The organism is Parapedobacter sp. SGR-10, from assembly GCF_011030405.1.
Classification (GTDB): domain Bacteria; phylum Bacteroidota; class Bacteroidia; order Sphingobacteriales; family Sphingobacteriaceae; genus Sphingobacterium.
The window spans coordinates 1-57,671 of the sequence record NZ_JAAJTJ010000013.1 but is presented as its reverse complement, the minus strand read 5'-3'; the positions used below and the strand labels follow the sequence as shown (position 1 = coordinate 57,671).

Annotated in this window: 58 protein-coding genes (1 of these 58 running past the window's edge); 39 read left to right on the top strand and 19 right to left on the bottom strand. The window is 40.9% G+C overall.

Features of this window, described 5'->3' with window-relative positions:
• The 9 genes from G5B00_RS10810 to atpG all read left to right on the top strand — a co-directional run.
• Positions 1-839: the end of a helix-turn-helix domain-containing protein gene (locus G5B00_RS10810; protein ID WP_163874851.1), read on the top strand. Its footprint begins 1,381 nt before the window's first position; only the last 839 of its 2,220 coding nucleotides appear in the window; the start codon falls outside the window, past its left edge; its stop codon occupies positions 837-839.
• Between the two features lie 379 nt (positions 840-1,218).
• Positions 1,219-1,458 (top strand): AtpZ/AtpI family protein, encoded by a 240-nt coding sequence (locus G5B00_RS10805; RefSeq protein WP_163874848.1) that lies wholly within the window; start codon positions 1,219-1,221, stop codon positions 1,456-1,458.
• 12 nt (positions 1,459-1,470) lie between these two features.
• The gene (locus G5B00_RS10800; protein WP_163874844.1) at positions 1,471-1,869 is read left to right on the top strand and encodes a hypothetical protein; all 399 of its coding nucleotides are present in this window, start codon (positions 1,471-1,473) and stop codon (positions 1,867-1,869) included.
• A 17-nt stretch (positions 1,870-1,886) separates the two neighbouring features.
• A complete protein-coding gene (atpB, locus tag G5B00_RS10795; RefSeq protein WP_163874841.1) occupies positions 1,887-3,050 on the top strand; it encodes a F0F1 ATP synthase subunit A in 1,164 nt (387 codons plus the stop codon).
• A 47-nt stretch (positions 3,051-3,097) separates the two neighbouring features.
• Positions 3,098-3,307, top strand: a complete 210-nt coding sequence (gene atpE, locus G5B00_RS10790; protein ID WP_163874838.1) for an ATP synthase F0 subunit C — start codon at positions 3,098-3,100, stop codon at positions 3,305-3,307.
• A 116-nt stretch (positions 3,308-3,423) separates the two neighbouring features.
• Positions 3,424-3,918 carry a F0F1 ATP synthase subunit B gene (locus tag G5B00_RS10785; protein WP_163874835.1) on the top strand — a complete coding sequence of 165 codons (495 nt, stop codon included), beginning with the start codon at positions 3,424-3,426 and terminating at the stop codon, positions 3,916-3,918.
• Positions 3,919-4,007: 89 nt separating this feature from the next.
• On the top strand, positions 4,008-4,553 hold the full coding sequence (gene atpH / locus G5B00_RS10780) for an ATP synthase F1 subunit delta (protein WP_163874832.1): 546 nt from the start codon (positions 4,008-4,010) through the stop codon (positions 4,551-4,553).
• A 114-nt stretch (positions 4,554-4,667) separates the two neighbouring features.
• Entirely contained in the window at positions 4,668-6,242 is a 1,575-nt protein-coding gene (gene atpA, locus G5B00_RS10775) for a F0F1 ATP synthase subunit alpha (RefSeq protein ID WP_163874829.1), read from the top strand.
• Between the two features lie 90 nt (positions 6,243-6,332).
• On the top strand, positions 6,333-7,211 hold the full coding sequence (gene atpG / locus G5B00_RS10770; RefSeq protein WP_163874827.1) for an ATP synthase F1 subunit gamma: 879 nt from the start codon (positions 6,333-6,335) through the stop codon (positions 7,209-7,211).
• 256 nt (positions 7,212-7,467) lie between these two features.
• Here the strand turns inward: atpG and G5B00_RS10765 are convergent, their stop codons facing one another.
• The 4 genes from G5B00_RS10765 to G5B00_RS10750 form a co-directional block, all read right to left on the bottom strand.
• On the bottom strand, positions 7,468-8,166 hold the full coding sequence (locus G5B00_RS10765; protein WP_163874823.1) for a hypothetical protein: 699 nt from the start codon (positions 8,164-8,166) through the stop codon (positions 7,468-7,470).
• A gap of 255 nt (positions 8,167-8,421) precedes the next feature.
• Positions 8,422-9,039 carry a hypothetical protein gene (locus G5B00_RS10760; RefSeq protein WP_163874821.1) on the bottom strand — a complete coding sequence of 206 codons (618 nt, stop codon included), beginning with the start codon at positions 9,037-9,039 and terminating at the stop codon, positions 8,422-8,424.
• An 824-nt stretch (positions 9,040-9,863) separates the two neighbouring features.
• Positions 9,864-10,958 carry a hypothetical protein gene (locus tag G5B00_RS10755; protein ID WP_163874818.1) on the bottom strand — a complete coding sequence of 365 codons (1,095 nt, stop codon included), beginning with the start codon at positions 10,956-10,958 and terminating at the stop codon, positions 9,864-9,866.
• Between the two features lie 18 nt (positions 10,959-10,976).
• A complete protein-coding gene (locus G5B00_RS10750; RefSeq protein WP_163874816.1) occupies positions 10,977-11,780 on the bottom strand; it encodes a hypothetical protein in 804 nt (267 codons plus the stop codon).
• A 667-nt stretch (positions 11,781-12,447) separates the two neighbouring features.
• On the opposite strand from G5B00_RS10750, the gene G5B00_RS10745 reads away from it, so the two are divergent.
• A complete protein-coding gene (locus tag G5B00_RS10745; protein WP_163874813.1) occupies positions 12,448-12,909 on the top strand; it encodes a helix-turn-helix domain-containing protein in 462 nt (153 codons plus the stop codon).
• Between the two features lie 110 nt (positions 12,910-13,019).
• On the opposite strand, the gene G5B00_RS10740 is transcribed toward G5B00_RS10745, so the two are convergent.
• On the bottom strand, positions 13,020-13,517 hold the full coding sequence (locus tag G5B00_RS10740; RefSeq protein ID WP_163874810.1) for a hypothetical protein: 498 nt from the start codon (positions 13,515-13,517) through the stop codon (positions 13,020-13,022).
• A gap of 15 nt (positions 13,518-13,532) precedes the next feature.
• Positions 13,533-13,910: a hypothetical protein gene (locus tag G5B00_RS10735; RefSeq protein WP_163874807.1), complete on the bottom strand. Its 378-nt coding sequence runs from the start codon at positions 13,908-13,910 to the stop codon at positions 13,533-13,535.
• 453 nt (positions 13,911-14,363) lie between these two features.
• Here G5B00_RS10735 and G5B00_RS10730 point away from each other — a divergent pair, with 453 nt between their 5' ends.
• Both G5B00_RS10730 and G5B00_RS10725 read left to right on the top strand, forming a co-directional pair.
• Complete coding sequence (locus G5B00_RS10730) at positions 14,364-15,881, top strand: P-loop NTPase fold protein (RefSeq protein ID WP_163874804.1); 1,518 nt, start codon at positions 14,364-14,366, stop codon at positions 15,879-15,881.
• A 25-nt stretch (positions 15,882-15,906) separates the two neighbouring features.
• Positions 15,907-16,224, top strand: coding sequence for a hypothetical protein (locus tag G5B00_RS10725; RefSeq protein ID WP_163874802.1), 318 nt, complete (start codon positions 15,907-15,909; stop codon positions 16,222-16,224).
• Between the two features lie 4 nt (positions 16,225-16,228).
• Here G5B00_RS10725 and G5B00_RS10720 read toward each other — a convergent pair whose 3' ends face one another.
• Positions 16,229-16,372, bottom strand: a complete 144-nt coding sequence (locus G5B00_RS10720; protein ID WP_163874799.1) for a hypothetical protein — start codon at positions 16,370-16,372, stop codon at positions 16,229-16,231.
• Between the two features lie 444 nt (positions 16,373-16,816).
• On the opposite strand from G5B00_RS10720, the gene G5B00_RS10715 reads away from it, so the two are divergent.
• The 13 genes from G5B00_RS10715 (at position 16,817) to G5B00_RS10655 (ending at position 33,732) form a co-directional block, all read left to right on the top strand.
• Entirely contained in the window at positions 16,817-17,827 is a 1,011-nt protein-coding gene (locus G5B00_RS10715; protein WP_163874796.1) for a helix-turn-helix transcriptional regulator, read from the top strand.
• Positions 17,828-17,891: 64 nt separating this feature from the next.
• A complete protein-coding gene (locus G5B00_RS10710) occupies positions 17,892-18,485 on the top strand; it encodes a hypothetical protein (protein WP_163874792.1) in 594 nt (197 codons plus the stop codon).
• A 148-nt stretch (positions 18,486-18,633) separates the two neighbouring features.
• Positions 18,634-19,461: a DUF2971 domain-containing protein gene (locus tag G5B00_RS18335; RefSeq protein ID WP_163874790.1), complete on the top strand. Its 828-nt coding sequence runs from the start codon at positions 18,634-18,636 to the stop codon at positions 19,459-19,461.
• A gap of 46 nt (positions 19,462-19,507) precedes the next feature.
• Positions 19,508-22,747: a type I restriction-modification system endonuclease gene (gene hsdR / locus G5B00_RS10700; RefSeq protein WP_163874787.1), complete on the top strand. Its 3,240-nt coding sequence runs from the start codon at positions 19,508-19,510 to the stop codon at positions 22,745-22,747.
• 47 nt (positions 22,748-22,794) lie between these two features.
• Positions 22,795-23,160 (top strand): four helix bundle protein, encoded by a 366-nt coding sequence (locus tag G5B00_RS10695; protein ID WP_163874784.1) that lies wholly within the window; start codon positions 22,795-22,797, stop codon positions 23,158-23,160.
• A 40-nt stretch (positions 23,161-23,200) separates the two neighbouring features.
• The gene (gene fic / locus G5B00_RS10690; RefSeq protein ID WP_163874782.1) at positions 23,201-24,073 is read left to right on the top strand and encodes a protein adenylyltransferase Fic; all 873 of its coding nucleotides are present in this window, start codon (positions 23,201-23,203) and stop codon (positions 24,071-24,073) included.
• A gap of 60 nt (positions 24,074-24,133) precedes the next feature.
• Positions 24,134-24,499 carry a four helix bundle protein gene (locus G5B00_RS10685; RefSeq protein WP_163874779.1) on the top strand — a complete coding sequence of 122 codons (366 nt, stop codon included), beginning with the start codon at positions 24,134-24,136 and terminating at the stop codon, positions 24,497-24,499.
• A gap of 19 nt (positions 24,500-24,518) precedes the next feature.
• A complete protein-coding gene (locus G5B00_RS10680; protein WP_163874777.1) occupies positions 24,519-25,985 on the top strand; it encodes a type I restriction-modification system subunit M in 1,467 nt (488 codons plus the stop codon).
• A 129-nt stretch (positions 25,986-26,114) separates the two neighbouring features.
• Positions 26,115-27,395, top strand: coding sequence for a restriction endonuclease subunit S (locus G5B00_RS10675; RefSeq protein ID WP_163874774.1), 1,281 nt, complete (start codon positions 26,115-26,117; stop codon positions 27,393-27,395).
• Between the two features lie 12 nt (positions 27,396-27,407).
• Entirely contained in the window at positions 27,408-28,388 is a 981-nt protein-coding gene (locus G5B00_RS10670) for a DUF3644 domain-containing protein (RefSeq protein ID WP_163874771.1), read from the top strand.
• A 95-nt stretch (positions 28,389-28,483) separates the two neighbouring features.
• A complete protein-coding gene (locus G5B00_RS10665) occupies positions 28,484-30,943 on the top strand; it encodes an N-6 DNA methylase (protein ID WP_163874768.1) in 2,460 nt (819 codons plus the stop codon).
• A gap of 2 nt (positions 30,944-30,945) precedes the next feature.
• Entirely contained in the window at positions 30,946-32,130 is a 1,185-nt protein-coding gene (locus G5B00_RS10660; protein WP_163874765.1) for a hypothetical protein, read from the top strand.
• 285 nt (positions 32,131-32,415) lie between these two features.
• Positions 32,416-33,732 (top strand): hypothetical protein, encoded by a 1,317-nt coding sequence (locus G5B00_RS10655; protein ID WP_163874763.1) that lies wholly within the window; start codon positions 32,416-32,418, stop codon positions 33,730-33,732.
• Positions 33,733-33,759: 27 nt separating this feature from the next.
• Here the strand turns inward: G5B00_RS10655 and G5B00_RS10650 are convergent, their stop codons facing one another.
• The 4 genes from G5B00_RS10650 to G5B00_RS10635 all read right to left on the bottom strand — a co-directional run bounded on the left by G5B00_RS10650 (position 33,760) and on the right by G5B00_RS10635 (position 36,206).
• Complete coding sequence (locus tag G5B00_RS10650) at positions 33,760-33,993, bottom strand: Fic family protein (protein WP_410510769.1); 234 nt, start codon at positions 33,991-33,993, stop codon at positions 33,760-33,762.
• A gap of 331 nt (positions 33,994-34,324) precedes the next feature.
• Positions 34,325-35,110, bottom strand: coding sequence for a nucleotidyl transferase AbiEii/AbiGii toxin family protein (locus G5B00_RS10645; protein ID WP_163874757.1), 786 nt, complete (start codon positions 35,108-35,110; stop codon positions 34,325-34,327).
• Positions 35,110-35,394 carry a DUF6922 domain-containing protein gene (locus G5B00_RS10640; protein WP_163874754.1) on the bottom strand — a complete coding sequence of 95 codons (285 nt, stop codon included), beginning with the start codon at positions 35,392-35,394 and terminating at the stop codon, positions 35,110-35,112. Before G5B00_RS10640 ends, G5B00_RS10645 begins: the two co-directional genes overlap by 1 nt.
• 83 nt (positions 35,395-35,477) lie before the next feature.
• The gene (locus G5B00_RS10635) at positions 35,478-36,206 is read right to left on the bottom strand and encodes a pirin family protein (RefSeq protein ID WP_163874751.1); all 729 of its coding nucleotides are present in this window, start codon (positions 36,204-36,206) and stop codon (positions 35,478-35,480) included.
• A 142-nt stretch (positions 36,207-36,348) separates the two neighbouring features.
• Here G5B00_RS10635 and G5B00_RS10630 point away from each other — a divergent pair, with 142 nt between their 5' ends.
• Positions 36,349-37,464 carry a transposase gene (locus G5B00_RS10630; protein WP_163874748.1) on the top strand — a complete coding sequence of 372 codons (1,116 nt, stop codon included), beginning with the start codon at positions 36,349-36,351 and terminating at the stop codon, positions 37,462-37,464.
• Between the two features lie 322 nt (positions 37,465-37,786).
• On the opposite strand, the gene G5B00_RS10625 is transcribed toward G5B00_RS10630, so the two are convergent.
• Positions 37,787-38,758: an alpha/beta fold hydrolase gene (locus G5B00_RS10625; RefSeq protein WP_240894460.1), complete on the bottom strand. Its 972-nt coding sequence runs from the start codon at positions 38,756-38,758 to the stop codon at positions 37,787-37,789.
• Between the two features lie 604 nt (positions 38,759-39,362).
• Between G5B00_RS10625 and G5B00_RS10620 the strand changes: the two genes are divergently transcribed.
• Complete coding sequence (locus tag G5B00_RS10620; protein WP_163874745.1) at positions 39,363-39,977, top strand: plasmid pRiA4b ORF-3 family protein; 615 nt, start codon at positions 39,363-39,365, stop codon at positions 39,975-39,977.
• 38 nt (positions 39,978-40,015) lie between these two features.
• Here G5B00_RS10620 and G5B00_RS10615 read toward each other — a convergent pair whose 3' ends face one another.
• Positions 40,016-40,993 carry a helix-turn-helix domain-containing protein gene (locus G5B00_RS10615; protein WP_163874743.1) on the bottom strand — a complete coding sequence of 326 codons (978 nt, stop codon included), beginning with the start codon at positions 40,991-40,993 and terminating at the stop codon, positions 40,016-40,018.
• Between the two features lie 346 nt (positions 40,994-41,339).
• Between G5B00_RS10615 and G5B00_RS10610 the strand changes: the two genes are divergently transcribed.
• The 6 genes from G5B00_RS10610 to dinB all read left to right on the top strand — a co-directional run bounded on the left by G5B00_RS10610 (position 41,340) and on the right by dinB (position 45,819).
• Entirely contained in the window at positions 41,340-41,735 is a 396-nt protein-coding gene (locus tag G5B00_RS10610; RefSeq protein ID WP_163874740.1) for an endonuclease domain-containing protein, read from the top strand.
• A gap of 321 nt (positions 41,736-42,056) precedes the next feature.
• Complete coding sequence (locus G5B00_RS10605; protein WP_163874737.1) at positions 42,057-42,530, top strand: GNAT family N-acetyltransferase; 474 nt, start codon at positions 42,057-42,059, stop codon at positions 42,528-42,530.
• 55 nt (positions 42,531-42,585) lie between these two features.
• Positions 42,586-43,002, top strand: coding sequence for a barstar family protein (locus tag G5B00_RS10600; protein WP_163874734.1), 417 nt, complete (start codon positions 42,586-42,588; stop codon positions 43,000-43,002).
• Between the two features lie 36 nt (positions 43,003-43,038).
• Positions 43,039-43,860 carry a helix-turn-helix domain-containing protein gene (locus tag G5B00_RS10595; RefSeq protein WP_240894459.1) on the top strand — a complete coding sequence of 274 codons (822 nt, stop codon included), beginning with the start codon at positions 43,039-43,041 and terminating at the stop codon, positions 43,858-43,860.
• Positions 43,861-43,895: 35 nt separating this feature from the next.
• A complete protein-coding gene (locus tag G5B00_RS10590) occupies positions 43,896-44,654 on the top strand; it encodes an FAD-binding oxidoreductase (protein ID WP_240894458.1) in 759 nt (252 codons plus the stop codon).
• Between the two features lie 85 nt (positions 44,655-44,739).
• Positions 44,740-45,819 (top strand): DNA polymerase IV, encoded by a 1,080-nt coding sequence (dinB, locus tag G5B00_RS10585; RefSeq protein ID WP_163874728.1) that lies wholly within the window; start codon positions 44,740-44,742, stop codon positions 45,817-45,819.
• Between the two features lie 19 nt (positions 45,820-45,838).
• On the opposite strand, the gene G5B00_RS10580 is transcribed toward dinB, so the two are convergent.
• Positions 45,839-46,552: a DsbA family oxidoreductase gene (locus G5B00_RS10580; protein ID WP_163874725.1), complete on the bottom strand. Its 714-nt coding sequence runs from the start codon at positions 46,550-46,552 to the stop codon at positions 45,839-45,841.
• Positions 46,553-46,680: 128 nt separating this feature from the next.
• Positions 46,681-47,244 (bottom strand): hypothetical protein, encoded by a 564-nt coding sequence (locus G5B00_RS10575; RefSeq protein WP_163874722.1) that lies wholly within the window; start codon positions 47,242-47,244, stop codon positions 46,681-46,683.
• Positions 47,245-47,629: 385 nt separating this feature from the next.
• On the opposite strand from G5B00_RS10575, the gene argH reads away from it, so the two are divergent.
• Positions 47,630-48,961: an argininosuccinate lyase gene (gene argH / locus G5B00_RS10570; protein WP_163874719.1), complete on the top strand. Its 1,332-nt coding sequence runs from the start codon at positions 47,630-47,632 to the stop codon at positions 48,959-48,961.
• Positions 48,962-48,997: 36 nt separating this feature from the next.
• On the opposite strand, the gene G5B00_RS10565 is transcribed toward argH, so the two are convergent.
• Positions 48,998-49,810, bottom strand: a complete 813-nt coding sequence (locus G5B00_RS10565; RefSeq protein WP_163874716.1) for a ZIP family metal transporter — start codon at positions 49,808-49,810, stop codon at positions 48,998-49,000.
• Positions 49,807-50,403 (bottom strand): phosphatase PAP2 family protein, encoded by a 597-nt coding sequence (locus G5B00_RS10560; RefSeq protein WP_163874713.1) that lies wholly within the window; start codon positions 50,401-50,403, stop codon positions 49,807-49,809. The genes G5B00_RS10565 and G5B00_RS10560 overlap by 4 nt, the downstream gene beginning before the upstream one ends.
• A gap of 355 nt (positions 50,404-50,758) precedes the next feature.
• Here G5B00_RS10560 and glmM point away from each other — a divergent pair, with 355 nt between their 5' ends.
• Complete coding sequence (glmM, locus tag G5B00_RS10555; protein WP_163874709.1) at positions 50,759-52,141, top strand: phosphoglucosamine mutase; 1,383 nt, start codon at positions 50,759-50,761, stop codon at positions 52,139-52,141.
• 57 nt (positions 52,142-52,198) lie between these two features.
• Here the strand turns inward: glmM and G5B00_RS10550 are convergent, their stop codons facing one another.
• Positions 52,199-52,972, bottom strand: coding sequence for a DUF3575 domain-containing protein (locus G5B00_RS10550; protein ID WP_163874706.1), 774 nt, complete (start codon positions 52,970-52,972; stop codon positions 52,199-52,201).
• Positions 52,973-53,046: 74 nt separating this feature from the next.
• Entirely contained in the window at positions 53,047-53,958 is a 912-nt protein-coding gene (gene rlmF, locus G5B00_RS10545; protein ID WP_163874703.1) for a 23S rRNA (adenine(1618)-N(6))-methyltransferase RlmF, read from the bottom strand.
• Positions 53,959-54,192: 234 nt separating this feature from the next.
• On the opposite strand from rlmF, the gene thrS reads away from it, so the two are divergent.
• From thrS to rplT, 4 genes are all read left to right on the top strand, one after another.
• On the top strand, positions 54,193-56,118 hold the full coding sequence (gene thrS / locus G5B00_RS10540; protein ID WP_163874700.1) for a threonine--tRNA ligase: 1,926 nt from the start codon (positions 54,193-54,195) through the stop codon (positions 56,116-56,118).
• A 12-nt stretch (positions 56,119-56,130) separates the two neighbouring features.
• Positions 56,131-56,691 carry a translation initiation factor IF-3 gene (gene infC / locus G5B00_RS10535; RefSeq protein WP_163874697.1) on the top strand — a complete coding sequence of 187 codons (561 nt, stop codon included), beginning with the start codon at positions 56,131-56,133 and terminating at the stop codon, positions 56,689-56,691.
• A gap of 116 nt (positions 56,692-56,807) precedes the next feature.
• Positions 56,808-57,008 (top strand): 50S ribosomal protein L35, encoded by a 201-nt coding sequence (gene rpmI, locus G5B00_RS10530; protein WP_163874694.1) that lies wholly within the window; start codon positions 56,808-56,810, stop codon positions 57,006-57,008.
• 103 nt (positions 57,009-57,111) lie between these two features.
• The gene (gene rplT / locus G5B00_RS10525) at positions 57,112-57,456 is read left to right on the top strand and encodes a 50S ribosomal protein L20 (RefSeq protein ID WP_163874692.1); all 345 of its coding nucleotides are present in this window, start codon (positions 57,112-57,114) and stop codon (positions 57,454-57,456) included.
• The last annotated feature ends 215 nt before the right edge of the window (positions 57,457-57,671 follow it).

The following is a 57,671-nucleotide window of genomic DNA, read 5'->3' as shown; positions in this document are numbered from 1 at the left end:
AACAATGCCAACGCGCTTATCTGGGGCAGATCTTGTTGCAGAGTTTCCGTTGGACGGAATTGAGTACAGGAGTGGAAGAATTGCATGTCAGCCTAGCCGAACGTAATATAGACAATAAGCCGGGGGCTGAACAATTCTTTGCACAGTTGTCTACCCGGATCAAACAGCAGGAGGCAGTCGCACACAAATTTATCAGTCAATTGTACCAGATGTTGGCAGACTCACAGTCTATTGACTACGATAAGATCTGCGAACGTACGCAATCCGCCGTGCAGTGGTTTTTGCCTAAGATGGAGAGCGAGTTGGTCAAGGCTACTGAGGTACATATTGAGGAATGGAAAATCCGCAAGCGTACGAAGAAGTATATACAGGAGATGAAATCCCTGTTGTTGGATTTTAAGCGCAAATACGAGGTGTTGAAGCATTGTCTGACCATTGCACAGGTGCTCACGCAGGAAGAAGGCTTGGAAGATGTGGTCTTACGGATGGAAAAGGTGAAAGATGAGGAGGAAAAGGCTACTTCCATCAAAGGAGGGGATAAGGAGGATACGAAACAAATTTCGTTTGAAATGTATCAGGATGGATTGGATATTGCGCAGATAGCGGCAAAGAGGGGGCTGGTAGAGGGAACGATTTATGGACACCTTATCCATTTTGTGGGGGATGGGATCGATGCGGAGGAGTTGATCTCTCCGGACAAATTGGCCTATATGCTGGATGTGTTGAAACAGCATAAGGGAAAATCTTCTTCGGAAATAAAGATAATACTTGGAGAGGCCTATTCGTATCCGGAGATCAAGATAGGGCAGAAAGTGCTGGAGTTGGAGAAACAGAAATAAGGGCTATCTGTTGGCGCACGAATCCTTTCAGTAGAGGGTGTCTCAAAAGTAAAGCAGAACCCGTACAATTTGTCATTCTGAGGCTTGCCGAAGAATCTAAATACTTGATTAATAGCATATTTTTAGATTCCTCCTATTCCCGAATGCTTTCGGGACAAGCTGTCGGAATGACAAAAAAGGGTAATACCAGGCCTTTTGAGACAGCCTACGTAAGTATAGGACACAAATCTGGCGCACACGTGCTGCGTGTGCCCTACTTAGGAAAGCCGATGAAGAACAACCAAATAGAGAAAAAGCCATTTGTTGGCGCACGAATCCTTTCGTGTGCCTATAAAACGAGCACACGAAAGGATTCGTGCGCTAGCGAAGTGAAAAATAGATGAATACAGAAAATAACCATAAAACGAACGATACCCGTCGAAATTGGGCAAGATGGATAGGTGTGCCGTTCCAGATGGTGGCGACGATATTCGGGGGATATTGGCTAGGCTCATGGCTTGATGGGAAGTATGATCTTGAAAAGCCATGGTGGACAATAGGCCTGACCCTGTTGGCTGTATTGGTGTCGTTGTATCAATTGATCCGGCAGGTGCAGGGTATGGATAAGAAAGGGAAGTAAAACGATAAAACATTGGAAAGAATTAAACATATCATCTCGTTCGCTACAGTCCTGTTTTTAGGAGCGGTATTGCTGTTCGGAGGTGCCTATGGATTGCAGCAACAGGTAGATGCTGTTTTTTTGAGCGGTCAATACATTGTCCTCTGTATTTTTTTGTATGGAGTGACCGTTTTTGCCTATACGATTTCGTATCTGGGTATGGTGCAGAATCCGGAATTTGGGGTATACGGTATCTTGGGTGGAATCACACTGAAAATGCTGATTTCGCTTAGCTTTTTTATCTTCTTAATGTATCGTTTTCCGGGCGAAAATCGCATGCTTTTAGGGCTGAATTTTTTTTGTATATATTTCTTAATGTCGTTCTTTGAAGTTATGATTTTGTTACGTAACTTGCGGCGCAAAATAAAATAGGTAAAAATATTGTATTGATGGAAATTAGCCACTTTTTAACTTCAGCAAGAATCAAGACATTGACGATTTTGTGCGTTTTTTTTGCTTCATTCTCCTTTCTTGCTCCTAAATCCTATGCCGAAAATACAAACCATGACCATGCCGAGGCCGATCATGGACACGAGCAAGAGAAAAAAGGTTTTGATATCACGGGCTTTATTTTCCACCATATCGGCGATGGACATGAATTTACGATCTGGGGCGGTGACAAAGAAGGTAAGACCAATTGGGTAGGTATCTATCTTCCCGTTATTCTTTATACGGACAATGGTTTGGTGACTTTCTGTTCGAGTGAGTTTGCGCGAAATGATGACGGTACGAAGATCGTCGAGAAGAAAGGCCAAAAATTGGTGAAATACCACGGTAAGATTTATTATGCCGCTGACCAGGTGAATGACCACGGTGCATACATTGTTTATGACGACGAGCACCATGCCACCAACAAACGACCTTTGGATTTTTCGATCACGAAGAATGTGTTGAGTATTTTTATCGGTTTTATTGTACTACTATTGATCTTTACTGCTGTGGCCAGAGGCTACAGGAAAAATGCGGGCAAAGCACCCAAAGGCATACAGTCTTTCCTGGAGCCTATCATCCTTTTTGTACGTGATGAGATCGCTATCCCTAACCTGGGACACAAGTATGAGCGTTTTATGCCGTATCTATTGACCGTATTCTTCTTTATTTGGTTTATGAATATGTTGGGCTTGGTACCGTTTTTTCCGGGATCGGCCAACGTAACAGGTAATATTGCGATTACGATGGTATTGGCAATCTTTACCTTGGTTATCATTTTGGCAAACGGTAACAAAAATTACTGGGGACATATCTTGAATCCTCCGGTGCCTTGGTGGTTGAAACCTTTGATGATTCCTGTAGAAATCATCGGTATCTTCACAAAGCCATTTGCTTTGATGATCCGTTTGTTTGCAAATATTACAGCCGGTCACATTCTGGTGTTGTCCTTGCTGTGTCTACCATTTGTGTTCAATGCACATGCCGTAGCCGGTGGATCGGTAATATTCACGATATTTATTAGTTTGATCGAGTTGTTGGTTGCGTTTATCCAAGCGTTTATCTTTACCATTCTTTCTGCCTTGTTTATCGGTATGGCGATAGAGGAGCACCACGATCACTAATTGTTTTTGGAGAGAAAAATATTTTTTAACTATATATAATTAAAACTATGACTGGTACATTAGCCGCAATTGGAGCAGGTTTAGCTGCTATCGGAGCTGGATTGGGAATTGGTAAGATCGGTGGTTCTGCAATGGAATCTATCGCTCGTCAACCAGAAGCCGCTTCAAAAATCCAAACTGCTATGTTGATCGCTGCCGCCTTTATCGAGGCTGTTGCGTTATTCGCAGTGGTTGTGTCAATGATCTCTAACGGATAATTGACGACAAAGCTTTAAAAGGAACTGGATGGGGTTGCCATCCAGACTCCTTTTTGCAACAGTAGAAGTTAAAAAAGAAAAAGTATTTTTGTACACAATATCTTAAGATACATTATATGGATTTATTGATTCCTGAAATTGGTTTGATTTTTTGGCACACGGTCAGCTTTTTGATCCTTTTGTTCCTCTTGACAAAATTTGCATGGAAACCTGTACTGAAAGCCATCAAAGAAAGGGAAAACAACATTCAGAATGCCTTGGATTCTGCCGAAAAGGCAAAGTTGGAAATGGCACGCTTGACAAATGAGAACGAGCAGTTGCTTAAACAAGCACGTGAAGAGCGTGACAACATCTTGAAAGAAGCCAAGGTTTTGAAAGACAAGATTGTTGCTGAGGCAAAAGAACACGCGCAGGTAGAAGGCGCTAAATTGATCGACCAAGCTAGACGCGAAATCGAAGATCAAAAGACAAAGGCTTTGGCTGAGGTGAAGAACCAGGTTTCTTCGTTGTCTTTGGATATCGCACGTAAGGTATTGGCCAAAGAGTTTGAAGATCAAGGCAAGCAAGAGGCGTTGGTGTCCGACTTGTTGAAAGATGTCAAATTGAATTAGTAACCAGTGGTCAGTGGACAGTGGTCAGTGGACAGTATATATACTGATGACTGACAACTGATTACTGATGACTCAATTTTAAGATTAATATGTCAGTATTCAAGGTAGCTTCCAGATATGCAAAGTCTTTGATCGACTTAGCGAAGGAGCAAGATCATTTGGAAGAGGTCAAAGGCGAGATGGAGCAGATCGTGGCGATCATCAGATCCAGTACGGAGCTACAGGCTGTTCTGAATAATCCTATAGTCAAGACAGACAAAAAGCTTAAAATATTGGCTGCTTTGTTCGAAAACAAGGTTAGACCAGAGGTTTTAGCTTTCTTCAATATCATGGTTCGAAAAGGCCGTAGCGAATTGGTATATGCTACTGCGTTGGAGTTTATCCGTGAGTACAATGAAGTAAAAGGCATTGTCCATGCAGAGGTAACCTCGGCTGCCCCACTCTCTGCTACCAATTTGGAGGCTCTTCGTGCCAGTATTGCAGAACAGATACAGGCTGATGTCATCTTGGCCAATAAGGTTGATGAGTCGTTGATCGGTGGTTTCGTGGTGACCGTTGGGGACAGGCAGATCGACGCGAGTCTGGCCGGTAAGTTGAATAAATTGGAAAGACATTTTATCAGCCAAGGCGTGTAAATAATTATAAATTGATTAATTACGAATTACGAATTACGAATTACGAATTAACAATTTTAGACAAATTCACAGTAAAAAAGAAAATAGAATCTAAAACCCCTTATATAAAGTAAAATGATAGAGGTAAGACCAGATGAAGTTTCGGCAATTCTAAGAGAGCAATTGTCGGGCTTTAAGTCAGAGGCCGAATTGCAGGAAGTAGGTACCGTATTGCAGATAGGTGACGGTATCGCTCGTGTTTATGGCTTAACAAAAGTTCAATCAGGAGAATTGGTTGAGTTTGCAAATGGACTACAAGGTATCGTATTGAACTTGGAAGAAGACAATGTCGGTGTCGTTCTTTTGGGACCTTCGGACGAAATCAAAGAAGGTGATACCATTAAACGTACCAACCGTATTGCTTCCCTTAAGGTAGGTGAAGGTATGTTGGGCCGTGTCGTGAATACGTTGGGACAGCCTATCGACGGTAAAGGCCCAATCGTAGGGGAAACTTACGAAATGCCTATCGAACGCAAAGCTCCGGGGGTAATCTTTCGTCAACCCGTCACTGAGCCTCTGCAAACAGGTATCAAGGCTATCGATGCGATGATCCCGATCGGCCGTGGTCAGCGTGAGTTGGTCATCGGCGACCGTCAGACGGGTAAGACTGCGGTTTGTATCGATACGATCATCAACCAAAAGGAATTTTATGATGCAGGTCAACCGGTATTCTGTATATATGTCGCGGTAGGTCAAAAAAATTCTACCGTAGCAAATATCGTGCGTACATTGGAAGAGAGTGGAGCCATGGCTTACACAGTTGTCGTAGCGGCTTCTGCAGCAGACCCTGCTCCGCTTCAGTTCTATGCGCCTATGGCCGGTGCGGCTATTGGTGAGTTTTTCCGTGATACAGGCCGTCCGGCCTTGATCGTGTACGATGACTTGTCCAAGCAAGCGGTAGCATACCGTGAGGTTTCCCTGTTGTTGAAACGTCCTCCGGGCCGTGAGGCTTATCCGGGTGACGTATTCTATCTGCACTCCCGTCTGTTGGAGCGTGCGGCAAAAATCAATGCTTCGGACGAAATCGCACGCAGCATGAACGATCTGCCTGAGTCCATCAAACATTTGGTCAAAGGTGGTGGTTCATTGACCGCTCTTCCGATCATCGAAACCCAAGCGGGTGACGTATCAGCGTATATCCCAACCAACGTTATCTCTATCACGGATGGTCAGATCTTCTTGGAGTCCAACCTGTTCAACGCGGGTATCCGTCCAGCGATCAACGTGGGTATCTCGGTATCCCGTGTGGGTGGTAACGCGCAGATCAAATCCATGAAGAAAGTATCCGGTACCTTGAAGCTGGATCAGGCTCAATTCCGTGAGTTGGAAGCTTTTGCAAAATTCGGTTCGGATTTGGATGCGGCTACCAAAGCGGTCTTGGACAAAGGTGTACGTAACGTAGAGATCTTGAAGCAAGGTCAGTTTGCTCCGGTTTCTGTAGAAAAGCAAGTAGCTATCATCTATGCAGGTACCAAAGGATTGTTGCGTAATGTACCTGTCAATAAAGTCAAACAATTTGAAGAAGAATATCTGACACAATTGGAGCAACGTCATCCCGAAGTATTGTCGGCTTTGAAAGCAGGTAAATTCTCGGACGAATTGACAGATGTGTTGGAGACTGTAGCTAAAGAATTAGCGGATAAATATTGATTGACGAATTACGATTGTTGATTGACGATTGTTGATTGGACAGATAAATCCAAAATCGTAAATCCAAAATCGTAAATCCAAAATACAAAGATGGCGAATTTAAAAGAAGTAAGAAATCGTATTACGTCGGTCACATCGACACAACAGATTACCAAAGCGATGAAGATGGTGTCTGCGGCGAAATTGAAACGTGCCACGAATGCTATCGTTCAGTTGCGTCCTTATGCCAACAAGTTGCGGGATATCCTTGCACAAGTGTCTGCTTCGGTAGAAGGTAATGATTCTCCTTTTACACAAGATCGCTCACCCAATAAAGTGCTTGTTGTGGTCGTTACTTCGAATAGGGGGTTAGCGGGTGCATTCAATGCCAATGCGATCAAAACAGCAAGTAACCTGATTGCGACAAAATATGCAGATCAGTTTTCTAGAGGCGATGTCAGTATTGTTGCTATCGGTAAGCGTGGTCAGGATTTCTTCTCCAGGCGCAGTTTTAACGTCATCGGTGACAATAACGAACTGTTCAATAACCTGAGCTTTGAAAACGTTTCTAAAGTGACGGAGTACATCATGACTGAATTTAAGGAAGGTCGTGTGGATCGTGTGGAGGTCGTGTACAATCAATTCCGCAATGCGGCCGTACAGATCTTGACATCTGAGCAGTTGCTTCCTTTGTTGCCCGAAGAGAAAAACGAAGATGTGGCTGAATCGGATTATATCATCGAACCTTCGAAAGAGAAAATCATCGAAGAACTTATTCCTAAGGCCATAAAAATACAGTTGTATAAGGCTGTATTGGATTCGAATGCTTCGGAGCATGGGGCCCGTATGACAGCGATGGACAAGGCTACGGAGAATGCCGGAGACTTGTTGCGTCAATTGAAATTGTCGTACAACCAAGCTCGCCAAGCGGCGATCACTACGGAGCTGACGGAGATCGTATCGGGGGCAGCGGCACTTTCGAATGGGTAATCGTTAGGTTAGCAAAATACATACAAAGCGGTAATGGAAACATTGCCGCTTTTTGTTTTTGGTAATTATATACTTTAGCAACCACCCCGTCATTTCGACGAAGAATGAGGAGAACCGAGTGAAACGAGCTTTACGAAGTAAAATCTAGGGATTAATAGGGTTAATTTCCTACCTAGCCATAGATTTCTCTTCGTCGTACCTCCTCATCGAAATGACGACAAAGTTTGGTTAAAGAAATATATAATTACCTTGTTTTTTATTGATCTTGCATGTCATTCAACGCCTTGTTGACAGTCTCGGCACGGCGGTAGCTCTCATCGGATCTTTTTTGCAGTTCGTTGTACGCTTCGAAAATAGTTTCGCCGTATTCCATGTACGTATTCTGAAAATCGAACACCTCGGACAATGCTCCCCGGAATTCTTCCTGATCCCGGTCTAAGGTGACAATATCGACCTGTGCCTGTAGGTAATTACGGTAGATCTGATGGATGTCGTCCCACAGTCCCTCGTCTATCCAGCTTTCCTTTTCGTAGATCATATCAAAATGCCCTTGAAACCAATCGTATTCCTTGCTGACATGCGTGTGGAGTGCCTGCATGCTTTGATTGTGGTCACGCACACTTTGGTAAAATCCGTTAAGATCGATACTGATTTCGACTTCACCATCGTTATGGTCGAAGGGCAGCACCGAAGGGTCTTTGATCTTGAGGAATACTTCCAGGATATCCAGATCCTGCTCTATGGGCAATAGAAGATACTCCAGTTCGCTGACATCGTAGTCGATCTCTTCCAAAGTCTTGTGATGCGTCTTGAGTTTTTGCAGCATGTCCCAGGTCAGGTCGTGCATAAGGTAATGGGCTTCCAGACCTTTTTTTTCAAATTCCAGTTGAGGCTTATTGAATTCAAATTGGAGTATGATGGACCTCAGAGGATGTTCTTTGACGATTTCTTTCATGATAGTCGGCTATTTGGTGTCAACGAAGAAGAAACAACCGTCATTTCTATCTTTGATCCGGTGTTATGCTTTTTGCTTCTTCTCGTGTCAAGATAGGAAATGACGGTGTTATTTTCAAATAGATTCATTTTTCGGCGATTAAGTACGCTCTGTTATTACTTCCGTTGCCGGAAGTTCGTTATTGTTCCGATAAATTTTACCCCTTAGGATGGGGATACCCGGATCCCACATTTGGGTGACGCCTGTTTCAGTTTCCTAGAGCACATAGCTGCTTGTAACGTCGCTGAAGTTTGGCGTAGGGTCGATGCCTATGTACGTCGCACGGAATTCATATTCCTTGAACGTTTCTAGCCCTTCGATGAGGCAAGTGCTTTTTGAGCTCAGCTGTGAGTTCCAGGCTTCTGTACTTCCTTTGATCCTGAACTGGAAATCGTACATGCGTGCGCCGGCCCAAGGTTCGGTCTTCAGCAGTATACGTCCACTGCCGATTTCGCTGGGTTCGGCGATGGGGCGTTGCGCCTTGGGGACCAGTCCACCGTACGAGTCGCTTTCCTTGCGTACGCTGAATCCTGCCGCCAGTATGATGCTGTCGTCGCCATTGGCGATGGTATCCACATACTTGGCCAGCTCCTTGAGCACATACACCAGTTCTTTCCTTTTCTGCTTGCGGATCAGGATCGCCCGGGTGTCGCGGTAGGCAGCTTCGGTTGCCGAGTTGCGGAAGGCGGTCAGTGCGGTTTCCAATGCCGTTAGTTCGGGAACCGGCGTAGGGAAGAGTGTAGCTTCCTGTGCCATCTTCGAAAGGATCTGTTCCGCAGTCTGCATCAACTGCACATCGCTTTGTCCTTTTTCGTTTAGTTTTAACTTGTTCATGTCTTTACATTTTTAAAGGGTTAAAAAATAATTATTTGTGCTAGCAACGATACAAACATACGACAGGCGGCACCACATGGATGGGGTAAAATCCTGCCAAAATTCACGGAGTACAAAAATCTTTTTGGCAGGATTTTACCCCTATTTTGGTTTTATGTGAAGAGGTTGTGCCGTAAAAAACGAGGTTTATATTGTTTGAAGGCGTTTTATCATGTATTTAGGTGTAGTTGCTTGTCCGAGGTAAACCCTAGGGAATTTTTGTTTTTCCCTTGGGGTTTTCAAGATTTCCCAAGGGATATGAGGCTTCGCCCGAAGGGAAATGTTTTATCCCCTATGGAAACGCTGTCAGGCCTTGAGGGTATTCAGCATATACCTCCGGGTATTTGGTTTTGCGCTAAGGCACGGATACAAGACCTTCGGGGAGTTTTGCAGATCCCAAGGGCAAAAGTCTATATCCGTCGGTATCGCTTGCATATACTTCGGGATATGGTAAAGAGTCTTAGGGAAATGCTGCATACCCTTTGGGGTATACAAAATATCCGCTGGCGTATTCCCCTTTTCCTCAGGGAGGATATGTATATACTCAGGTCGCAGATGATTCTCCTTTGGGATATGACCGGTCTCCCACGGAAAAATTGCACGCACCTTTGGGGTTTTGTTGAAGTCCTTCAGGATTCTCTTTATATCCTTCGAGGTTTTGGGCAGGTACATGTGCGTTTACAAGTATGATGTGATACCTGCTTACATTAGTAATATAAGTTTTTGCACATCATTTGTTTGCAAATGAGGATAATGGATTCAGCATTTTTGATGCTGAAAGAATCTCATTCTACGATGACATTTATACCAGCCATATTGGCCTTATATTTAATCTTTTCGATCAGTCCATAGTAACTCCAATTGCGTAATATTAAATCATCCTCTTTAGCTTTTTCTTCTTTAGCCTTTTGGTCCGTGAGGAGCAGATTGCCGGATCGTGTTTTTATGCAAAAGTCTATCAGCCTTCGGGAGTAAAGATGTAATTTGCTGTCTATGTACTGCAATTCTTTCTTTTCAAATTGCTCTAATGCCTTTAACTTTTTTGTTCTTCCTTTTCCACCTTTTGTGTACCTGCATGACCTTTGCAGCCGTTGTCGAGAAGCCTGTATTGCCAACCTTCTGTACATGAACTCTTCCTTTGTCCCAATTTGAAGGCTGTTTTTTCCGACATGAACTGTTATAGGGTGCTCGATCCCCAATGCAGCTTCCGCTATTTGATATACATCAAGCTCTTTCTTTTTAATCGGCAATTCAAGGGCGATCAACATGAAAATTTTCCCCTTAATAATTTGGATAGCACTTTCGCAAACTTTGATTTGGCCTGCTACGACTTTTTTAAGCAAGACACGTTTGTCCGATTTATCCTTGCCTAGATATGTTCTGAAAGGAATTTTGAACAATTTGAATTTAAAATCATAATTGGATTCATCGTTTTTAATCGTAAAGACATCTCCTGAAAATGGGATCGGCATGGTTCTCTTATAATTGCGGATAGACCTGTTGCCCAACCAATATTCCTGTCTGTCCGTGGCAAAGTCACGCAAGACCTTTTGACTTACACAAGCCATGATATTCATTGGTATCTGTTTAAGATAAAGCTTGGATAGCAATTTGTAACTGGCTCCTATCCTGGAGCAGTTTAGGATTCCGTTTTCTTCTTTTTGTCTATCTGCCAACTTGATCTTTGTGCCTTCTTCCAAGTACACCATATCCTGAAGCTTTTCCAGGATATAAAGATGTGATATGACGAGATTCGCTCCTTTATAAACGATATCTCTCCACGAAAAAAGCTTTTCATAGTACCGCTCTCTATCTGCTTTAATATCAGAATCAATAAAGATCTGTACTTTTCTTTTTAGTATGATTGTACTATCAGCCATAATACTTTTGTTAAGGTTTTAACCTGTTTTGTTACCGACGGTCAAATGGGCTTCTAAGAACAGTTTTTTCACCTCGGCAGGAGTGCGGGATAATCTTTCTGCGATCTCCTCAAAGGTAAGCCCTAGCTCATGCCTGATGCTGAGCACCTGTTGCTGTTCCTCCGATAGGCCTCCGCTCAAAACAATTTTGCCGGTTAGCTTTGGTGAATCAAGGTTTTCCACCTTTTTCAATAAGATCTGTAGTTTGTTTATAATCTGCTCTATCTGATGAGCTACTGTATATTCACTTATACCACCCAGATGCCACGCTATCCTTTCATAATTAAAGCTATATTTCAAACAGAGATTTATGAATAGTTGCTGCTTCTTGCACAATGATGGAAGAATATCGTAAACTTTCTTTAGGTTGGCTTTGTTTTGTTCGTCCACCATGTCCAGGTATTCCAAATCCTCCTCCTGATCATCATCCCAATATCCCAACATAAATCTTTGGTAATCTTCGATACCGTCTAGCTGTAAGAGACTTCTGTTAAAACGTGTTTTCGTTAAGTTGTAGTAGTGTGTTATTGCTTCCGTCGCTTGTCTTTCTATAAAGGTAAGCGCATGTTCAATGTTTTCGATATTCTCCCTGAATAGCCATAACTTAAATAGTACCTCTTGAACAATACTGTCGGCATCGCAATCATCTTTTACAGCATTGTAAACTCTGAAAAAGATTTTGCGTGAGTAATGTGTATAAAAATAGCTGAGACCTTTTTCTTCTCCTTTGTTGAGTAATTCCACATAATGCTGTGCATTTTTTTTGATAGAAATTTTTTCCATTGAAGAATCATTGGTTTAATAATCAATTGTAAAAGCTGGGGCCGTCCCTGAACATGTTGAAACCAATGGACGTCAAATCAGCTGTCATATTCATCTACTCGGGAGCTGAGAATTGTATGCTACCTTTTCTTTTATTTCTACTCGGGGTTTCGGAATTGTATGTTTTCTTCTATTCTATTAAAGTTGCTCGGGAGCAGTAAGTTGCATGTGATCTTTCGTATCTTTCTACTCGGGACTTTTGAATTGTATGTTTTCTGCTATTAAAGTTATTCTGACGAACAGAGTTGCATGTGATCTTTGGTCATCCCTATACTCGGGAGACTTGAATTGTAGGTAATCTTCCATTAAGGTTATTCGGGCTCACGAAGTCGTATGAACATTTCAAGAACAAATTATTCAGCAGATGCCTTATACTATGTACTGGCTCTTAGAAAAAGATACTTAGTGAGTGGGACAGCCCCTCACCCTACGGCTATACAAGTAGCCTCAAATTATATATCAATATTAATTTTTAAATTGGTTTCAACACATCAAAGAACATCCAGCTATTGCTGTTCGTTACAATAATCCGTAACTTTAGACCAAAGTTATTTCATTACATATTATTTTCGGGTATGGTATTCTACCGATTTACCGGTAAAAAACCAGTCCATAATTTTCATTAATTATGAATACTATTTTTAAAGAAAAAAACGAAACCATGCATATCGGTCATAATATAAAACGCATCCGTGAAATCCAGGGCATCAAACAGGAAGCTTTCGGTCAGCTTTGCCGCAACAAATACTCGCAGCAACGGATTTCGGACTTTGAAAATATGGTCGCTCTGGATGAGCCTCTTTTAGAAGAGTTGGCCGCCGCTTTGGGCGTTACACCCGAATTTGTTAAATCTTTTAAAGATGAGAATGTAATTTATAATATACAACATTCACACACATTCAACGATCACTCGACCAACTCTAGTCAACATATGCAACCCACTTTTAACAATGATGGTTCGGACAAATTGGTAGCATTGCTTGAAAAATTTATTGAAGAAGATCGTGTCAAGACACAATCCATTGCAGCCTTGAGCCAAGCTGTATTGGATCTCACCAATGAGGTTAAGAAATTGAAGGAAGGGAAATAGAGTTTCTCATTCCAGTGTTCACTAAAAAGGTGTGTTCAACAGGAATGAACACACCTTTTTAATGAACGGGAACTTTATTAAAGTTCAAAAGTGCTGTTTTATCAACAAAGTTATCTTCCCAATGCCTTACGACGTTCTATTTCGGCTTGTAAACTTTGAAACCAAGCTTGGTAGACCTGTGGCTCATAGATCATTTGTTCTTTTGTATCCTTATTGACTTGGCCCCAGTAACCGCTGCGACTTGACTCAGCACCCTCATACAAGGTAACCTTCACCTCCGTCACGGCATCGTTTACTCCTTCTACGTAAAACATAGCTTTGGATGTATTCGCGTCTTTGGAACTACCCCATAAGGCGCGCTGCATATTCGCGTTTTTATTTTCTATACGCTTGCTGGCGTTGATTAGACCTGTTTCCTTATCGGCGCGATCTACGATGTAGCTTTCCGACTGTAACAGACTGATAACCGATTTAAATACCAGATCTTGTTCTGAATCAAACTGTTTGGTAGTCATCATTTTCACCTCTGCAGGTGATTTGGTAACCATCTGTGTAGCACAGGAGCTGAATAGCGTTACGACGCACAATAGGATAATAATTTTCTTCATTTTTATATATTATAGTTAATAAGCTGTGGACACGACGGAGTAATCCGCAACGATATCGTTTTCATCAAATGTGATAATCAAGTCAAAAGATTTGCTACTGCTGCTTTGGCTAGCGCGTTGCCCGGCAAAGAAATCGGTTGATCCTGCCTTGTTCTCAACAGACATCTTATTGTAGCTCCAGACTTCACGGTTGGATTTGTTTTTGGATACAAGGTTAGGTGCCCCAAATAATTTTAGGATTTCATCCTGCGAGGTTTTCCCTTTGATTACCTGGCTCTTCACCACGCCTATGGTTAAGTTGCTTTTCTGGGAGCCAGACTCAGAACCATACTTATAGCTATTGCAAGCTGTCAGCGATAAAGCGAGAAAAATGGAAAGTACGATTTTATTCATATTTAAAAATTTTGACAAACGTATATATTGAATCTGATAAAAAATTACGGTTATCCGTAAGGATAGCTGATTGCCTATTGCTATCACAGTAACAAAGTAAGTAAGATGCTGTGCAGTGTATGTACACAGTTTAAAATTAACCTATGCACATACTCTGCACATAAAAATGATACCTTTGCTATACACCACAGTAATAAAATATGGCTACCGGTAACCAAGCGATAATCCGATAACTTAAACTTCAATATCTAGACGACATATTTAAGGATATAGATCTTAACCCGACAGATGCCAAATTTCGTGATTATAGTTTATGAAAAAAGTCTTTTTGTGACCGCAAATTTATTTTAATTTATTTTAAATCAGGTAGTTATGTTTATTTTTCTCTTGTTTTTTATTTCTTTTATATGTACCATTGCCTAAATAATTTTATTAGACAGATCTTAAAAAGTAATGGTAAAGAAAGAAAAACATCAAATTCAATTGGAAGAACTAGAAAGCGACTTTTCGCAACATCTGGATATCTCAGACAATCACAGAATACTTTTTACGGCTCCATTTGGGCAGGGAAAGTCAACTTTCCTTGATAATTTTTTTAAAAATAAGGAAAGTCAATATCTGGTAATCAAGCTGTATCCAGTTCATTATTCGATTTCTCCCAATGAGGATATCTTTGAGCTGATCAAATTTGATATCGCTACCCAGCTGATGGTCAAAGCAAAAGACAATCTGAAAAAGGAAGACTTTTCTATTTTGTTGACCAGTCAGGTCTTTATGAGAGACCATGTAAGGCCGAAGCCATTTATACAAGCCCTATTACCGGCATTTGGTTCTATCGGCAAGTCGGCTGCAGAACTTTGGAAAGTCGCAGACAGTACGATCAAGGAGTTTAAAAAATTTCATACAGAAGCACAAATAGATGAAGGCGAGCAGCTGCTTAGGTACATCAATCAATTTGAAACTGGCCCCGGCCACGTTTATGAAATGGATGCGATCTCGTTGCTGATAGCAGACTTAATAAGCCGGTCGGGTGATCAAGGTAAAAAATCGGTGTTATTAATAGACGATTTGGATCGACTGGATCCAGACCATATCTTCCGGTTGTTTAATGTCTTTTCGGGGCATTTTGATAAGGTAAGTGGAGATAATAAGTTCGGATTCAACAAAACAATCTTTGTATGTGACATTGGCAATATATATGAAATATACAAGCATAGGTATGGCAAGAATGTGGATTTTAAAGGATATGTAGACAAGTTTTATTCCCTTGTGCCTTATGATTTTGACAGCAAGACATACATTAAAAAAGAGATATTTTCTTTTTTGCAAAAACTTAGAATTGACGGAAATAAAAGTGATCCTATCATAAGGAAATTGCTATTGCGTGGGGAAAAAGGCGATATCATTTATGATTGCTTTGAGCACGTTTGTTTAATGTTTGTAGAAGCTTCATTTATCAATCTCAGGTCGTTGGTTCAGGCATCGGTACGCACGAATTCCACCCGGCTATTGGAAAGCAACAGTGAACCGAGCGATATTCGCGACTATCCTATCCTCTGGATTTTTCATGTGCTTGCAGACCTTGTGGGGTCTTGGGACCTATTAAATGATAAATTCGAGGCGTTGCCACGTCGATTTGATGCCACATATGTCCCACGGGCTACTGATTTACATACTCCCCCAATGGACGGTATCGAAAAAGCTCTTACAGAATTTTGTTTGCCATTTCTCGACGAGGAAACTGATATATTGCCGGTTGTAACGGACGGAGTTGATCATACGCTTAAGGTCGCCGAGCTAGGTTGCATTTTCCACTATGATTCTGTTGACGGGAAATTATTTGACGGAAAATACTCCTTCGAACTAAAGAAAACAGAAGATTTATCTGATAAAAAAAAGAAAATCAATATATACCAGTTATTATCAACGACCTACGAGAAGTGCAAAAACAAAGGATACTGCTCCAAATAATGTTGAAAGCTGCAAACTACCAACGATGATAAAAAGCTATAAGAAATCAGAAATTCCAGAGGGAGCAAAATTCGTTGAAATTGTAAAGATTACAAGCGACGAAGTCCTCGGATTAGTTTCAAATGAAGATTCGCCGAACACAATAATGACAACTGACTATGAAGTACCTGCCTTCATCTTGGAGGGAGATATTTTCTTGTATGCAGATTTTATTATCCAGCCATGTGCGGCAAAGATAGCTCCAGTAGATTCGCCAGTTTGGGATGATCCTTTATTTAAAAGAACCTATTGTCAAAACGATTTATTGCTTATACGGAAAATTTGTGGCGCGTTAGAATCTTGATAAGCTACTGTAGAAAGTCTTCTTTACGAACGGTGTACTGCAATTGGATATTTTTATTGTTAGCACCGCCACTGACTTCTTTGACTTGCTTTCCATTTATATTCAGCCGAATGCTAAAGTTTCCTACTGGATTGTTTGTCGTATTCATAAACAATTGTATGTTGGCACCGATTTTAACCTGATCAGTAATATTTAGTAATGTAGCGACATTTTGCCTCCCGTCATTCCGTCCGTCACGATGATTGTAAAAACCAATAGCTGATTGTGCACCTCCCGGACTAAATGTGTACGTTACGCTGCGAAGAGCTGTGTCGTCAAAAGTATCGACGTCGTTTTTTTTTGCATGAGAATAAAGATAGCATGCATAAAGTGATAATTGTTATTCGTTTCATATTTAAAAAATTTTGGCAAACATATCCATCTTATTTGAGTAAACTTTACGGGTTACCGTAAGGAATACAATAGCTGGATGATTAAACTTGTCACAAAGTAAATGATGTCCTGTGCATTGTACGTACACAGATTTCCAATTAACTGTGCACATACAATGCACATGAAAATTTTATCTTTGTATAGACCAATAAATTAGTCAATGGCCACCAACAAGCATGCAGTGATCCGATACGAAGCCTTAGACAGGTGCTTCTCCAATAAAGGGCGTAAGTTTTTTATCGACGACCTGATCCGATATGTATCTGAGGCGTTAACGGATTATACAGGCAAAGATTCTTCTATTTCCCGCAGGCAGATATTGAAAGACATGGACTTTATGCGCAGCGAAACAGGTTTCCGTGCACCGATAGAATCCTATAAGGAAGGAAAAAAGACATATTACCGTTACTCGGACAGGAACTATTCATTAGCCATGCAGCAGATCAATCCCATCGAAGCCGATCTGTTAAAAACGACACTGGATATGTTAGGTAGATTTAAAGGTTTGCCTCAGTTTGACTTTGTCCAAGAACTGGCGTTAAAACTCAAAAAGAGTTTTCAACTGGAAGATCTGGACGAATGTATTTTTTTCGACCAAAATGAATACCTCAAGAACCTTCACCTTTTAGGTGATTTGCTAAAATTCATACAGCAGAAACGTGTATTACACGTGGAGTACAAATCATTCAACCAAGATAAAGAAGAGTCTTTTTTGATTCATCCGTACTTTTTGAAACAATATAACAAACGATGGTTTCTCTTTGGGCAACGTGATGGCTTCGACTCCTGGACAAATCTGGCTCTTGATCGTATGGTCACTTTTGAAGCAGCAGAAGGCGTCGCATTTATTCCTCCGACAGAAACACACGATGCCTATTTCGAGGATATTATTGGCGTAAGCAAACCTATAGATGCACTATGCCAGTTCATCATAATAAAAATTGATAAGTCACTTTGGCCATATATTGACTCCAAGCCATTACATCCCTCTCAAACCGTAATGGAGCGAACAGACACGTACACAACGATTCAGTTGGAGGTAGTCCCCAATTATGAATTTTATGCCCAGATACTGGGGCTTGGGTCTGCAGTGGAGATCTTAGAGCCAATGGAGGCACGGGCTGTAATTCGTCAAAAACTTGAAGCGAATGTTAAAAGATATGTGGAATAATACCAGCTGTGCACATGGAGTGCACAGTGCATAAATACATTTGTATATCAAATAAATAAAAGGCATGAAAAAACTAACAGCAATTTTGCTTATGCTCATGGCTATCCGTGTGGCAGTAGCACAGGAGGATCCCATCAGCGAATTCTATGGTATGAAATTCGGATCAACGAAGGCACAGGTAATGGCCAAAATGACCAACAAAGGATATAAGCCAAAAAATAATAATCCTACGTCCCTCATGTATGAGGAGGTAAAATTCCTAAACAAAGAGGTCGATATGATTTTCAAATTTGTAGATGATGAGCTTTTTGAAGGCATTGTATTGTTTACGCCTGATCTGGAATCCCAGTTGATCCGTATGTACCGAAGCATTTCTGACGATGTGCGAATGAAGTACGGAAAAGGTCAGGATTTTGAAATTTATGACTATCCTTACGAAAAAGGCGATGGTCATGAGCTGACGGCTATTCGGATCGGCAAAGCTCAGTTTACGACCTATTGGATGGGGCAAAATACCGCAGGAACGGATGGCAAAGAACCTAATACCATCTCATTAGAGATTCGTCCGAAGGGATATATTGCCCTTACCTATCAGGACTCGGCACGTGTTGACAAAGTTATAGCACGACAGAACAGTGAAAAAATGGAAGAATTGTAACGGGTTTGTGCATGTGGGTTTCAAGAGTATCCGTGCAAAGGGACAGTGTTTCCATGAGCGTAGTCGAAGGGTCGACGGCTCAGCCGATATACTAATTTGTTTTACATTATAAACCTGCTTTACAAGAATCAATAAAAGAGTAAAAAAAGTGGAGAATAATAATATGTTATGTGAAAATTTGATTGAATTAAATAACCATTTGTGTGGGCAGCCAATAAACTACAAATATTATGGTGCTGACACAGCACTAACTGTTCTCACTAAGGACACACTACAATTTTCGCACCCGAGCGTTTTCAATGATCCGTTTGACTGCAATGTAAATTTATTTGAATTTAACGAAGAGGAGATAAAGCAATTTAATATCAACACTATTAAAAAGCACAAGGGCAATGATTTTTATGAAAGATTTCGGTTGCATCGGAATTTTAGTCGGAAACCTACCGAGGTTGCACGTGAAGAGATGAAAAAAATTTTTGAAGGTGAAAATTTAAACAGAGGAGTAACCTGCTTTTCCAAAAACAGCACAAATCTCTTGATGTGGGCACATTATGCGGATAATCATACTGGTGTATGTATAGGTTATGATCTTCTGGCCCTTAGAGAGCATGTTACTGCCAAAAATAAAGAGTCCTGTTTATTGCCGGTAGATTACCAGAAGAAAATTACACCTCTCAAGAATTTTTCAAGTATGGACGCCGTGATGGCATGGTTTCGCACTAAAAATGCAGTATGGAGATACGAAGAAGAAATACGATTAATTTCGCGTCCACTTACTTTTGACGAGAATAATAGATCTTGCTTTAAAATACCTACAGAAATTATCAAAGAAGTGCAATTTGGTTTCGCTATTTGTATTGAAAAAAAGAAAAATTTAATCACCATTCTTAAGAGTCGATACCCTCACGTTAAATTATATGATACAAAACCTGATTATAATACGTTTACACTAACTGTACAGGAATTTATCTACTAATATTACTATATTTGGTTTCAACTGAACTATCAATCCAGTATAGAACATGGCCAGATCCAATTTCCAATTTTTAGAAGAAGAATATGCCTTGCTTTATAACTTAGCACAGGCTGCCGAGTACAACCTATATCAAGATCCGGCTACATCCTTATTTAAATTGAGGCAGTATGGAGAATATATGGCCAAGCAGATATTCGAAACGTACGGAATGGAATTGCCGGAGGATACAAAATTTCAGAACCTTGTCTATGTGCTGAGAAATCAAGGTATTCTTCCAAGTAATGTGATCGACCATTTTACCATTCTTCGTAAACAAGGCAATGACGCTGTCCATGAATATACCGGCACCACAGAAGACGCTACATCATCACTTTTTTCGGCTTTTAAGCTAGGGAAATGGTTTTACGAATCCTATTCCGTAAAAAACAGAGATATTTCTGCATTCCGTTTCAGCAAACCGGAAAACCTAGATACCCGGCATGCCCTACACATCCTGGAGGAAGGAAATAAGGTCTTAAAGGAACAATATGAGCAGGCCATTGCAGCGCATAAACCAGTGAGCGCAGAAGAGCAGCAAGCTTTTACCGAAAGAGCCAAGCGATCTGCAAACAAGCTGGATATGGATGAGGCACAGACACGTGAGCTTATTGATGTTAATCTACGCAAGATGGGATGGGAAGCAGACACCAAATTGCTAAATGCTAAAATCCATAAAACCCAACCAGAAAGAGGCCGTAACATGGCCATTGCGGAATGGCCGGTCAAAGGTGGCTATGCGGACTATGCACTATTCATTGGGACGAGTCTGTATGCTGTTATCGAAGCTAAAAAGTACGGACAAGATATTTCTACCAATCTCGATCAAAGTAAACGGTATGCGTTAAATATTGTACCGCAGGATGGAGTCGATATTTTGGGTGACTGGGATGGCTACAAGGTACCCTTCCTTTATTCAACCAATGGAAGGGAATACCTGCAACAGATAGCAACCAAAAGTGGCGTATGGTATTTGGATGTTCGGCAGAAATATAACAACTCCAGATCGATCAAAGGATTTCATAGTCCGGAGGATTTACAGAAAAAGTTTGAGCAGGATATCGCCCTTGCTAACAAAAAACTGGAGGAGAATTCCTTGGATTTCCTACAGCTCAAAACAGGGCTTAGCCTACGTGATTATCAGATCCGGGCAATCCAAGCTGTTGAAAATGTGATTATCCATCATCCTGATATAAACCGAGCTTTACTGGCCATGGCTACCGGAACGGGTAAAACGCGTACCATCATTGGATTGGCTTATCGACTGATACAGACCAATCGTTTCAAACGAATTCTTTTTTTGGTCGATCGCACACTGTTGGCCAAACAGGCTTTAGATGGATTTAAGGATTATAAGGTGGATGATCTGAAAAGCTTCAGTGATATCTACCATATTGACGGACTGAAAACAATCTGGCCCGATATCGACAGCCGCATTCATTTTGCCACCGTGCAAAGTATGGTCAAAAGGCTGTATTACAATGATGTGGAAGATAAAGCCTTGAGCATAGATGCATATGACTGTATTATTGTCGACGAAGCGCACCGTGGATATTTATTGGATAAAGAAATGGATGATGAGGAGATGGAGTTCAAGAATCAGGATGATTATGTCAGCAAGTACCGTCAGGTACTGGATTACTTCGATGCTTTCGCAGTTGGGTTGACGGCCACGCCTGCATTGCATACCACGGAAATTTTCAATAAACCGGTATTCAATTATGGTTTACGGGAAGCGGTGTTGGACGGTTACCTAGTAGATCAGGATCCTCCGATTAAGATTACGACCAAACTTTCCGAGGAAGGTATTGTCTGGGAAAAGGGTGAAAAACCTACGGTATATGACAAAGAAGGTAATCAGATTGTAGAACTGGAAGAACTGGAGGATGAGCTGAAGTTCGATGTTTCGGGATTCAATAAGCGTGTCATTACCGAGAACTTTAACCGAACGGTATTACAGGAACTGGTGAACCATATAGACCCTGATGGTGACGCGAAGACGTTGATCTTTGCGGCCACCGATGAGCATGCGGATATGATCGTCAAAATTCTTAAGGAAGTGTTTAACGAAGCGGGTATACCCGTGCCGGATGATGCCGTAGCAAAGATTACGGGTAAAACGGATCAACCGGAAGATAAGGTCAAACGCTACAAGAATGAAAAGTATCCCAATATTGCGGTCACAGTAGATCTATTGACAACAGGTATTGATGTACCAAAGATCAGTAATCTCGTATTTATGCGTCGGGTACGCTCGCGCATCCTCTACGATCAGATGATCGGCCGTGCTACGCGTCTATGTCCTGAAATCAATAAGGAAAGCTTTCGGGTATTCGATGCGGTCAACCTCTACGAAAGCATCAAGGACTATACAGAGATGAAGCCTCTTGTCGTCAATCCTTCGACCGATTTCAGTAGATTATGTAGTGAATTTCAGTATATACAATCGGAAGAAAGAGCTGCGCAGCAAGTCGATCAGATCATTGCTAAATTACAGCGGAAGAAGCGCGCGGCAGGCTTAGATGGGGAGAAGATAAAGTATTTTACCGGATCCGATTCTTTAGATGGTTTTATAGCAAACATCCGGGAAAAGCCAATTAAGGAACAAATTGAATTGTTATCGGAAACGAACGAACTTTGGAAATACTTAGATGAATTTAAGCCGACTCCCGGGTATCAGTTTTACTCCAACCATATAGACGTCATACGGGATGTGACTGTCGGGTATGGAGAGGCTCAGGAACCCGAAGATTATATCGAAGGATTCAAGCAGTTTTTGGAAGAAAATCAAAATAAGATTGCTGCATTAAGACTCATTGCGACAGCACCCACGCAGCTAAAGCGAGCTGATTTAAAAGAATTGATCTTATTGCTGGACACCAAAGGATATACACTTCGAACGCTACGTGAAGCATGGAAAAATGCCAAAAGGCAGGATATAGCCGCGGATATTATAGCCTATATTCGTACATTGATGTTAGGGTCAGCTTTGGTAAGCAGAGAAGATCGGGTCAAACACGCGTTTGACAAATTGTACCAAGAGCAAAACTGGACAGTCCCTCAAAAGAATCTTCTTCAACGCATTGAGAAGCAAATGATCGCCGAGGCTATCGTCACTGTCGAAGATCTGGATAAAGAACCTTTTGACGAGATGGGTGGTTTTGAGCGGATCAATAAAAGGTTCGAGAATCAATTGCCGGATATCCTGCAAAGAATTTATACGTATCAGTGGTTAGATATTAGTGGTTAGGGGTTAGCTCGTAGTTATTTGGTATGAGGGGTTAGTTGTTAGATGATATGAAGGAGAATAATATAAAGAATAAAAGTTTTACTTTTGCGGTGCATATCGTAAAACTGTATCAATATTTGTCAGAAGAAAAAAGAGAATTTATACTTTCTAAACAACTGCTTAGAAGTGGGACTTCTGTGGGTGCTATGGTAAGAGAAGCGGAACACGGACAAAGTAAAGCGGACTTTATCCATAAATTTTCAATTGCACAGAAAGAAATAAATGAAACGATTTACTGGTTAGAGCTTTTGTATGAAACAGGTTATATAGATGAAAGTCAATTCGAAAGTTTAAATAACGACGCTGTCGAATTAATAAAAATTATCACCACCATCATCAAAAACACCAAAAAAAATCTAACCTCTAACAACTAACAACTAACAACTAACAACTAACAACTTATCACTAATAACTATGTCTAAAATATCCATACGCTTTTTCGACGATAGAGAGGTACGCGCTATTTGGGACGACGAGTACAGCAAATGGTGGTTTTCGGTGTTGGACATTGTGGCGGTACTGACTGATCAAGATGACTATGCCAAAACCCGTAACTACTGGAAATACCTCAAAGCAAAATTAAAGAAAGAAAACAATCAGTTGGTTAGTGCTACTACCCAACTGAAGCTCCTTGCTGCAGACGGTAAAAAATATAAGGCCGATGTGCTAGATTATGATGGTATTATCGCATTGGGTAAAACCTTTCCGGGTACTAAGGCAAACCGATTTATAGAATGGTTTACGTATAGTGAGGAGAGCATAGATGGTAAAAGCAAAAATAAAGCTTATGCCTTATTCGAAAGTTCGTTTATCGATAATATAGAAATTGGAACTGTTAAAGGTTTGCAGCAGATACATGCCTATTTGTTTGGTGGGCTGTATGATTTTGCAGGCCAAATCCGCAAAAAGAATATAGCTAAAGGTGGATTTCAATTTGCTATGGCACAATACCTTTCGGATACCTTGAAAGATATAGAAGCCATGCCAGCAGATACATTTGATCAAATTGTAGACAAGTATGTGGAAATGAATATTGCACACCCTTTTATGGAAGGAAATGGTAGAAGTACACGTATATGGCTTGATCTTATGCTGAAAAAGGAATTGAAAAAATGTGTGGATTGGAGTAAAATTTCAAAAAACGACTATCACCAGGCCATGATAAAAAGTGTAACAGATAGTCAACTATTGAAAGTAAGGTTAGAGAATGCGCTGACAGACGATATTCACAGTCGGGAAATGTTTATGAAGGGAGTTGACTATTCCTATTATTATGAAGAGAATTAGTGGTTAGTTGTAAGTGGTTAGTTGTAAGTGGTTAGTTGTAAGTAGTTAGTTGTAAGAAGTATGAAGGAGAATAACATAAAAGACAAGAGTTTTGCGTTTGCGGTTCGTGTGGTACGATTGTATCAACACGTAACGGAGCAAAAAAGAGAGTATATACTTTCTAAACAAATACTGAGAAGCGGAACTTCTGTAGGTGCTATGGTGAGAGAGGCAGAGCATGGACAGAGTAAAGCGGATTTCATCCATAAATTTGCGATTGCCCAAAAAGAGATAAATGAAACCATTTACTGGTTAGAGCTTTTAAGTGAGACAGATTATATTGACGAACATCAATTTGAAAGTTTAAATAACGACGCTGTCGAATTAATAAAAATTATCACCACCATCATCAAAAACACTAAAAAAAATCTAACCACTAACAACTGATAATTAACAACTAAAAAAGATGAGCGCAGAAGAAATTGCACAAAAACTCTGGAACCTCTGTAATGTCCTTCGTGACGATGGAGTGACCTATCACCAATATTTAAATGAACTAACTTACATTCTGTTCCTCAAACTTTCTGAGGTGCGGAAGTTCGATCAGGAAATACCCGCAGAATACCGTTGGGAAAAGTTCAAATCTATAAAAGACAATAAAGAGCTATACGATACATACCGCGAGTTATTGGCTACTATTTCTGCCAAAACCGACAATGCGACTATCAAGGAAATCTATACCAATGCATCAAGCATGCTACGTAAGCCTGTCAATCTACGCACATTGGTGACGGCCATTGACGGTATCGATTGGTTTGAGGATACTGAAAAAGACCAGATCGCTACCATCTACGAGGAACTGTTAGAGAAAAATGCCAACGAAAAGAAATCAGGAGCAGGACAATATTTTACGCCTCGTCCGTTGATCAACGTGATGGTCGATCTTCTGGTTCCCAAAATCGGCGAACGATGGAACGACCCCGCGGCAGGAACTTTTGGCTTTATGATCGCGGCGGATCATTATCTGAAAGAAAAAACGGATAGCTACTTTGCATTAACTGAAAAGGAACGTCGCTTTCAAAAGTACGAAGCCTTTACCGGTTGTGAACTCGTACAGGATGCGCATCGTTTAGCTTTGATGAACGCTAAACTGCATGGCATCGAATCGCCCATAGCCTTAGCCGACACTTTGAGCCAGGAGGGTGAAGCCTTTAAGAACTACGATGGTGTACTAGCCAATCCGCCTTTCGGCACCAAAAAGGGGGGCGAACGTCCGACACGTACGGATCTCACCTTCCTCAGCTCCAATAAGCAGCTCAATTTTCTACAACACATCTACCGCTCTCTCAAAAAAGACGGTAAAGCTCGGGCAGCTGTCGTATTGCCAGACAATGTACTGTTTGAAGATGGCGATGGTTTGCGGATACGCCGAGATCTGATGGACAAGTGCAACTTGCATACCATCCTGCGTTTGCCCACGGGTATATTTTATGCCGCAGGTGTCAAGACGAACGTTTTGTTCTTCACCCGTGGCAAGACCGAAACCGGAAACACTAAAAACGTATGGGTGTACGATATGCGTACCAATGCACCTAGCTTTGGTAAACGCACGCCATTCACCCGTGCCGCCTTTGCGGATTTTGTGAAAGCGTATACCGGTGGTATCAGCATCGACGATGTCAAAGACAACTGGCAAGGAGCTATCGATGAGGCCAAGCGTGCTGAGATTGCAAAGCAAGATAATCGCTGGCAGGCATTCAACCGTGAGGCTATTGCAGCCAAAGGCGATTCGTTGGATATTGGCTTGATCGCCGACAGTTCACTGAGTAATGCCGAAGATCTGGGTGACCCGATTGACATCGCCAAAGAAGCGATGTCCGAACTGCAGGCAATTAATAAGGAATTGGAAGATTTAATCAAGGAGTTGAGTTAACAGCAACGTCATGCTGAACTTGATTCAGCATCTCTTTTATAGTAAGCACACGCCGAAAATGATGTAGGCAGGTGCCAGAACGCAGAGACACCGAAATAAATTCGGAGTGATGTTGATAAAAAGAATAATATGGAAAAATCATTGCCGAAGGGTTGGGTAGAGACTAAGTTGGGAGATGTAACTACCAAGCCCCAATATGGTTGGACAACAAAGTCAAACAATGTCGGAAAATACAGGTATTTAAGAACCACGGATATTGGCAAAGGAAGTATTGACTGGCACAAGGTTCCTTTTTGCCAAGAATTGCCCGATGATATAGAAAAGTATTTATTAAAAGAGAACGACATATTGATATCACGAGCAGGATCAATAGGCTTGAGTTATCTCGTAGATGGTAAGATTGAAAACAGTCTTTTTGCATCTTACTTGATAAGGTTTAAACCTTTCATTGTTCCAAAATTCATGTCCTACTACCTCAACTCGAAGGACTATTGGAGAACGATTTCCGATAACGCTGTTGGGATTGCTGTGCAGAACATTAATGCTCCTAAACTACAAGCAATTCCATTCCCCCTCCCTCCACTCGCCGAACAAGAACGTATTGTCGCAAAGCTCGACAGACTCTTTGCCCAGCATGAAAAGATAAAAAAAGCACTAGATCGCATACCCGAATTGCTGAAAGCTTTTCGGCAGCAGGTGTTGACGCAAGCCGTTGAAAGCAAAAAAGGAACAAGAAAATTGAAGGATTTTCTAACGGATATAAAGTATGGTACATCCAAAAAATCGGAGTATGGAATTAACGGAACTCCAATACTAAGAATACCTAATATAGAGAATGGACGTATAAATGACAAAGATTTAAAGTATTCTTTACTGGATGAAAAGGAATATGACACTCTTAAGTTAAGGAAAAACGACATCTTGATAATCAGATCAAATGGAAGTGTGTCGCTTGTCGGTCAGAGTGCTATCATAACTAGTGAGCATGAAAATTACTCGTATGCAGGTTATTTAATTCGTATTAGACTTAATGCGAATTATGAGGCAGAATATTTAAACTATATTTTCAAATCAAATTTCATTAGAAGTCAAATGATCAACACATCTCGTTCTACCAGTGGTGTGAACAACATTAATAGTAAGGAGATTCAAGAGTTGAACATTCCTGACATAGAACTTGATGAACAACAAAACATTGTTAAACGAGTAGAAAGCCTATTTGCTAAAGCTGATGCTATCGAAGCTCGTTATCAAGCCTTAAAAGCAAAAATAGACAACTTACCGCAAGCCATCCTACACAAAGCCTTCAAAGGCGAACTGGTACCTCAACTCCCTACCGATGGCGATGCCAAGGATTTGTTGGCGGAGATTATGGCGTTGAAGGAGGAAACGAGGGGGAGGAAGAAGTAAACCTTTATTTGTATGAAAACTAACCCAACCTATAAAAGCTTATTAAATAAGTCTGTCAGCTCCATGCTATCGGCCATTGAGATTTATAACAAACCTAATTTTTCTTATAGAGAAGAGTCGTTCGCTATCTTAGCTGTAAATTCCTTAGAACTATTATTTAAAGCCCAACTCTTAAAGGTGAGCAGATATAATCTTCAAAGTCTTTATGTCATGGAGCCTATTCTCACTAAGGACAAAACACCTCATAAACGTAAAAAGAAACCAAAATTAAGCCGTAGCGGAAACCCACAAACAATAAACATAATGGAGTGTGTAAAAAGGCTCGAAAAATTGGGGTTTAATATATCGCGTAATAATTTGGGGAATATTGAGTCCTTGATTGAGTTACGCGATAATGCTATACATTTTCATAACAGCGATTCTATCTCGAAAGAGATTCAAGAAATCGGCTTTGCGACTGTCAAGAATTATCTTCATATTATCAAAAGCTGGAAAACAGAAATAGATATGTCTTCATACAATTTGTATTTAATGCCCTTAGCTTACGTTGATTCTAAAGTTATCAGTACGGGCGTAATGACTCAGGAAGTTCAAAACTATTTGAATTTCGTTAAATCAAAAATTGAGAGGGAAGATAAGGACGATCAAGATTTTGATATTGCTATATCTATTGATGTGAGTTTTAAGAAGGAAAATAGCTTCGGAGAGATTGGTTTTAGATACGATGAAAATGGTGTCCCGATAAAATTGACCGAAGAAAATATAAAAGATAAGTTCCCTCTCACGTACAAGGAGGTTTGTAACATCGCTACAAAACGTTATACTGACTTTAAACAGAATGCCGATTTCCATACCTCTATGAAAAAAATAAAGGAAGATGATAAACTTTGTCATCAACGTAAACTAGATCCAGATAACAAAAGGTCTATGACCAAGCCATTTTACAATGCTAATATTTGGAAAGAGTTGGATAAACTGTACACAAAAAAATAGACGTTCATCTCGATCTCACATCTTACTACAACTATGCACTTGTGCTGCACAGATAAGTCTGATTTTTGCACTTTAATCATTAAATAATCGGAACTATGCGGAATATAGAATATACAAACCCACCAGACGCTATGTCGTCCAAGATTTTCAGCATTTTTGACGCTTTTAGAAATAGTGAGAAATTACACTATTTAGAGAGTTCATTACAGGTAGTACTCCTTTTTGTATCCTTATACAAGGATAGTGTAATCAATGAGAAATCATTATCTACTGGGGTTGGTATACTGGACCTTAAGGCACTTATTCTAAATTCAGAGCTAAATGAAGAGACGAAGCAATATTATGTGTTGATTATCGACGCACTAAGTGATTCTTTGTCAAAAGTGTTGAGCGAGCCAATGGGGTATTTTTCTTTCCTTCTTTTTGAAATTGAGGAAGAAATTCTTAGGAACAATTTTGCTGATATAATTGACAATGTTATCTATAGGGTTTTGCAATCCCAAGGAAGATATGCAGGTGAGTTTATTCAGCCACTTGAACTAACTCGTTTTATGTGTGGTTTGGCTAATATAAAAAAAGATGCCAAAGTGTTCAATCCTTTTGCAGGCATAGCTTCGTTTGCTGTTCATAATAACCAAGAACATAGTTATTTTGGACAGGAGATTAGTCATAAGGCATGGACATTAGGTGCTTTGAGAATGATGTCTTATGGAAAGCTAAATAGTTCAAAGTACTTCTGCGAAGATTCGATTTTACATTGGCCAGCTCAATCTGAAAAATTTGACTTGATTATTTCCAATCCTCCTTTCGGGATACGACTCCGCGATCAGTATACAGATATTGATCCCGAAGTTAGAACTATCGAGCAGTTTTTGATCGAAAAAGGTGTTCAATCCTTGAAACAAAATGGAAAGTTAATTGCCCTTTTACCACAAGGATTTTTATTCAGAGGGCTGCAGGAAAAGCGGTTAAGGGAATATCTGATTGAAGAAGATTTAATTGATACGATTATTTCATTACCAGGTGGATTACTTTTAAATACAGGAATTCCGTTGATCATTATGGTCGTAGCAAGAACGAAAGATTTACCTGGTAAAGTAAAATTTGTTGAAGCTAAAAAGTTTGTAACTGATAATAGCCGGAGAGAAAAAGTACTCAACGATCATGATTTAATCAGTTTAATCCAGAGTGGTGTAGAAGATGAAAGTCATCTTCGGGTTGTTCAAAATCAAGAAATTATTGATAACGATTATAATCTAAGTGTTGCACGCTATTTCAAAAAAAACATTGAGGGCGTCAAACTTGGTGATATTCTAAAATTAGTTAGAGGTCAAAAAGGCGATCTTCCCAAAACAGGCAAACTAATTCGCATACGTGATTTAAAAGACGATAAAATTGATTTTACGCTTGATGTTTCTAATGTGGAAGAAACCGAATTGCGACGACATGGCATTCATCTTGTTTCAGAATCTTGTCTTCTCCTAGCAGTCCGTTGGAAAACCCTAAAGCCAACACTTTTTGAATTCAAAGGCGAACCTATTTTCAGAAATCAGGATATTTTATCCTTCACGGTTAATGAAACAATAGTAGACAAAGCTTACTTGGTCAACGAGCTTCATGCCGATTATGTGCAGAAGCAACTTGAATCATACCGTTTGGGTTCGACGATGCCTTTTATTCGTAGCGATGATTTGATGGAGGTCGTAATTAAACTTCCTTCAATAGAAGAACAACGAGCTAAAATTCAAGGGATTTACGAGTTGTCGGACAAGATTAAAAGTCTCCAACAAGAGCGTAATGCATTGGCTCATGGCAAGGCTATAAAGCAATTCAATGAATTTGCTTCCTTGAAACATACCTTGGGCAGACCTAGACAAAATATTCTTGATTGGTCTGACAACTTGCTTGATTTCTTAAACAAGGAAAAAGAAGGCTTTGTAGCATTGAATAATGCCTTTTCCGAATTTTATGAAATTGATATTATCTCTGCTCTAAAAGAAATCAAGCGTGACGTAAACTTCATCACCGACGTGCTTGAAAAGGGCGAGAACGGACTTGTTTTATCGGAGTATGAAAAACAAATAATTCCGCTAACTGATATCAACAATGTCATCAATGAACTGTCAAACAATCGATTTAAATTCAAAATAAAGAAGTTGTTACTGAAAGGTGAAAAGCTGAAGGAAAGAGGTATCTATGCCAATGAGACGCTTTTCAAGACATTATTGGATAACATTCTTACAAATGCGAATAAGTATGCATTTGATAAAAAAGCTACAGGCAATGAAGTAGTTATTGAATTAGCCGAGGTTGAAGACTCTCTTACTATGGAGATCAAAAATAACGGTAAACCATTTCCGAAGAATTATGACAGAGAGAAGTTTGTGACAAAATACTCGACAGCCGATTCAATTAATGGAAGTGGTCTGGGGGGATACGATATACACAGAATTGCGACTTATTTTAATAATCCGGATTGGATTCTATCTTTGAACGAAGACCCTTTCTTCTTGGTAAAGTTCAAATTCCAATTCCCAATTAAACTGATTAGCTAACTATGGAAGAATTGTTTTACAATATCTTGTGGATTGATGATGAGCATGAAACTCTGAGCGGCACTAAAGGCCGTGCAAAGAGAAACGGCATTAATCTGATGCCATTCAAGTCGTTAAATAGTGGTATGAATGAGTTAGAAAGGAATTATCCTTTATATGATGGTGTATTGCTTGATGCCAAATTCTTTGAAAACGAAGATGATGTTAAAGGCTCTGAAGATACATACAATGTGCATAGAGCGAAAGAGAGATTGCTCCAACTAAAAAAGAAATTTGAAGTATTCGTCCTAACCGGACAAGCGGAAGCTTATGAGGATAAAACTTTCAATAAGGCTTTCGCCAAAGTTTACAAAAAGGGCAGTGATGAAGAGATTGACCGATTGTTTTCTGACATAAAGGTTGCTGCTTCCAACCAAGAAGACACCCAGATTCGACACAATTACAAATGTGTTTTTGATGTTTGCACAGAAAAATACATTGGCGAACTTGCGGGACAGGATATTTTAAACCTGCTGAAAGTCAACGATGAAACCAACATTGACAATCACTTCAATTCCATTAGGAAAGTGGTTGAAGACCTTTTTATTGCCTTCAACAAATACAATTTGCTTCCTATTGAATTTGTCACACCTAGTGTAGCTTTGAACGAAAGCAGTAAGTTTTTGGCAGGCAAAGGTTCTGATGGTTCACTTTTTTCCGAAAAGGGGTATCAGCATTTAGAAGAAACACACCTCCCCAAACTAATTGCCTTCTACTTGCGAGGCATTTTGTCAGTAACGCAAGCAGGTTCACACAGATCCGACATTGACTTGTATGTAAAGACAATCAAAACACCTTTTCTTTTGAAGAGTGTTTTCTTTCAGCTTTTAGATGTACTGGCATGGTTTAAAATGTATGTGGATGGTAATCCAAAAGCCGGGAATTGGGTGAAAGTGGTGGAAACATCAACCCAAGTAACTAAACCAAAGGCAGAACTGATTCATGGCAAAGTCATCAATATAAATACTCAGAAAGGATATGCTTTTTTCAAACCTGATGGGATTGGCGAAAATGTTTTTATTCCACCGCACTTGGTTACTAATCATTCACTGGAAAAAGACATGTCTGTAAAAGTTGAAATTGAAAAATATACCGATAACCGTGCTGAAGAAATAAAATATAGAGTTAAACGGGTTGAGTTAGAGTGATTGGCATATGGTAGAAACTATACAATATAGAAACTGCATTTAACGAGAAAGCCTTTTATGGTCCTCAAAGAACTTTGCAAGAAATATGATCTCAATTATTCGCGAGAACAATTAATAGAATTATCAAAGTCAGTGAAAATCATCGTAGAACACCAATTTAATTCCCTGACTGGAATAAGCGGAAGAAACAGGCGGAGGGCTTTAAGAGTAAAAAATGAGAGCAACAATAGGAGTGATATCTCAGGCTTCGCAATTAAATCTTTTAATTAAAACAAACTGATACAGATGGCCACTGGTAAAGATCATAAATATCCTTTAAAAAAGGTCGAGTCTGAAATCAAAAAGCTTGAAAAACAACTTGCAGCATCCGAAGACAAGTTAATAGTTTCTAATGACAGCAATAACCCGTTCATTAAACATAGGCAAAGTCTAATTGATCGAATTGAGACAGCTAAGCGGAAGATCGAGATAGAAAAATTGAAGGATAAGTATACAGTGAAGAGGGAAGAAATCAATGCCCCCAATATAGAGCCACCAGAAGATATAATAAAAAGAAATCTCACTAAGCTTGGAAAAAAAATTCTAGCTGTTAAATTAGAAATCAAATTTTCTGGAAGAGGGAAAACTAAATTAGAGGAAGAGCTAAAAGAGCTAACAAAGCAAAAACTAGCTTTTGAGGAAAAACGTAAAATTCTTGTCGAAGCTAAAAAGAAGTCTAAACAGTCCGAGCAACTTAAACCCTCAACCAGTGTTAACAAAAAAGAAAAGAAACGAAAAACTGCCACTAAACCCATCAAAGTTAGTTCTAAGCCTGTTTTTAGCTATAAGTTTCTGATTGCTAAAGGAAAAGTCTTGGAAAACCTCATCGTGGATTGGGACAGCATATTTTTTGAGGATGGCCGTATAAAATTTAGACTTGACAAGCGAAGGTTTGTATGGTATCCATGTAACCAATCTAGATCATCGTATGAATATATAAAACTATACTTAAAAAGAAAAGAAATAGAGCCTCTACAGTTGCAGGTCAGTAATGAAAGAGTACGATCCATCGCAAACCTTGATTTACTTCACGATGTTATACAAATATTGAAAATTAAAATAGAATGGAATAAAATGGCATTGAAGGAAAGTGCTGTAGATGTTTCATCTATCCTTAGATCGCTGGGAAGCTTAAGTTCCAAGGCATTTGACTATTTTTATAAGAACAAAAATCTTACTCCGTATCTGCGGACGTTATGCGAGATACAAGAGTTAGATTATCATATAATCCCCGTTTTAGAGCCAGTCAATTCCAATTACATTTCATCTCTGAATGTTAACAAAGAGTCATTTCTTTTTACAATCCGAAGAACTAATGTTTATATCATATGGGAGAGTATAGAAGTAAATAAAGCAACTTTTATTTTCACTACGAAGGAAGCAACATATCTTGAAGATTTGCAGAAAATATTTGATTATATCTCTAGTCACCTTAGAAATAAACGTACAAATCTGAGGAAGGGTATTATAAACGAAGATGGTCAACACATACAATCCCACCGCACCCTTTATCATACAACTCTAGAAAAATGGACGGAAAAGCTATTTGAGTTTTTAATTTAGACTCAGCTTTGGAATATTTAATAAAGGCTATTGCGTTAAAAGCTTCAAAATCCGTTCACCAGCTTCAGTAATTTTATACCGTTGGTTAGGGTTTGTTTTTTCTCCCGGATAATCTTGGCTTACCCACCCCAAATTAATCAAAGGATCCAAGTACTTAGCTCTGTTTCTACTTTGGTTGGTCAGGTCCATGGCATCAAACAAATCCTGTCTAGTCATATGATTAGAAAGTATAAATAACATTTCCTGAACTCGATCATGAATACTTTCAACTTGCGCATCTTCGATCTCTAATAGAGTGGCTTAGTTACTAAGCAGGTCACTTGCAGGAAAACCTTCTGTTAAGTTTGCATACAGTACGATTAACGGCGATGAACGCCGTGACTTCCATTTTTTGTGAATAGGCTATTAAAATCATAGGAGGTTATTGCGTACGATCCTAGAATTCACTTTAAATTTCTTTTGGAATATGCACATATATGCTCCGACACTCCAAATGTTTAAAAACTCGGCGATGAACTCTAAAATGTTAATTCAAAACCATTTAACTCCGACACTAGCTTGTGAAACTTTTTATGGAATAACTAATAAGGCTCTATTCTTCTAAATCCGAAGAAGAAGAAGAAGAAGAAGGACCTGGAAATATCATGTTTAATTGATCAAATAGGGTGCGAACCTTTTTTCGCCAACTTGATCGAGCAAGGGGCCAACTCTTTTGATCTTTTATAATGTCAACTCTATTTTGTGAATGGTGAGGTCTTGATTTTCTACCTTGTACATCTCCCTCGTCAAACTTCAATAAAGTTAGAGGTTGATCTAATGGACTGGTTTCTCCATCGAGATCAAAAATGGTACGATGTTGCTCTGCTGAAAATAAAAAACGTTTTCTTTCGAGCTGCTTAAAAAGGTGTATCAATGGGAATTTTTCAGATAGGAGGTCAAGATCATAAATATCTTTTTGAGTGGCACGGTTTGCGGCTGACATCATCTTAAATAAGGCAATATCCAGTTCAGAAACGAATTTGATACCATCTATATCTTCGAGGTTATCGAGCATTTTCATATTTTGAAGAACTTCTACCTTAATCGTTTCTCCATCGCATATAATAAAAAAACGAAGGAAAATATACTGGTCATCTATATCGCATGGAAATTGGAATCCAAACACACGTGCGCCATAAAAATTCTCAACCTCGTCTTTGATTCTTTCATAACCTGCTTTTCCGATAATATGTGGGAAAAAGATATCAATGTCAGTGGATTTCCGATGATAATATCGAATAGCTAAGTTAGTACCTCCACCTAAAGCAGACCCCTTAAAACTTTCAAAAGATTGTAATTCACGAATAGTCTTTAATAGACCTTGAGAAATAGCAGACATTATTGATAACGTAAAAATTGCCGAACATGGTAACGACGAGCAACAAGTTTACATACCTCATTACTAATGCGTTCTTTTGTTTTTTGCAATTCTTTAACAATCTGCGTTTTGCTATAAAGCTGTTCCAAGGATTGGATATCTTTAGCAAACGTCTCTTCAGTTGTAGCAATTAGCGCCCTCGGGATAATAAAATCCCTGTCGTCCAGAATATCTAAATTCTTCGGATCGACATCCCAAAATAAATGTTTGGGAAAGATTTGCGATATATCCTTTATTACGCTCATTTATACAAAATTACAGCATATTAGGAACAAAAGAAAATTTAATTAAAATAAATTTGGATACAAGCTACTTGTTTGACGGTATATTACTTTTTGTTTCCGCTGTACATTCCGCCATCGTAATAGGGTGCTTTTGTATCGGTTACGAACAGTACCAAATTGGCTTCATTTTCCGTTTTGAAACTAATATTTTCATCCATAATGAAAAGGCTCTCGCCTTTTGTCAAAGTGATGTCTTCATTAACTGCAATACTTCCCTGATATACGTATAATAAATATCCGAAAGCCGGTTTAGGCCTTTCAGGCAAGTGCATCGAATTTCCGGTTATTATTTGTACGTCATATATCCACGTTTGGCTGCTCAACTGTAATTTTGTTTTTTCTTTATCAGGTGATGCAATTAGGCGCCATTTGTTTTCAGTGTACATTTCGTTTAATTCGTCGAAAATTACTTCAGGTTTTATATCTCTTTCTCCGGGACGGATGAATATCTGCAAACCCTCATTATCTTCAAGAACGGCTTCTTCGTGATGAAATAATTTTCCTGCTTTCATCAACATCAGCCTTGTGGGAACTATAAATTCTTCAAAACCTTCACTATCCGTGTGTTTTACCTTTCCTTTACGGAAATAAGAAAGGATGTCGTCATTAACGTGAGGGTGCATTTTTATCACCGCACCGCTGTGGATGTTAGCATGGTCTATACGTCCTATGCTGTAGTATCCGGTATCATTATCGGTAAGGTCCAACCCCGGATATAAAATGGAGATATGACTATTTCCAGCCCTTTTTGAATTATCTATTTTCTTTAACATACGCTGTGTTGAATTATTATTCTCATACTTTCTATATCAATACTCCGTTAAAAAATGAGACAAATTTCTGATTTACAGCAAAATAAGTGGACAAATAAAGGCTGAAAAATTATAACAAACCCTTGATTTTCAGTATCGTTTCATGGTCGAGGCCGTGACCCTGTTCCTTTCGATAAAGGGCAGGATCAATTTCCAGCAGCTGGAACGGTACGGCAAATATAGCGAACAGCGCTACCGTATCCAATTCGGAAAGCCATTTGATTTCATGGGTTTCAACAGCGGATTGGTTCGGCAGCACGGCAGCGGCCATTATATCATCGCCCTTGACCCCAGTTTCATCTCCAAATCGGGAAAGAAGACACCCGGTATCGGCTATTTCTGGTCTGGCCAGGCAGCACGCACCAAACTCGGGCTGGAGATGCTGGGCATAGCGGCGATCGACGTGGACAACCATACGGGATTCCACCTGGATGCCTGCCAGACGCTGCCCTGCAACCATCTGGATAAATCGCTTGCCGAGATCTACGCGGACTCGTTCTCCGGCCACGGTAAGCAACTTCTGGAACTGTCCCGCATCGCCGTCGCAGACGCATGGTTTACCAAGAAATCGTTCATCGATGCGGTCTGCGGGGCCGGTTTCCAGTTCGTGGGCAGGATGCGCGATGACGCCAACCTGAAGTACCTCTACACCGGACTGCGAAAGCCCGGCCGCGGAAGGCCCAGGGTGTACGACGGCAAGGTCGACCACAGGGACATCAAGGCCGGATATTTCCATGAGGTGGAACTGGAGGACGGGGTCAAAGCTACAACGGCCATAGTCCATGCCGTATCGCTCAAGCGGAACGTCCGCATGGTAAGGGTGCCGTCCGGGAAGACCCACAAACTGTACTTCTCAACCGATACCCAGATGGAAGCGGCCACCATCGTCCGATACTATAGGCTACGCTTCCAGATCGAATTCCTCTACCGCGACGCAAAACAGTTTACCGGACTGGAGAACTGCCAGGCAAGGAGCGAGAACAAACTGAACTTCCACTTCAACCTGGCACTGACCGCAACGAATGTCGCCAAGGCCGCACACTGGATAAGCATACCCAGGGAGCAGCGCGCCTCGTTCTCGATGGCCGATATAAAGACCATGAACCACAACGCTTTACTGATGGATAGATTTTTTTCAACCTTTGGGATAGACCCACACTTGCGAAAAAATCAGAAACATGTCAATGAACTATTACTGTACGGCACTATGGCCGCTTAAATATTAACTAACTATTGTATATGATTGCTATTGTAAAATTACTTCATATGCCCTACTTCCGCAAGTAAACAGCTTCTGCTCCCGAAAGTGTCTCCTACATTTGCTTGATACAAACATAGGGGACGCCCTCATTCGCTAACTTTAATACATTAGATTTTTAGATTAGTAGATAATAAAGGCACACGCGGCACGCGAATGCTTAACTTTTTGAATAAAACTGTTTTTTTTCATGAACTAAAGCGGAATTTATATTAAAGTTCATGGCCCCTTCAGAGCATGCTTTTAAGCTTGCCGGTGGATTTCATAAAAAGCTTACCTTCCCTTATTTTCTTAAAAACGTCTTTAACGGAGCTATAAACCGATCAAATACCTCTATATGCGGCAAGTGCCCCACATCGTCCAACTCGACCAGTTCCGATCCTTTAATCTTCTGCTGAGTTGACTTGCCCAAGAGCTGGTATTGCCCCATCTTAGCCGCGACGGCCGGATCTTTGACATTGTTTTTGCCAATAGCCGTACGGTCTCTCGTCCCTATGATCAACAATGTCGGAACAGAAAGGTTTTGAAATTCGTAGACAACTGGTTGGGTAAAGATCATATCCGACGTCCGGGCATTCACTCTAGCGACGATCGGATAATCCGGGTGTCTGACCCAGCCTGTCAGCAGATACACCCATTCATCGTACTCAGGCTTCCATTTATTGTCGTAATAAAAATCCAACTGATATTTCTTTATTGTTTCGTAATTGGCTTTTAATTCATTTTGATAGTGCACATCGATATTAGTGTATGGTGCGTACAGCTTCCAATCCTCCAATCCAATTGGATTTTCGAGGATCAGTTTCTCCACCCTTTCCGGGAACATCAAGGCAAACCGTGTCGCCAACATGCCGCCCATAGAATGTCCCAACAAACATATTTTGTCGAGATGGAGCGTATCCATTATTGCCTTGGTATTCAATGCAAGTTGTTGAAAGGTAAACTGGAAACCTACCGGCTTGGATGATTTTCCAAAACCGATCTGATCGGGAACTATCACCCGGTAGCCTTCGGCCGTTAAGGCGTCGATGGTTGTTTTCCAATAGGCTCCATTAAAATTTTTCCCATGGAGCAACATCACGGCCCGGCCATTAGGTTGCTGTGGTCGCACGTCCATATAAGCCATTTTGAGCTGTTGTCCCTGACTTACAAATTCCAGATAATTTACCTCGAACGGATAAGCATAATTGGTCAACATAATGTCCAATACGGGGCGCGAAGATTGCCCATGCACCTGGCCGGAAAAAACAGCCAATAATAAATACAGTATAATTTTTCTCTTAGTAAATTAAATTTAGTAAGCAGTGTCGACAGTACCAAACCATACCCTATCGTGTGTACATAAATATGTACACAACTGTTGTTCAAATAGATGCGATGAAATCGCAGTTTTCGTTACATCCTCGTTGCAAACGAGGACGACTACTTTTCTATTTTTAATCGTCCCGATTATGAATGATAATGTTTGTTTTCAAAGGCATTCATGAACTCACTTCGTTCGGTTTATAATCGGGATGCTTGAGAATGGCGTTTGTAACGCCAAAAGAATAAAACATCATAAAGATGTGTATACTTTCTTGCAGGTCATCTGTCTGTATTTTTTAGTGCCGTAAATCTAAGTTACAGCTTTTGGGCAACTTATCTCTTGTCAAACAATATTTAAATCACTTCATCTATAAGGTAGTGCCACTGCTCATTCCAGTTTGGTCTACCGTAAGGCAAGCATTAATCCACACCTTACGCCAGCGATTCGATCAGGCTCTAAGACGACGAAAAGCAGAAAGTTGAAATTTGTTCATTTCCAATTTTTCGTTCAAAATCGGTTTGCTACATTTGCGAAAAATAAAAATGCGAACGATATGGCTCACAAACTCAAAATAGAACTATGCTACACGGATCCGAAGATTTACAGGACGGTGATAGTGCCGGAGAGGTTCACCTTTGATCAGCTGCATTTCGTGATACAGTGTGTGATGAACTGGGACAACAGTCATTTATACCAGTTTAATATCGGTGCACCTTATGCCAGCGATTCAATTACTTATATCGATGAGGAGGATGATCAATTTGATGCTTTCTTCGGAAGCACGTTCAGAAAATACAATGCTGCCGAGACTTATTTGTCCGATTATTTCAACGGGAGGCAGAAGAAGATGAATTACATCTACGATCTAGGGGATGACTGGCTGCATATCATCACTGTGTTGAAGAAGCCCGATACAGAGGTATTGGTCCCTGTATGTATCAAAGGTCAACAAGCCGCCCCCATCGAAGACTGTGGGGGTATCCCGGGATTTTATCATTTGCTGGATGTTCTGGAAAAGAAAAGGAAAAGCCCGGACGACAAGGATCTGTTAGAATGGGCGGGGCTGTCCGGAGTAAAGAGCTACGACGAAGAGTATGGTTTCGATCTAGACGAAGTAAACTTACGATTGAAGGATGTCTATCCCGGAAATAGCCTGTTGAACTCGTGATAGTGTGCTAGGATCACCGATGTTTAACAACATTGATCCTAATCCTCTTTTACATAGTCTTCCAGCTGTCGTCGGGCGACCATTTTCCTTTCCATAGCAGGGGTATGCCCGAAATATTTGACGTATTGGCGGATGAAGTACTTGGCTGTCGAAAATTGCAGGTGAAAGGCGATCATATCCACCGATTCGTCGGTTTGGCGGAGCATTTCCCTTCCCTTGTGTATGCGTATAGCCTGTATGGCCGAGTTGACGGTCAGTCCGTTTTCCTGAAAGATCCTGTATAAGGTACGTTCGCTGGTCAGCAATTCCTGTGCCATCAGCCGAATATCTATATTCTCATCCATATAATGGGCGACGATGTATGCTTTTGCCTGGTGAAAAAGTGAAATATCTTCTTTTTTTGCTGATTTTTGGTATTGCAAGAGGTCTCCATGATAGGTTTCGATCAGTTGGATGGTCTGGTAGTGCAATTGGTAGCGTAGCGAAACGGGAGTGTCCTTGATGCGTTGGATCTGCTCCAGTATCTTTCTGTTTCGAAAGGCTATATTTACTGTTGGAAGCAGGTGGAGACTATTGTTATCCGGGTAGACCAGCGTGTGCCACTCCTCGCTCAGCTGCATGGGGTTTTCCAGTTCAACGCCTATCAATACCATCCATACTTTGCCTGCGTTGAAGTGATAGCACATATCCTCATTTTCACTGAAAAATCCCAGGTATTGCTGGTGGCCTAGTGCGGGATTTTCCGATGGAGCTGGAGAGGAACTGCCGAAAAACTGAAAAGCCATCCAGAATGTGGTGGGTGCTTGGCGAAGGTGTATACGCCAATTTTTGTCCAAAGCGCATTTGATCTCTACGAATATCTGCCCGTCTACCTTGCGGCTGGCTATATATAGATGTTCTGTGCCGATATGGATGTGTTCCTTTTGTAGAAAATTAAAATATCGTCCTTTTGGTATGATATGCTCCCTCACAGGAAGCTGCTCTAGTCTATGAGGTATAGTATACTCGATGACCATATACTTCAAGAAATTGGTTAGCGGCTTGAAGATAAGATTTTTTTTTGGATTTCAAGTGACAATTATAAGAGGGGGTAAAAAAGGGAGGAATAAATTATACAGTTTTATAAGCGGTCGATGCCGATTTCTCCTATTGTGTGTACACACGCAGGCTGTGTATCGGCTTGAGAAAGGTAGCACGTTTATGTGTCCCCCTTTGGAGGGGGAAAGGGGGAGGAAAACATTTCCTCTGTAAAAGTCGTCTCTCAGCGGCAGAGGAGAGATCTATAAAGTTGCTTTTTTATTGAACGTGATTATAATTGCATATAAAAGCAACTTTATCTAAGTTTGGTAAAAATATAGTAATATGGAAAAAGCCAATAACTCTAATCATTGGAACTATAATCCTACATTAAGAACATTTGCCACTCGCAACCGTAGAGACATGACCAAAGCGGAAGCTTGTATATGGAAATATTTATTAAGTGGTCGTCGACTGATGGGATATCGTTTCAATAGACAGAGACCAATAGGTAATTATATTGCTGATTTTCTATGCAAAGAACTGATGTTAATCATTGAAGTTGATGGACTTACACATCAATTCGAAGAAGTTTATAGGAAAGACCGAGCACGTGAGCAAGTTTTACAAGAGATGGGCTTCACAATTATACGTTTTGATGACAAGGAAGTACTACAGGATATAGCAAACGTAGAGCGCACATTAATCCATTATATAGAGACTCATCAATCAAAACCATAGATAAACAACCTCCCCCTTACCCCCTCGAGAGGGGGACATCGTTCTACATAATGATATTGCTATAACCGAAACACCGCAAGCAACAACCGGAAGTAGTAAAAGGAGGCCTTAAAGCGGAACAAAAGTTGTCTAAAGAATACCTCAGTCTTATATCAACAAACCATCCCCAAGAAAATATCACGTGAGAATTTTTCCAACAAAATTGACTAGCTTTACCTAGCTGAGTAAGCTCGGATATTATTGTCGTGAATAGTTTCGGACTTTAGCCCAAGCAGGCGGTCGGTTTGGGCTAAAGCCTTCGGAGTCTGACACTGGAGTAAGATGATTCAAATAGACGTATACAAAGACATCGATTACAGCGCATTGGAGTACAGGTTGCCGGATGGGCAGGCAATGTTTACATCCCATATTTCGGACTGTTTGGCATCGGGCGTGCTAAACAATGCCTACAAAACATTGCTTACTATCCGTTTTCATCATTCAATTGTTGGTTTTTTTATTCTTGACCAAGGCAATGATAAGTTTGTGTTGACAGATAACCAATACGCAATTGTGATACGCTCGTTTTCCATTAATCCGATATATCAGGGAAAAGGCATTGGAAAACAGGCAATGATGGCAGTATCTCACTATGTACAAAATAATTTTACAGACGTTAATGAAATTGTACTTTCTGTCAATTCAAAAAATATAAATGCCTATCATACGTATTTGAAAGCTGGATTTGTGGATACCGGAGAATGTATTGATGGCCCTATCGGTGTCCAAAATGTGCTGTCTCAAATATTGAACTGATTTCAGATAAAGTCAAATGTATATGTTTGGTTGATAGTTTTCAATGTGACAAAAAATGAATTCCAAAAATGAAAATACAACCTGCCGAATTTATTTGCAGGGTCGTAAAATCACGGATATCGCTTCGTTTTACAAACAACTTAATCAACAATTGATGGAGGAAGAAGATTGGAAACTGGGCGAAAGTTTGGATGCTTTTGACGATTTACTATATGGTGGCTTTGGGAAATGGAAGAGCTGTGAGCAACTGGAGATTGTGTGGAATGACGTCGCTATATCGGAACAGTTTTTGGGAATGGAAACAACAAAAGCCTATTATGAATCAAAACTGTTTGAAGGAAGTCCGTACAATCAAGAATTCATCAAAGGAAAAATTAAAGAATTAATACACGAAAATGGAAAAACTTACTTCGAAATCATATTAGAAATTGTAGATAGTCACAAGGAACGTGTACGACTTATTAAAAAGTAAATAATGCAACATAGAAAGGATATTCCTGTCAGGACTTTGCCTAAAGAATTTGGTAATGGCATTGCTGTTGCAAAAGTTTCATCAGAATCTTTTTTGGAGAATGAAGAAACCATGCAGGCCCACCGACATGATTATCACTTTTTTGTTTTACAGAAAAAGGGAACTACACTCACTGAAATAGATTTTGAACAATATCTGATCGATAAGCCAACGATCGTTTATCAATCACCCATTCAAGTACATCGGGCATTGAAAGTAGAGCATGTAGAAATCTATATGTTGATCATCACCAACGAAAATATCCATGCGAACTATCTAAATATTCTGCAGAGCATCACGCCTTTGAAGCCCTTATGCATTGATTCAGAGGATCTTGATATTGTTCAAAAAAGCTATAGTCTGTGTGAAGAATTCTATGGAAGAACTAAAGATAAGCTGTATTTTTCGTTGCTGAAGGACAGTAGTAATGCTTTGATTGCTTTACTTATTTCTTTGTATTTGAAACAAATCAAAGCAGCCGAATCACTTTCGCGATTTGAGCGGATCAATAAAGCCTTTTTGCTTTTATTGGAACAAAGATTTCATATCCTCAAACGCCCTGGCGAGTATGCTGCCCAGCTTAATATTTCTGTTTCCTATCTCAATGAATGCGTAAAAAATGTAACAGGTTTTTCTGTTTCGTATCATATACAGCAACGTGTTGTTTTGGAAGCGAAACGATTGCTTTATCACTCTGACAAATCGGTTAAAGAAATAGCTTTGGAATTGGGTTATGAAGATTATCCCTATTTTTCTCGTTTGTTTGCCAAGGTATGCGGTATGAATGCTAGGTTGTTTCGTACAAAAAACCACGTTTAATCCAATTATTACATTTATTTACCCTTTTTTCCTCATTGGCTGATGGCTTTCTTTGTGGTTCAACAAAAACATTAGATATGCCGAGCGCTCCCAAATGGTTTTTTGATACACTGGATTTCTTCGTGTCTCAAATTCCTCAAGTAGAAGTAAGTAAGATAGAATCTTTGTCGCCATCCGTAAAGAGGATTAGCCTGCAAGGTTATTTTGAAAAATTACAGTTTTCTGTAGGTGCTTTTTTTGATATACGTGTATCGGATACCGATGCCAGAAGATATACTGTTGCGGAGATAAACACAGAAAAAGACAACTTAAAATTAATTGCTCATATTCATGGCAATGGGTGTGGTAGCGACTTCATGGACAATCTGAAAATAGGTGATAAGATCACCCTCAACAAGCCACGGACGGAACAAAAGTATTACGATAAATCGGCAGAAAAAATTGTGTTCTTTGGAGATGAAACTTCACTGGCATTGGCCTGCTCCTTTTTGCCAATTATGCAAGAACAAAATAAGCCGTATCAATTTATTCTTGAGTTGGACGAAGAAAATAAGCATGTTCCCGGATTATTAGGACTGAAAAATAGCATTGTGTTCCCAAAAACAGGGCTGTTTCTTAATCCGGATTGGATTAAGGATTTGACTATTTTCAAAACGGAAGATTGGTCGGATGCTTATTATGTCCTTACCGGAAATGTGAAATCTGTACAAAATTTTAGAAAAGTAATAAAAAAGCAGAGCAATGCGCGGGTGAAGCATCACGGCTATTGGCTTCAGGGAAAAAAAGGACTTTAATTTCTTTTTTTGTTAAAAGCAGTTTTTCGTTAGAAGGTGAATCTTAATCCTTAGATTTACTTTTGTAAAAAAGCGAAAGGCTGTTATGGAAGTCCGTAGAAAAATAATCCATATCGACATGGATGCATTTTATGCATCGGTAGAGCAACGTGATTTTCCGGAATTACGAGGAAAAGCACTGGCAGTCGGTGGATCTCCAGATGGACGAGGAGTCGTAGCTACGGCAAGTTATGAAGCGCGAAAGTTTGGCGTACGATCTGCTATGCCTTCGCGCAAGGCATTGCAACTCTGTCCCCATCTACTGTTTACCAGACCACGCTTTGATGTGTATAAGGAGGTCTCGGACAAAGTCAGATCAATTTTTCGACGGTATACCGATCTGATCGAACCTTTGTCTCTGGATGAAGCATATCTGGATGTCACGGAGGATAAGCTGGGGGTGGGATCGGCCATTGAGATCGCCAAACAGATCAAGTCGGCCATTAAGGAGGAGTTGAGACTGACGGCATCGGCAGGGGTATCGGTCAATAAATTCATTGCCAAGATCGCATCCGACTACCAAAAACCGGATGGATTGACATTTATTGGCCCTTCCAGGGTTATTGCGTTTTTGGAGCAATTGCCGATCGACCGGTTTTTTGGTGTGGGCAAGGTGACCGCCCAAAAGATGAAAGCCATGGGGATACATGTGGGAAAGGACTTAAAACAGTTTGCCGAACATGAGCTGATCCGAAAATTTGGCAAATCAGGAAAGTTCTTCTATCACATGGTCAGGGGAGAGGATTTTCGTCCCGTGAAGCCCAACCGGATTTCAAAATCTATTGGTATCGAAGATACATTCGAAACCGATATCAAAGAACGGGAGGATATGTTACAGGAATTGAAAGCACTGTGCTATAAATTGGAAAAGAGATTGGGGAACAAGACCAAGCAAGGCCGTACGGTGACTGTCAAAATAAGATTCTCAGACTTTACCCAGATCACACGTAGTAAGACTTCTTCGTATTATCTTAGTGGAGTGGAAGATATTTATGAGGCTGTGCACGAGCTGTTTGATAAGGTGGATACAACCGAAAGAAAAGTAAGGCTATTGGGTGTGACAGTCTCCAATTTTTATGAGAATGATATCCAGTCTTTGGACAATCCACAGTTGAAGTTGTTTTAAGAAAAGGTAGTGAAGTCCCTCACCCACACTCCCCGTCGGGCGTACATACATTTCCCTCGATGACATCGAGGGGCGGGATCGGATTGTCTTGACGCCATTCGGCAAAGGATTTTTGAAGGGTTTCTAAAAATACAGCTGACGGCTGTGCGCCGGAGACGGCATATTTGCGGTTGAAGACGAAAAAAGGTACTCCCGTGACACCGATCTGCTGGGCTTCCTGGATATCCTGACGTACCCATAGAGCGTATTGGTCATCGGTCAGCGCATCGTTTACCTCAGCTTCGCTGAGCCCGATTTCCTTGCCGATCTCTACCAATACAGTATCGTCTCCCAGATCTTTGTTTTGTGTGAAATGTGCATAAAAGAAAGCTTCTTCGGCGGTGTCCCCTAGGCCTTTAGTTTTTGCCAGTTGTAGGATACGGTGAGCTTTGAACGAGTTGTACACTACAGCCGTATCCAGACGATATTCCAGTCCGGCATTCGAGGCCATCTGGGTGACATGTGCATGCATCTCATGCACACGCTCTATAGCCATTCCTTTACGCTGGGCGAGGTATTCGGTAGCGGTCAAGCCCTTTTCCACATTCTGAGGTATATTCGGGTCGAGTTGAAAGCTTTTCCATATGACCTCTATATCTTTATCATGGCCAAATTGTTTCAATGCCGCTTCAAAATGACGCTTGCCGATATAGCAAAAAGGACACATGATATCACTCCAGATCTCTATTTTCATTTCTTCTTATTTTGTTTATGGATTAAAGATACGGAATTTTGATTGATAAAATTCTAGACGCATAGCGGTCGGGACTTTACACTATCCTTGCATGCTTTATGTTTCGACTACTATCATCTGAAGATAGGTCATTTCTCTACGATGACCTCTATAGAGATTCTGTTCTCCTGCAGATTATAGTTCGCTGACGTGTTTTTGGTATAGGGTTTCACTCTGATGATACCTCGTTTTCCCTTTACAGTTTTGAATAATACGAATCTGGTCACAAGATTATCCTGCTTGTCTGCCAGTAATACCTCGTTCGTATAGTTTTGAGTATGTTCGTTGAACACCGCGTCTAGCGCGGCTTTTGTCCCTGCTTCGGCTACACCATCGAAATCGATATTTGGCTGGCCGGCTGCCAATTTGGTGTTATTCAAGATCGAATAGGATGCATAGCCTTGTCTTCCTCCTCCTCCGGTCTGGTCACCATACGAAAAATAGGAAGATCCTCCGCAAAAACACCCGGCATAACTAAGACTTAAAAAGCAACGGGTCTCCACACCTTCCGAACTCATGTAGCCATATGCAATGTCAATGTCATTTTGATGATCACGTCCTTCTACTACGCCGTAGAGCCTACCATTGGCTAGATCTATTCCACATCTGGCATTCTGTACGGCTGCATTCGATATGTCCGACAATTGATACATATGAAGCTGCTCTAATTTGTCTTTTTTGCAACCATATAGCACTGTGCAAATGGCGATTGTCAAAAATAAAAAGTGTGTGTGTTTGTTCATGATGATTCTGCCTATTATATTTTATGATGACCACGATGATCAATGGATTAAAATTAATGTTTGATGGGAAGATATCGTTGGCTAATGAGTCAAAAGGGTGTTTGACTGAGTGAATAGGTCATTTTACAAAGGGAATGAACTTATCAGATCCTGTTTTGTGGTGAAAAAATATAGGTTTCAAGACATGGAGTGATGGTTTTGTTTTCTTCTTTTTATGACACTTTCAAAGAGGTTTCGAACTTTAGAAAAAGTTTGTAAATAAAATATGGTATTTTTGTGCTCCTAATTCACTGAAATGAAAATTTGGCAAAAAAATATAGATGTAGATTCCTTTGTGGAGTCTTTTACGGTGGGCAATGACCGTGCAATGGATATGCATTTGGCGGCGGCAGATGTGTTGGGCTCGTTGGCGCATACGCGCATGTTGAATAGTATAGGCTTGATGACGGATGAAGATCTGGTATCGGTGCAGCAAGAACTTAAGAATATTTACCGTGAAATCCTGGAAGGCAACTTTCAGATCGAAGACAGTGTAGAAGATGTGCATTCGCAAGTGGAGATGATGCTGACGCAACGGGTGGGAGAGGCCGGTAAAAAAATCCATTCGGGTAGATCCCGCAATGATCAGGTGCTGGTGGATCTGAAGCTTTATTTTAGGTCGGAGATACAAAGTCTATTCCAACATACAGAAGGACTGTTTCGGCAATTGGTCAGGTTGAGCGAGCAGCATAAGCGTGTGTTGATGCCGGGCTATACGCATTTGCAGATTGCGATGCCTTCTTCTTTCGGACTTTGGTTTGGGGCTTATGCAGAGAGCTTGGTGGATGACCTGGAACTACTGAAAGCGGCATGGCATATTTGCAACAAAAATCCATTGGGATCAGCCGCAGGATACGGTTCTTCCTTTCCGCTGAATCGTAAGATGACGACAGAACTATTGGGTTTCGAAGACCTCAATTATAATGTGGTCTATGCACAAATGGGACGGGGTAAGACCGAACGTATTCTGGCGCAAGCCATGAGCTCCATAGCGGCGACATTGGCCAAGTTTGCGATGGATGTCACTTTGTTCATCAACCAAAATTTTGGATTTATCTCCTTTCCGGCACATCTGACCACAGGATCCAGTATCATGCCGCACAAGAAAAATCCGGATGTGTTCGAACTTATTCGTTCGCGGTGCAACAAGATACAGGCTCTACCCAACGAAATCGCTTTGATGACGACAAACCTGCCTATCGGGTACCACCGTGATTTGCAGTTGCTGAAAGAGAATTTGTTTCCGGCATTTCAGTCTTTGAGCGATTGCCTGGAGATTGCTACATTTATGTTGGAGCATATCACGATCAGGGAGGATATCTTAAATGACCCTAAATACGATTACCTGTTCAGTGTAGAAGTCGTCAATAATGCGGTTTTGCAAGGCGTTCCATTCCGGGAGGCTTACCGTCAGATCGGATTGGATATTGAGAATGGAAATTTTCAGCCCTCCAAGGAGGTACACCATACGCATGAAGGTAGTATAGGCAACCTTTGCAATGATCAGATCGAACGGATGTTTGCTGAAGTGAAAAAGGGGTTTGGATTTGAAAGGGTGGAGCAGGCTTTGGATGATTTGATAAAGTAGAGACGCAAAATTTTGCATCTCTACAAATCTGTTTTTTTAATGATTATGATCTTTGTGGTCATGCCCATGGTCGTGGTCATGATGATGCTCATGGTGGTCATGCGAATGTCCGTGGTCATGATCATGGGGCATCAAAAAGCTTGTGAGGGATACAGCTATGCCCAGAAATACAGCAATCATTTTTTTCCTGTTGAAATGGTGGTGATCAGCAGAGCCGGATTCAAAGAGTATGGTTGTCGAGATATGTAGGAATATACCGATCACGATAGCCATAATCTTGTCAAAATGCTGTGAGATATCGCCGATCTGTCCTTGACTGAGCACATTGCTCGTCATGAAGCCCAGTGGAGTCATGGCGGCAAAAATAACCAGCATCAGAATGATATTTTGTTTTTTCAAGGAGGTACTGATCAACAAGCTACCCAAAGCAAAGGCTGCCGGAATATGGTGTACGGCTATGCCAAAGACCAATTGTGTCTGATGTCCAGCCACTAAAGGCATTCCTTCCAAAAAAGCATGCAGACACAGGCTGATCATAATGCCCAAAGGAAAACTGCTGTAATTGTGGTGATGGATATGCCCGTGTTCAATGCCTTGGGAAAACTGTTCCAACAGCAACTGAAAGATAAAACCTCCTAAGATATATAGCCCGATGATTTCGGGGCTTGTGCTACCTCCATTATACACATGCGGTATCAGGTGCAAAACGGTAATTGCAAAAAGATAGGCCCCACTGAACGAGAGGATGAGTTTGAGAAAAGAAGTATTGTCTCTCTTGACAAAAAATACAGCAAGGCCACTTATCAGCGCAGAGCCGAATAAAATCAAAATAATAAGAAATGAATTCATATAAGGGTGTTTTCAGAAGGTTGTGTTTCAAAGAATTGAGGAAAGAAACGTTTGAAAGCCCATCCGCTTGACAGGCCGATCAGCGTTCCCAAAAGGGCACCACATGCAACATCGAGCGGATAATGTACGCCCACATAGATCTGTGAGAAAGCGATAGATGCGGCCCAGAGGATAGCTAACCACAGGACATGCTTCCATTTTCTTCTGAACAGAACAATAAAAAAAAGAGCCATGGCAAAATGATTGGTAGCGTGCGAACTGGTGAAGCTATAGCCTGAGCCACAGCGTGCACGTAATGTGACATCATTTTTTAGTTCAACATCGTTGCATGGACGTACGCGTTTGACCGTATTTTTGATGATATGGGAAGATACCGCGTCGGATATGCCAAAGTTGACCAAGGTACAGACGACAATGATGATTCCCATCTTTCCGTAATGCTTGATAAAAAAGATAACCAGAAAGAGATATAACGGTGCCCAGGTAAACGGATTGCGCAGGATAGGCAGTAACCAATCCAGGAAGGAAGATCCTAGACCTTCATTAATCAATAGAAAAAGCTCTTTGTCGATATGTATTATTTCTTGCAACATGCTTGCAAAGTCAAAAGTAAAAATACAAAAATATGAAAAATCTCTTTATTGTATCAAAATACACAATGTTGCAACAAAGGTAGCTTTTTTCTGTGATACTTATCGAGTATAGTTGATGATTAATTTGAAATAGTTTATTTTTATCGATTACAATAAAAGGCAATACTGCATAATCTTGGCGATGTAGAGACGCGATTAATTGCCTCTCTACTCGAATAGGTGCAAAATTTAATGTGTGTCATGAAATACTTGTCAACTAAGGTTGGCTATTCTGTTGAAATAATTTATTTTTACGTCTTAGTTTGATTTGAGATGGATACAGGCTAAGAATACGCTTTTACTTTTAATCTATAAAATGACACTAATAAAATCAATTTCTGGAATTCGGGGGACGATAGGCGGTAGAACAGGAAACGGTCTCACACCGATAGACATCGTGAAGTTTACAGCTGCATTTGGCAAAATCCTGATCCAAAAGACAGGTAATAAAAAAATTATAGTCGGCAGGGATGCCCGTCAATCGGGAGAGATGGTCAATCATTTGGTCGTAGGGACGTTGCAGAGCATAGGGGCTGATGTTGTCGATCTGGGACTGTCTACTACCCCGACAGTGGAGATTGCCGTGCCTTTGGAGAAAGCTGCGGGCGGCATCATCCTGACGGCGTCACACAATCTGGGGCAATGGAATGCCCTCAAACTCCTCAATGACAAGGGCGAGTTTATTTCAGATGTAGAGGGCAAGGAAGTATTGACCTTGGGTGAGAGCCTGGATTTTGATTTTGCCGAAGTGCAGGATTTGGGACGGGTCACTGCGGACAGCAGCTACCTGCAGAAGCATATAGACGCTGTATTGGCTTTGGAATATGTGGATGTGGAAGCTATCCGAAAGGCTGATTTTAAGATTGCCGTGGATGCGGTCAACAGTACCGGGGGTATCTTTATTCCTGCTCTTCTGGAGGCTTTAGGGGTGCAAACGATTTATAAGATACATTGCGAACCCAATGGTCAGTTTCCGCACAATCCTGAGCCCTTAAAAGAACACTTGACAGACTTGTCTGATGCCGTACTGAAAAACAGTGCGGACTTGGGTATAGCTGTGGATCCGGATGTGGACAGGTTGGTGTTTATGATGGAAAACGGCGAGTTGTTTGGCGAAGAATATACGCTGGTGGCCGTAGCCGATTATATTTTGCAATATCAGAAAGGCAATACCGTCTCCAACTTGTCCTCGACAAGAGCCTTACGTGATATTACGCAGCAGCATGGAGGCAAATATTACGCTGCCGCAGTGGGTGAGGTCAATGTCGTGACAAAAATGAAGGAAGTCGATGCAGTAATCGGGGGCGAAGGAAACGGGGGCGTGATCTATCCGGCTTCACATTATGGAAGGGATGCCCTGGTGGGGGTCGCTATCTTTTTGAGCCATTTGGCAAAGCTGGGTAAAAAGGTTTCCGAATACCGTGCTGGATTGCCCCAATATTACATGTCCAAAAATAAAATCACGTTGACACCGGATCTGGATATCGACAATTTATTGGCCCGAATGCAGGAAAAATATGCACATGAAGACCATTCGACCATTGATGGGCTGAAAATAGACTTTGCGCAGGAATGGGTGCATTTGCGTAAGTCAAATACCGAACCGATTATCCGTATCTATTCGGAAGGACCTACACAAGAAGCTGCGGAGGCAGTTGCACAAAAGATTATGAAGGAGATCGAGGAGATTATCCGATAATAAACACGTAGAGACGCAATGCATTGCGTCTCTACAATTAAAATGATGCAAAATGCCTTAGAATCTATATCCGATAGACAAAGCTGTACGGATACCGCCCCAAGGGCTTTTTGTTTTGAATTTTATTCCGTTTGCATCCACGTCTTTGGATACGATTTTAACGAATGGAATTTCGTCAAGATCGTCGATCTGCTCACGTATTTCCTGTTGTTCGTCCGGTGTCAGCTCCCTATCTGGAGTTCCGCTCAGCGTTCCGCTACCGCTACCGTACCCGGGGCCTATAATGCGCCAGTCGAGGGCAACATTCTTTGCCAGCTTGAACTGTACACCGACCCCCAGACCTACTGTCAGGGCACTAAGATTACCTTTGGCCATCACTTCTTCTATTTTTTCATATCCTGAGCCTGTAGGGGGATCTATGTCAACCGGAATCGGTGTGCCTACCGCATAATTGGCGTATTTAAGGTAAGGTGCCAGGTAAAAACCTCTGAATGCTCCTTTTTTGCCTGTGTAATAACGTCCCTCGACGGCAAAGGAAGTAGCTCCAAGTGTCGTCTTTTCCAGGATATTCTTTGCATCCTCATCATCGACAAAAGAATTGATAGTCGAAGAAAAAGGAAGCTTGCTGTTGCCGCCACGGAAACTGAACATAGCTCCGGCAGTAAACCTGTCGGTCAATGCGCGTTCGTACTCTACTGCAATTGTTCCTGTCGTCAAAGGAAGTAAGTTCAGCTTGACCACATTAGGGTTTTCCTGTGCGCCAACTTTGGCAAAAGGAATTGTGCACAGGGCAATTCCCAGTGCAATAATGCATAATGTTTTGTTTTTCATTTTGTTATTTGGTTGGTATACGTTACAAAGGTAATAATTTGTTTTATTAATGAAAATTTGTTGTAATTTTTAAATTATTTCCACTTCCAGGCTAATATACGGGATAGCTTTTGGCCTTGCTTGGTCTGGATGATCCGGATGTCGGCCGCTTTGTGGTATTCCAATACAGCCAATAGCGGTTTGAGATGGTCTTTGTCGGCTACCAGTGAAGAGATCCAGTTGAGCTGGTCCTTATATTTGAGGCTGTCGTAGATAAGTTGGGTAATAAAGGCTTTTTCTCCTCCATTGCACCACAGCTCGTTGGCATGACCACCGAAATTCTGTACCGTAGGTATATTCTTGTTTTTGTTGAGATTGTTGAATTTCTTGGTGCTGCTGTTCCAATTGTCCTCGCGGGATTTGAAGAATGGAGGGTTGCACATGACTGCGTCAAATTGATCTTTCTCGTATATCACTCCTTCCAAAATATTGTTTTTGTCGTTTTGGAAGCGCAATTGTATTTTCTTTTTTAACCAAGGATTCTTATTGATATTGACTTCGGCATAGTGAAGAGAGGTACGGTCGATCTCGGAGGCTGTGAAGTTCCATTCGTACTCTTGAGCCCCGATCAGCGGGTAGACCAGGCTGGATCCTGCTCCGATATCCAGGATATGGACCTGGCTGCCGGTAGGGATCGACCCTTGATGGGCTTCTGCCAACAGATCTGCCAAGTAATGTATATAGTCGGCTCTGCCGGGTATAGCCGGACAAAGACTGTTTTTGGCAATATCCCAATATTTTAGTTTGTAGGTGTCCAATAACAAAGCTTTGTTTAGTTCAAATACAGCTTTTGGATCGGAAAAGTCAATGGTTTCTTTTCCATAGTCATTGACAAAGACAAAAGATTCGAGATTGGGTAGTGCGGATCGGAGATGTTGCAGATTGTATCCGCCTTGATGTTTATTTCTTGGGTGCAGTGAAGATACAGGCTTGTTTTTGTTTGACATGTTGACCTTTTTTGCAAAGGTACGGTTAAAATGATGTAGGGGCAAATAATCTATCATGTGGGCGAAACATTTTTCGCCCCTACATTGCAAAAAACCTTTTTTATAACTCCCAAATATTAAGTACCTTTGTATCTTTAACGAATAGGCCTTGTCGGGTAGGAAAACAGTATAATTGTACATGCTGTATCCGATTTGTCCTCCATTTATTTCATAAATTAAAAATCATAATTGTAGATGATTAACATTACACTCCCTGATGGTTCTGTCCGTCAGTATGAAAAAGGCACTACTGCAATGCAGATAGCCTTGTCAATCTCCGAAGGTTTAGCTCGAAATGTATTGGCCGCCGAAGTAAACGGCGAGGTGTGGGACGCATCCCGTGCCATTGAAGGTGATGTTACGGTCAAATTGCTGACCTGGAACGATGACAAAGGTAAGTCTACTTTTTGGCATTCCTCTGCACACTTATTGGCCGAGGCGTTGGAGGCTCTGTATCCGGGGATCAAATTTGGTATCGGTCCGTCGATCGAGACCGGATTTTATTACGATGTAGATTTCGGCGACCGTGAGTTTTCGTCCGATGAGTTCAAGCAGATCGAAGACAAGATGCTGGAACTTGCGAAACGTAAAGAGATTTTTGAGCGAAAGTCCGTTTCCAAAACAGATGCATTGGCTTATTTTGAAGAAAAAGGGGATGAATATAAGCTGGATCTGATCAAGGATCTGGAAGATGGCAAGATCACATTCTATACCCAGGGAGATTTTACAGACTTGTGCCGTGGACCACATATCCCGAATACAAGTTTTATCAAAGCGATAAAACTGACCAATGTAGCGGGGGCATATTGGCGTGGGGATGAGAGCCGCAAGCAGTTGACACGTATCTATGGCGTCTCTTTTCCCAAGGCTTCGGAACTTTCGGATTATTTGAAATTCATTGAGGAAGCAAAGAAACGGGATCACCGCAAGCTGGGAAAGGAATTGGAGCTATTTGCCTTTTCGGAGAAAGTCGGGATGGGCTTGCCTTTGTGGCTGCCCAAAGGAGCCGCTTTACGTCAAAAGTTGATTGATTTCTTACAGCGTGCACAGATTAAGGCGGGGTATGAACCTGTAGTAACTCCACATATTGGTCACAAACAATTGTATGTCACTTCGGGGCATTATGAGAAATATGGAGCAGATGCTTTTCAGCCGATCAAAACACCGGTAGAAGGGGAGGAATTCTTCCTCAAGCCGATGAACTGTCCACATCATTGTGAGATATACAAGACAAAACCACGTTCGTACAAAGAGCTTCCGGTTCGTTTTGCGGAGTTCGGTACGGTCTATCGCTATGAGCAATCTGGCGAATTGCATGGTTTGACACGCGTGAGAGGGTTTACACAGGATGATGCCCACCTGTTCTGTCGTCCAGATCAGGTCAAGGACGAGTTCAAAAAGGTCATCGATCTGGTGCTCTATGTGTTTGGTGCATTGGGTTTTGAGGACTATACTGCACAGGTATCCCTGCGCGACCCCGAAAACAAGACAAAATATATCGGTTCGGACGAAAACTGGGCTCTGGCCGAAGCCGCGATTGTCGAAGCGGCGGCTGAAAAGGGGCTTCCTACAGTGGTGGAATATGGCGAGGCGGCTTTCTATGGTCCAAAATTGGATTTCATGGTCAAGGATGCTTTGGGGCGTAAATGGCAGTTGGGTACCATTCAGGTCGATTACAACCTGCCCGAGCGTTTTGAACTGGAATATACAGGCAGTGACAATCAAAAACATCGGCCTGTCATGATACATCGGGCACCGTTTGGATCCCTGGAGCGTTTTGTAGCAGTATTGATCGAGCATTGCGGAGGACAGTTTCCGTTATGGCTTGCGCCAGAGCAGTTTATCATCTTGCCTGTATCGGAAAAATACGAAGAATATGCACAAAAACTTTTGGAATCGCTAAATAATTCCGATATTCGCGGTCTAATCGATCTTCGCGACGAAAAGGTCGGACGTAAGATACGTGATGCCGAGGTCAAGAAACTCCCTTACATGCTTATTGTAGGTGAAAAGGAGGTAGAAAGCGGTACCGTTTCTGTCCGTAAGCACGGGTCGGTAGACTTGGGCTCAATGACAAAAGAAGAGTTCAGGGATTTAGTAATAAAAGAAATAACCGTTTAAAAATTTAAACATTTGGCATTAAAAAGACCTGGTGGTCCAAGACCACCGATGAGAAAGAAAGAACCAGATCACCGTATCAATGAGCATATTCGTGTGCCAGAGGTGCGTTTAGTGGGTGATAATGTTGAGCCGGGAGTATATCCTACCCGCAAGGCATTAGAATTGGCTGATGAGTTGGAACTGGATTTAGTGGAAATTTCGCCAAATGCTGCTCCACCGGTGTGTCGGATCATCGATTACAGCAAGTTTGTCTACGAACAAAAGAAAAAGCAAAAAGAGATCAAAGCCAACGCGAAGCAGACGGTTATCAAAGAGATCCGTTTCGGTCCCAATACGAGCGAGCACGATTTTGACTTCAAACTGAAACATGCTATACGCTTCCTCGAAGCAGGGGAAAAGGTGAGGGCATATGTACATTTCAAAGGTCGTGCGATTGTATTTAAGGAACAAGGGGAAATCTTATTGTTACGTTTTGCCCAGGCCTTGGAAGATTACGGTAAGGTGGAATTGCTGCCTAAATTGGAAGGTAAGCGTATGTTTTTGACTTTAGCTCCGAAGGTAACGAAGAAGTGATTAAGTGATCAGTAATCAGTCGTAAGTAGTCAGTGTGTGACTGATAACTGAACACTGTCCACTGACAACTAAGATAAGAATTCTAACAAATTGATATACATATAATATTTAGTATTATGCCAAAAGTGAAAACCAATTCCAGTGCGAAAAAACGTTTCAAATTGACTGGAACAGGTAAGATTGCAAGAAAGAATGCTTTTAAAAGCCATATCTTGACAAAGAAAACGACAAAGCAAAAGCGTGGTTTGACACAGACAAGCTACGTTTCTGATGGCGACTTGGGTAATGTAAAACGCATGTTGGCTATCGGTAAATAGTCCTTTTCATTTATTTTTATTTAACAATATTTTTTAACCGGGTATTGGGTCGTAAGATTACTGAAAAACGTAACGCCTTTTACCAAACTAAATTTTTAAAATTATGCCACGTTCGGTTAACGCAGTAGCTTCGAGAAGAAGAAGAAAAAGAATCTTGAAAATGGCCAAAGGCTATTTCGGTTCACGTAGCAAAGTATATACTATTGCTAAAAATACAGTAGAAAAAGGTTTACAGTACGCATACCGCGACCGTAAAACCAAAAAACGCGAGTTTAGAGCTTTATGGATACAACGTATCAATGCAGGTGCGCGTGAGCACGGTATCTCGTACTCACAATTCATCGGTAAGCTCAACGCCAAGAGCATCGGTCTGAACCGTAAGGTTTTGGCTGACTTGGCCATGAACAATCCGGATGCTTTCAAAGCAGTTGTAGACGCAGTAAAATAAAGTTTTAATCCGTTATCAGTTTGTTAGATATTGAAAAAGAGCCTTTTCTAGGCTCTTTTTTTGTGACTGTATTTTTTGTGAAAGAGATTAAACCTTATAGCATCACCCGTGGTCTTAGAAATAGTTGTCTGGAGAAAAAGTTTAGTTTTTATATTTGAAGTAAATGACTACTTTTATCCACGTGACACAAATCGTGTTAAATAGTTATTTATAAA

Coding starts and splice junctions, on each gene's coding strand:
- G5B00_RS10765 (WP_163874823.1), bottom strand. CDS start 8,166: ATGAAAGAAATCGTCAAAGAACATCCTCTGAGGTCCATCATACTCCAA.
- atpG (WP_163874827.1), top strand. CDS start 6,333: ATGGCGAATTTAAAAGAAGTAAGAAATCGTATTACGTCGGTCACATCG.
- atpH (WP_163874832.1), top strand. CDS start 4,008: ATGTCAGTATTCAAGGTAGCTTCCAGATATGCAAAGTCTTTGATCGAC.
- G5B00_RS10565 (WP_163874716.1), bottom strand. CDS start 49,810: ATGAATTCATTTCTTATTATTTTGATTTTATTCGGCTCTGCGCTGATA.
- G5B00_RS10645 (WP_163874757.1), bottom strand. CDS start 35,110: ATGTCTGCTATTTCTCAAGGTCTATTAAAGACTATTCGTGAATTACAA.
- hsdR (WP_163874787.1), top strand. CDS start 19,508: ATGGCCAGATCCAATTTCCAATTTTTAGAAGAAGAATATGCCTTGCTT.
- G5B00_RS10640 (WP_163874754.1), bottom strand. CDS start 35,394: ATGAGCGTAATAAAGGATATATCGCAAATCTTTCCCAAACATTTATTT.
- G5B00_RS10635 (WP_163874751.1), bottom strand. CDS start 36,206: ATGTTAAAGAAAATAGATAATTCAAAAAGGGCTGGAAATAGTCATATC.
- G5B00_RS10605 (WP_163874737.1), top strand. CDS start 42,057: ATGATTCAAATAGACGTATACAAAGACATCGATTACAGCGCATTGGAG.
- G5B00_RS10745 (WP_163874813.1), top strand. CDS start 12,448: ATGAATACTATTTTTAAAGAAAAAAACGAAACCATGCATATCGGTCAT.
- atpA (WP_163874829.1), top strand. CDS start 4,668: ATGATAGAGGTAAGACCAGATGAAGTTTCGGCAATTCTAAGAGAGCAA.
- rpmI (WP_163874694.1), top strand. CDS start 56,808: ATGCCAAAAGTGAAAACCAATTCCAGTGCGAAAAAACGTTTCAAATTG.
- atpE (WP_163874838.1), top strand. CDS start 3,098: ATGACTGGTACATTAGCCGCAATTGGAGCAGGTTTAGCTGCTATCGGA.
- G5B00_RS10720 (WP_163874799.1), bottom strand. CDS start 16,372: ATGAATACGACAAACAATCCAGTAGGAAACTTTAGCATTCGGCTGAAT.
- G5B00_RS10670 (WP_163874771.1), top strand. CDS start 27,408: ATGAAAACTAACCCAACCTATAAAAGCTTATTAAATAAGTCTGTCAGC.
- G5B00_RS10735 (WP_163874807.1), bottom strand. CDS start 13,910: ATGAATAAAATCGTACTTTCCATTTTTCTCGCTTTATCGCTGACAGCT.
- glmM (WP_163874709.1), top strand. CDS start 50,759: ATGACACTAATAAAATCAATTTCTGGAATTCGGGGGACGATAGGCGGT.
- G5B00_RS10550 (WP_163874706.1), bottom strand. CDS start 52,972: ATGAAAAACAAAACATTATGCATTATTGCACTGGGAATTGCCCTGTGC.
- rplT (WP_163874692.1), top strand. CDS start 57,112: ATGCCACGTTCGGTTAACGCAGTAGCTTCGAGAAGAAGAAGAAAAAGA.
- G5B00_RS10675 (WP_163874774.1), top strand. CDS start 26,115: ATGGAAAAATCATTGCCGAAGGGTTGGGTAGAGACTAAGTTGGGAGAT.
- G5B00_RS10710 (WP_163874792.1), top strand. CDS start 17,892: ATGAAAAAACTAACAGCAATTTTGCTTATGCTCATGGCTATCCGTGTG.
- G5B00_RS10680 (WP_163874777.1), top strand. CDS start 24,519: ATGAGCGCAGAAGAAATTGCACAAAAACTCTGGAACCTCTGTAATGTC.
- G5B00_RS10725 (WP_163874802.1), top strand. CDS start 15,907: ATGATAAAAAGCTATAAGAAATCAGAAATTCCAGAGGGAGCAAAATTC.
- fic (WP_163874782.1), top strand. CDS start 23,201: ATGTCTAAAATATCCATACGCTTTTTCGACGATAGAGAGGTACGCGCT.
- G5B00_RS10610 (WP_163874740.1), top strand. CDS start 41,340: ATGGAAAAAGCCAATAACTCTAATCATTGGAACTATAATCCTACATTA.
- G5B00_RS10750 (WP_163874816.1), bottom strand. CDS start 11,780: ATGGAAAAAATTTCTATCAAAAAAAATGCACAGCATTATGTGGAATTA.
- G5B00_RS10760 (WP_163874821.1), bottom strand. CDS start 9,039: ATGAACAAGTTAAAACTAAACGAAAAAGGACAAAGCGATGTGCAGTTG.
- G5B00_RS10730 (WP_163874804.1), top strand. CDS start 14,364: ATGGTAAAGAAAGAAAAACATCAAATTCAATTGGAAGAACTAGAAAGC.
- dinB (WP_163874728.1), top strand. CDS start 44,740: ATGGAAGTCCGTAGAAAAATAATCCATATCGACATGGATGCATTTTAT.
- G5B00_RS10805 (WP_163874848.1), top strand. CDS start 1,219: ATGAATACAGAAAATAACCATAAAACGAACGATACCCGTCGAAATTGG.
- G5B00_RS10755 (WP_163874818.1), bottom strand. CDS start 10,958: ATGGCTGATAGTACAATCATACTAAAAAGAAAAGTACAGATCTTTATT.
- G5B00_RS10685 (WP_163874779.1), top strand. CDS start 24,134: ATGAAGGAGAATAACATAAAAGACAAGAGTTTTGCGTTTGCGGTTCGT.
- G5B00_RS10560 (WP_163874713.1), bottom strand. CDS start 50,403: ATGTTGCAAGAAATAATACATATCGACAAAGAGCTTTTTCTATTGATT.
- argH (WP_163874719.1), top strand. CDS start 47,630: ATGAAAATTTGGCAAAAAAATATAGATGTAGATTCCTTTGTGGAGTCT.
- atpB (WP_163874841.1), top strand. CDS start 1,887: ATGGAAATTAGCCACTTTTTAACTTCAGCAAGAATCAAGACATTGACG.
- G5B00_RS10620 (WP_163874745.1), top strand. CDS start 39,363: ATGGCTCACAAACTCAAAATAGAACTATGCTACACGGATCCGAAGATT.
- G5B00_RS10615 (WP_163874743.1), bottom strand. CDS start 40,993: ATGGTCATCGAGTATACTATACCTCATAGACTAGAGCAGCTTCCTGTG.
- G5B00_RS10660 (WP_163874765.1), top strand. CDS start 30,946: ATGGAAGAATTGTTTTACAATATCTTGTGGATTGATGATGAGCATGAA.
- G5B00_RS10695 (WP_163874784.1), top strand. CDS start 22,795: ATGAAGGAGAATAATATAAAGAATAAAAGTTTTACTTTTGCGGTGCAT.
- G5B00_RS10655 (WP_163874763.1), top strand. CDS start 32,416: ATGGCCACTGGTAAAGATCATAAATATCCTTTAAAAAAGGTCGAGTCT.
- G5B00_RS10630 (WP_163874748.1), top strand. CDS start 36,349: ATGGTCGAGGCCGTGACCCTGTTCCTTTCGATAAAGGGCAGGATCAAT.
- G5B00_RS10575 (WP_163874722.1), bottom strand. CDS start 47,244: ATGTATCAATTGTCGGACATATCGAATGCAGCCGTACAGAATGCCAGA.
- G5B00_RS10715 (WP_163874796.1), top strand. CDS start 16,817: ATGGCCACCAACAAGCATGCAGTGATCCGATACGAAGCCTTAGACAGG.
- G5B00_RS10785 (WP_163874835.1), top strand. CDS start 3,424: ATGGATTTATTGATTCCTGAAATTGGTTTGATTTTTTGGCACACGGTC.
- G5B00_RS10580 (WP_163874725.1), bottom strand. CDS start 46,552: ATGAAAATAGAGATCTGGAGTGATATCATGTGTCCTTTTTGCTATATC.
- thrS (WP_163874700.1), top strand. CDS start 54,193: ATGATTAACATTACACTCCCTGATGGTTCTGTCCGTCAGTATGAAAAA.
- rlmF (WP_163874703.1), bottom strand. CDS start 53,958: ATGTCAAACAAAAACAAGCCTGTATCTTCACTGCACCCAAGAAATAAA.
- G5B00_RS10740 (WP_163874810.1), bottom strand. CDS start 13,517: ATGAAGAAAATTATTATCCTATTGTGCGTCGTAACGCTATTCAGCTCC.
- G5B00_RS10600 (WP_163874734.1), top strand. CDS start 42,586: ATGAATTCCAAAAATGAAAATACAACCTGCCGAATTTATTTGCAGGGT.
- G5B00_RS10665 (WP_163874768.1), top strand. CDS start 28,484: ATGCGGAATATAGAATATACAAACCCACCAGACGCTATGTCGTCCAAG.